Origin of the sequence: Rothia sp. HMSC064D08 (assembly GCF_001809525.1) — a bacterium.
GTDB lineage: Bacteria > Actinomycetota > Actinomycetes > Actinomycetales > Micrococcaceae > Rothia > Rothia dentocariosa.
Window position 1 is genome coordinate 186,645 of the sequence record NZ_KV797887.1, and the last position, 57,671, is coordinate 244,315.

General features: G+C 54.6%; 37 protein-coding genes and 3 tRNA genes (1 of these 40 only partly in view). 28 read left to right on the plus strand and 12 right to left on the minus strand.

What is annotated here, in order from left to right; translation table 11 throughout:
• Nucleotides 1–325: 325 nt before the first annotated feature.
• From HMPREF2625_RS00915 to HMPREF2625_RS00980, 14 genes are all read left to right on the plus strand, one after another.
• On the plus strand, nt 326–661 hold the full coding sequence (locus HMPREF2625_RS00915; RefSeq protein WP_246826568.1) for a DUF2218 domain-containing protein: 336 nt from the start codon (nt 326–328) through the stop codon (nt 659–661).
• A gap of 385 nt (nt 662–1,046) precedes the next feature.
• The gene (locus tag HMPREF2625_RS00920; protein ID WP_070520640.1) at nt 1,047–2,450 is read left to right on the plus strand and encodes an FAD-dependent oxidoreductase; all 1,404 of its coding nucleotides are present in this window, start codon (nt 1,047–1,049) and stop codon (nt 2,448–2,450) included.
• 411 nt (nt 2,451–2,861) lie between these two features.
• Nucleotides 2,862–2,934: transfer RNA gene (locus HMPREF2625_RS00925), tRNA-Glu, on the plus strand.
• A 67-nt stretch (nt 2,935–3,001) separates the two neighbouring features.
• A tRNA-Asp gene (locus tag HMPREF2625_RS00930) sits at nt 3,002–3,075 on the plus strand.
• 73 nt (nt 3,076–3,148) lie between these two features.
• A tRNA-Phe gene (locus HMPREF2625_RS00935) sits at nt 3,149–3,221 on the plus strand.
• Nucleotides 3,222–3,558: 337 nt separating this feature from the next.
• Nucleotides 3,559–4,464 carry an ABC transporter ATP-binding protein gene (locus HMPREF2625_RS00940; protein WP_070520643.1) on the plus strand — a complete coding sequence of 302 codons (906 nt, stop codon included), beginning with the start codon at nt 3,559–3,561 and terminating at the stop codon, nt 4,462–4,464.
• A gap of 1 nt (nt 4,465) precedes the next feature.
• Nucleotides 4,466–5,158: an ABC transporter permease gene (locus HMPREF2625_RS00945; RefSeq protein WP_013398405.1), complete on the plus strand. Its 693-nt coding sequence runs from the start codon at nt 4,466–4,468 to the stop codon at nt 5,156–5,158.
• Nucleotides 5,155–5,913: an ABC transporter permease gene (locus HMPREF2625_RS00950; RefSeq protein WP_070520645.1), complete on the plus strand. Its 759-nt coding sequence runs from the start codon at nt 5,155–5,157 to the stop codon at nt 5,911–5,913. Before HMPREF2625_RS00945 ends, HMPREF2625_RS00950 begins: the two co-directional genes overlap by 4 nt.
• Nucleotides 5,910–6,917: an ABC transporter substrate-binding protein gene (locus HMPREF2625_RS00955; RefSeq protein WP_070520646.1), complete on the plus strand. Its 1,008-nt coding sequence runs from the start codon at nt 5,910–5,912 to the stop codon at nt 6,915–6,917. Before HMPREF2625_RS00950 ends, HMPREF2625_RS00955 begins: the two co-directional genes overlap by 4 nt.
• A gap of 469 nt (nt 6,918–7,386) precedes the next feature.
• Nucleotides 7,387–13,704 (plus strand): DUF6531 domain-containing protein, encoded by a 6,318-nt coding sequence (locus tag HMPREF2625_RS00960; RefSeq protein WP_070520649.1) that lies wholly within the window; start codon nt 7,387–7,389, stop codon nt 13,702–13,704.
• Between the two features lie 22 nt (nt 13,705–13,726).
• The gene (locus HMPREF2625_RS00965) at nt 13,727–14,425 is read left to right on the plus strand and encodes a hypothetical protein (RefSeq protein WP_141745399.1); all 699 of its coding nucleotides are present in this window, start codon (nt 13,727–13,729) and stop codon (nt 14,423–14,425) included.
• A gap of 33 nt (nt 14,426–14,458) precedes the next feature.
• Nucleotides 14,459–15,124 carry a hypothetical protein gene (locus tag HMPREF2625_RS00970; RefSeq protein WP_070520654.1) on the plus strand — a complete coding sequence of 222 codons (666 nt, stop codon included), beginning with the start codon at nt 14,459–14,461 and terminating at the stop codon, nt 15,122–15,124.
• A 20-nt stretch (nt 15,125–15,144) separates the two neighbouring features.
• Complete coding sequence (locus HMPREF2625_RS00975) at nt 15,145–15,816, plus strand: hypothetical protein (RefSeq protein WP_141745400.1); 672 nt, start codon at nt 15,145–15,147, stop codon at nt 15,814–15,816.
• Nucleotides 15,817–15,888: 72 nt separating this feature from the next.
• Nucleotides 15,889–16,533 carry a hypothetical protein gene (locus tag HMPREF2625_RS00980; protein WP_070520659.1) on the plus strand — a complete coding sequence of 215 codons (645 nt, stop codon included), beginning with the start codon at nt 15,889–15,891 and terminating at the stop codon, nt 16,531–16,533.
• A gap of 121 nt (nt 16,534–16,654) precedes the next feature.
• Here HMPREF2625_RS00980 and HMPREF2625_RS00985 read toward each other — a convergent pair whose 3' ends face one another.
• Both HMPREF2625_RS00985 and HMPREF2625_RS00990 read right to left on the minus strand, forming a co-directional pair.
• Nucleotides 16,655–17,137, minus strand: a complete 483-nt coding sequence (locus HMPREF2625_RS00985; RefSeq protein ID WP_070520662.1) for a hypothetical protein — start codon at nt 17,135–17,137, stop codon at nt 16,655–16,657.
• A 151-nt stretch (nt 17,138–17,288) separates the two neighbouring features.
• Entirely contained in the window at nt 17,289–19,151 is a 1,863-nt protein-coding gene (locus HMPREF2625_RS00990) for an alpha,alpha-phosphotrehalase (protein WP_070520664.1), read from the minus strand.
• Nucleotides 19,152–19,529: 378 nt separating this feature from the next.
• Between HMPREF2625_RS00990 and ilvD the strand changes: the two genes are divergently transcribed.
• Nucleotides 19,530–21,374 carry a dihydroxy-acid dehydratase gene (ilvD, locus tag HMPREF2625_RS00995; protein WP_070520667.1) on the plus strand — a complete coding sequence of 615 codons (1,845 nt, stop codon included), beginning with the start codon at nt 19,530–19,532 and terminating at the stop codon, nt 21,372–21,374.
• Nucleotides 21,375–21,487: 113 nt separating this feature from the next.
• On the opposite strand, the gene HMPREF2625_RS01000 is transcribed toward ilvD, so the two are convergent.
• Complete coding sequence (locus HMPREF2625_RS01000) at nt 21,488–21,784, minus strand: putative quinol monooxygenase (RefSeq protein ID WP_070520669.1); 297 nt, start codon at nt 21,782–21,784, stop codon at nt 21,488–21,490.
• Between the two features lie 268 nt (nt 21,785–22,052).
• Here HMPREF2625_RS01000 and HMPREF2625_RS01005 point away from each other — a divergent pair, with 268 nt between their 5' ends.
• Complete coding sequence (locus HMPREF2625_RS01005; protein WP_041321674.1) at nt 22,053–23,249, plus strand: RNase H family protein; 1,197 nt, start codon at nt 22,053–22,055, stop codon at nt 23,247–23,249.
• Between the two features lie 256 nt (nt 23,250–23,505).
• Here the strand turns inward: HMPREF2625_RS01005 and cls are convergent, their stop codons facing one another.
• A complete protein-coding gene (cls, locus tag HMPREF2625_RS01010; RefSeq protein ID WP_013398413.1) occupies nt 23,506–24,984 on the minus strand; it encodes a cardiolipin synthase in 1,479 nt (492 codons plus the stop codon).
• 109 nt (nt 24,985–25,093) lie between these two features.
• Here cls and HMPREF2625_RS01015 point away from each other — a divergent pair, with 109 nt between their 5' ends.
• From HMPREF2625_RS01015 to HMPREF2625_RS01070, 11 genes are all read left to right on the plus strand, one after another.
• On the plus strand, nt 25,094–25,765 hold the full coding sequence (locus HMPREF2625_RS01015; protein WP_246826569.1) for a TetR/AcrR family transcriptional regulator: 672 nt from the start codon (nt 25,094–25,096) through the stop codon (nt 25,763–25,765).
• A 2-nt stretch (nt 25,766–25,767) separates the two neighbouring features.
• Nucleotides 25,768–27,534, plus strand: coding sequence for an MDR family MFS transporter (locus HMPREF2625_RS01020; RefSeq protein ID WP_070520675.1), 1,767 nt, complete (start codon nt 25,768–25,770; stop codon nt 27,532–27,534).
• A 139-nt stretch (nt 27,535–27,673) separates the two neighbouring features.
• Nucleotides 27,674–28,627, plus strand: a complete 954-nt coding sequence (locus HMPREF2625_RS01025) for a phosphoglycerate dehydrogenase (RefSeq protein ID WP_070520682.1) — start codon at nt 27,674–27,676, stop codon at nt 28,625–28,627.
• Between the two features lie 526 nt (nt 28,628–29,153).
• Nucleotides 29,154–30,149 carry an ABC transporter permease gene (locus HMPREF2625_RS01030; RefSeq protein ID WP_013398417.1) on the plus strand — a complete coding sequence of 332 codons (996 nt, stop codon included), beginning with the start codon at nt 29,154–29,156 and terminating at the stop codon, nt 30,147–30,149.
• On the plus strand, nt 30,146–31,219 hold the full coding sequence (locus HMPREF2625_RS01035) for an ABC transporter permease (protein WP_004006524.1): 1,074 nt from the start codon (nt 30,146–30,148) through the stop codon (nt 31,217–31,219). Before HMPREF2625_RS01030 ends, HMPREF2625_RS01035 begins: the two co-directional genes overlap by 4 nt.
• 5 nt (nt 31,220–31,224) lie before the next feature.
• Nucleotides 31,225–33,339, plus strand: coding sequence for an ABC transporter ATP-binding protein (locus tag HMPREF2625_RS01040; protein ID WP_048753398.1), 2,115 nt, complete (start codon nt 31,225–31,227; stop codon nt 33,337–33,339).
• A gap of 241 nt (nt 33,340–33,580) precedes the next feature.
• The gene (locus HMPREF2625_RS01045; RefSeq protein WP_070520685.1) at nt 33,581–35,296 is read left to right on the plus strand and encodes an ABC transporter family substrate-binding protein; all 1,716 of its coding nucleotides are present in this window, start codon (nt 33,581–33,583) and stop codon (nt 35,294–35,296) included.
• A gap of 381 nt (nt 35,297–35,677) precedes the next feature.
• Complete coding sequence (locus HMPREF2625_RS01050; RefSeq protein WP_070520689.1) at nt 35,678–37,396, plus strand: ABC transporter family substrate-binding protein; 1,719 nt, start codon at nt 35,678–35,680, stop codon at nt 37,394–37,396.
• 361 nt (nt 37,397–37,757) lie between these two features.
• Nucleotides 37,758–39,476 (plus strand): ABC transporter family substrate-binding protein, encoded by a 1,719-nt coding sequence (locus HMPREF2625_RS01055; protein WP_070520692.1) that lies wholly within the window; start codon nt 37,758–37,760, stop codon nt 39,474–39,476.
• 259 nt (nt 39,477–39,735) lie between these two features.
• Nucleotides 39,736–41,451 (plus strand): ABC transporter family substrate-binding protein, encoded by a 1,716-nt coding sequence (locus tag HMPREF2625_RS01060; RefSeq protein WP_070520694.1) that lies wholly within the window; start codon nt 39,736–39,738, stop codon nt 41,449–41,451.
• A 387-nt stretch (nt 41,452–41,838) separates the two neighbouring features.
• Nucleotides 41,839–43,545, plus strand: coding sequence for an ABC transporter family substrate-binding protein (locus tag HMPREF2625_RS01070; RefSeq protein ID WP_070520701.1), 1,707 nt, complete (start codon nt 41,839–41,841; stop codon nt 43,543–43,545).
• A 111-nt stretch (nt 43,546–43,656) separates the two neighbouring features.
• Here HMPREF2625_RS01070 and HMPREF2625_RS01075 read toward each other — a convergent pair whose 3' ends face one another.
• The 6 genes from HMPREF2625_RS01075 to HMPREF2625_RS01100 form a co-directional block, all read right to left on the minus strand.
• Nucleotides 43,657–45,738 (minus strand): glucose PTS transporter subunit IIA, encoded by a 2,082-nt coding sequence (locus HMPREF2625_RS01075; RefSeq protein WP_070520703.1) that lies wholly within the window; start codon nt 45,736–45,738, stop codon nt 43,657–43,659.
• Nucleotides 45,739–46,203: 465 nt separating this feature from the next.
• The gene (locus HMPREF2625_RS01080; RefSeq protein WP_210394360.1) at nt 46,204–48,765 is read right to left on the minus strand and encodes an HAD-IC family P-type ATPase; all 2,562 of its coding nucleotides are present in this window, start codon (nt 48,763–48,765) and stop codon (nt 46,204–46,206) included.
• Between the two features lie 246 nt (nt 48,766–49,011).
• Nucleotides 49,012–49,773, minus strand: coding sequence for a heme ABC transporter ATP-binding protein (locus tag HMPREF2625_RS01085; RefSeq protein ID WP_070520706.1), 762 nt, complete (start codon nt 49,771–49,773; stop codon nt 49,012–49,014).
• The gene (locus HMPREF2625_RS01090) at nt 49,773–50,858 is read right to left on the minus strand and encodes a FecCD family ABC transporter permease (RefSeq protein WP_070520709.1); all 1,086 of its coding nucleotides are present in this window, start codon (nt 50,856–50,858) and stop codon (nt 49,773–49,775) included. Before HMPREF2625_RS01090 ends, HMPREF2625_RS01085 begins: the two co-directional genes overlap by 1 nt.
• A 12-nt stretch (nt 50,859–50,870) precedes the next feature.
• A complete protein-coding gene (locus tag HMPREF2625_RS01095; RefSeq protein WP_083295578.1) occupies nt 50,871–52,055 on the minus strand; it encodes a heme/hemin ABC transporter substrate-binding protein in 1,185 nt (394 codons plus the stop codon).
• A 200-nt stretch (nt 52,056–52,255) separates the two neighbouring features.
• Entirely contained in the window at nt 52,256–54,868 is a 2,613-nt protein-coding gene (locus tag HMPREF2625_RS01100) for an HtaA domain-containing protein (RefSeq protein ID WP_070520712.1), read from the minus strand.
• 203 nt (nt 54,869–55,071) lie between these two features.
• On the opposite strand from HMPREF2625_RS01100, the gene HMPREF2625_RS01105 reads away from it, so the two are divergent.
• A complete protein-coding gene (locus HMPREF2625_RS01105) occupies nt 55,072–55,779 on the plus strand; it encodes a biliverdin-producing heme oxygenase (RefSeq protein ID WP_070520715.1) in 708 nt (235 codons plus the stop codon).
• A gap of 289 nt (nt 55,780–56,068) precedes the next feature.
• Here HMPREF2625_RS01105 and HMPREF2625_RS01110 read toward each other — a convergent pair whose 3' ends face one another.
• Entirely contained in the window at nt 56,069–57,394 is a 1,326-nt protein-coding gene (locus HMPREF2625_RS01110; protein WP_246826570.1) for a glycosyltransferase 87 family protein, read from the minus strand.
• A gap of 218 nt (nt 57,395–57,612) precedes the next feature.
• Nucleotides 57,613–57,671, minus strand: the 3' end of a protein-coding gene (gene purL, locus HMPREF2625_RS01115; protein WP_070520720.1) for a phosphoribosylformylglycinamidine synthase subunit PurL. The gene runs 2,260 nt beyond the window's last position; the window shows 59 of its 2,319 coding nt (coding positions 2,261–2,319); its start codon lies beyond the right edge, outside the window; its stop codon occupies nt 57,613–57,615.

The window sequence follows — 57,671 nt, forward strand, 5'->3', positions numbered from 1 at the left end:
CATTCGTGAAAATCCGTAGATACTCTCGTAGGGCGCGCAACCGCCGGTTGGGGATGCGCATAAGAAAAGCGCCAGCCGTGGGGCGTGACGCTCTTGTTACTACAACATTCTAGGGGGAATAACCCGTAAAAGGCTACTTCTTTGCGTCTGCGCATGATGGTCGCTTTTAGGCGGTAAGTTTTCCGTGAGGGCACCACCCGCGCTGTAGGCGAAACCCCATCGGCACACGCTCGCAACACTGCTAAGATAAGGTTTACCTAAGGATGATATGTGCCGCCTGGGAATTGGCGCTGGGTGCGCATCCTGAAGCATGAAGAAGGTCGTTATGAGTGAGTATCCAGCCGCAGAATCTCTGCCCGTTCGTCAGCGTTCCACAGTCAGTACCGACCGCCCGGCGCGCTATATTAAACAGCTTGGCTCACATATGGGCCGCAAAATTAGCACCGAGGAAATTCCTGGCGGATTGCGCTTACTCTTTAATCGCGACGGCATCTTTCGCGGGTATGGCGACCTGGTGGCCGATGATGCGAACCATGCGCTCATCATGGAGGTTCGTGCCGAAGACGACGAGAAAGCACAGAACCTTGCAGGCGTGCTGGAGCGTCACCTTGTGCGTTTTGGCGAGCGCGAAGAATTAGTTGTGGAATTCCACGCGGTCTAACCCCTATTCATTCCGCGAGCAGGTAGGATTTCGCCGAAAAGGTAGGATTTTCCTACCTGTTCGTACCAAAAACCACCTGTTCGCGGGGTAATAAGAGCGGGCAATGCGGGAAGACGGAATGAGAAAAACCCACCGAGACTGCATTGGTGGGTTTTATTGTGCTCTCGTAACGCATATGACGAATTTTATGCTCGCACACATATTCCGAAGTCATGACAGGAATATTAATGATGAGACCTCAAAAGCTTGGGATAAAAACATGAAAAATGTGTCTTTTGAGTGGTTCAGCTCATGTTTCCTGCGTTTGTTCAGGCATGACCGCTAAAATAAGCAAGGATGTTAAGGCTAAGCTCGCCCTATGGGTGAACTTTGAAAGGAAAAATACGTGTCTGAAGCTGCACGCCCGTTGCGCGTTGCCGTTATCGGTGCGGGTCCTGCGGGTATCTACGCCGCCGATCTGCTCACCAAATCTGAGGAAGTACGCTCTGGAGCCGTTGAGGTTTCTATCGACATTTTTGACCGTTACCCCGCTCCCTTCGGGCTGATTCGCTACGGTGTGGCGCCCGATCACCCGCGTATCAAGGGCATTATTACCGCCCTGCACAAGGTGCTTGACCGCGGTGATATTCGGTTCTTCGGCAATGTCGAATATGGTAAAGATTTGAACCTTGCCGACCTGCGCGAGCATTATGATGCCATTATCTTTGCGACCGGTGCTATTTACGATGCGCCCCTGCCTATTAAGGGCATCGACCTGGACGGTTCCTATGGTGCCGCCGACTTCGTCTCGTGGTATGACGGTCACCCCGATTACCCGCGCATCTGGCCGCTGAACGCGAAGGAAATCGCGGTGCTTGGTAACGGCAACGTGGCGTTGGATATTGCGCGTGTGCTCTCTAAGCATGCTGATGATCTGCTCGTCACCGAAATTCCCGAGAATGTGTACGAAGGGCTGAAATCTTCGCCCGTGACCGATGTGCACGTCTTTGGCCGCCGCGGCCCCGCGCAGATCAAGTTCACCCCCTTGGAGCTGCGCGAGCTTTCACACTCCCGCGATGTCGATATTGTGCTCTACGAAGAGGACTTCGAGTTCGACGAGGCTTCGGATGAGGCTATTCAGACGAATAACCAGGTTAAGACCATGATGAAGACCCTCACTACCTGGCTTACCGACCAGGAGGAGGGCGAGCAGACCGCATCGCGCCGCCTGCATCTGCATTTCCTGCAGTCCCCGCATGAGATTCTGGGTGAGGACGGCAAGGTTGTGGGCATCCGTATGGAACGCAATAGGCTTGACGGTAAGGGCGGTATCGAGGGCACCGGCGAGTTCGTGGACTACCCCGTGCAGGCCGTGTACCGCGCGATCGGCTACTTCGGATCTGAGCTACCCGAGGTTGGCTATGACGCTGATAAGGGCGTGATTACTAACGTTGAGGGCCGTGTGGTCGATGAAAACGACGAGCACGTGCCCGGTCTGTACGCTACCGGGTGGATTAAGCGCGGACCGGTGGGCCTAATCGGCTCCACGAAGGGCGATGCGCTTGAAACCATCACCCACCTGTTGGAGGACCGCGAGAACCTGTACACCGCTCCCGAACCGGATGCTGATACATTCAGCGATTACCTGGACGCTAAGGGGATTCGCTACACCACCTGGGAAGGCTGGCACCGTCTGGACGATCACGAAAAGGCGCTCGGTGCGGTATCACAGGATGCGAAGGGCGAGCCGCGTGAGCGTGTGAAGGTTGTTGACCGTGATGAGATGATTCGTATCTCGCGCGGCGAGTAATAGCTGTACGCAGCGATTTTCTGCGGTATATGAGCCGCGATGAAGAATCCCCGCCGGGTCTTCGGCACAGCCCGAAACCGGCGGGGATTTCTTGTATCAAAATCATGGTGTGCGCGTGCGCGCGGCATATTCTACGCCTTTTTGCTGAACCTGTGTAGGGGATGCGCAGCGTTTACCCGGTCATTTCGTGCTGTTTGCGGGGGTCATTCAGAAAAATTTTGAGAAATTTCTGGTGACTATAAAATACGTTCTGACTAGTAACTATGTAGGTGAGCAGGGTATCTTAGAAGGGGGAGTGTGGCGGGTATGAAGAAGTTTTTGAAGAATCCGGCTTGCACGGCTTAAAAATCTGTCATAGACTAGTTGAGGTTCGAACGACGGGACGAAAAAGAACCCGTTCGCATCGACTAGGCCCCCATCGTCTAGCGGCCTAGGACGCCGCCCTTTCACGGCGGTAGCACGGGTTCAAATCCCGTTGGGGGTACTTGCAAATCCTCAGATTTGCAAAGCCATGTTGAAGAAGCAGATTATACCCCTGCCGAATCCAACAAGGCCCCGTAGCGCAGTTGGTTAGCGCGCCGCCCTGTCACGGCGGAGGTCGCGGGTTCAAGTCCCGTCGGGGTCGCTCTGGCCGCGTGATTCAGGTGAAGAAATTCATCACGAAGACGCGGTCGTTGCGTATCTGCTTCGATGCGCAAGGCTCTGTAGCTCAGTTGGTAGAGCGTGCGACTGAAAATCGTAAGGTCACCGGATCGACGCCGGTCGGAGCCACAATCCGCCCTCCAGGCTTCTACAGTGGGGGCGGATTTTTTCTTTAACCGCGCCCTGCTCTCAAGCCTGCGTATTCTATGTCTTGTGCATTTATTTTGTGTGCCCGCATCCTTTTTCTGCTAAAAGAGCCTTAATTTCAAGAAAGAGTATTTTTCGCCGCTTTCTTGAGATCAAGGCTCTTTTTGCGCCAGGGGAGAGGAGCGTAGTAGCTGGCAAAGTGGTAAACACGCCGGTTCGTTTCAATTTCTTGGAATTTCCGTTAGGGTGGAGACGTTGTGCTATTTGGACAACACCTAATACACACGGCGGCAAAACCGGCGCATACGGAAGAGATCGAATGCCAGCATCCACTCCCCAAGACACCATACTGTCGAACTCCGCGCAGGCAACACGCATCGCGGGAATCGAATTCTCCCAAGTCACCAAACGCTACGGCGCTAACACCGTGGTCGATAACCTGACTTTGAGCATCCCCGCCGGTGAAACCACCGTTTTCGTCGGTTCCTCAGGATGCGGTAAAACCACCACCCTGCGCATGATCAACCGCATGGTTGAGCCACAGGAAGGCACGATCACCATCGGCGGGCAAAATATTGCAGACCAAGACCCATACAAGCTGCGCCGATCCATCGGGTACGTCATGCAAAGCGGCGGGCTGCTGCCGCATCGTACCGTGCTTGAGAACGTTATGACCGTGCCCCTGTTGAACGGCACCTCCAAATCGCAGGCGAAAGAACGCGCTCTTGACCTTCTGGGCACCGTGGGTTTGGATGCGTCCTTAGCGCAGCGCTACCCGGCTCAGCTTTCCGGCGGGCAGGCACAGCGCGTGGGAGTCGCGCGGGCGCTCGCGGCGGATGCCTCTATTTTGCTCATGGACGAGCCATTTTCTGCGGTCGATCCGATCGTGCGCACCGAACTGCAGGAAGAACTTTTGCGCCTGCAGGGCGAGCTGCATAAGACCATTGTTTTCGTAACCCACGATATTGATGAGGCTCTATTCCTCGGCGATAATATTGCGGTCTTCGCCCCCGGCGGCAAGCTCGCCCAATATGGCGCCCCCGAAGAGATCTTGACGAATCCCGCTAATGATTTTGTGGAATCTTTCGTTAGCCAGTCCGTGGGTGCCTTGCTGCCTGCCGATGTGATGCGCCAGGTGCGGTATATTCGCCGCGAACGCTACCGCCGCACACGCGAAGCCGCAGTATCGGGCGAGGGCGCCGCATCAACCTCTGGGTGGGGATAGTATGGACCTGTTGTTGGCAGATTCGATGCACTGGGACTGGTTGGGAAATAACATCCAGCGCGTCCTTGATTTGACCCTCAATCACCTGTACCAGGGCATTATTCCGGTACTTGTGGGAACCGCTCTGTCGATTCCGGTGGCGCGGTATGCGAGCCGCCGCCGCGCGCGGGAAGACGGCGCGAAAACCTACCGGAGTGGTGCGCACGCCCTGGTGCACGGCTTCGGGCTGCTCTATACAATCCCATCGATCGCGTTCTTCGTACTCATGCCGCTGATTCTGGGGACCAGCATTATTTCGCCGGTGAACGTGCTTGTGGCGCTTACGATCTACACGATGGCGCTGATGGTGCGTTCCGGGGTAGATGCTTTTAATGCGGTTCCCGAGCATGTGGTGGAGTCATCGCGCGCCCTGGGATACACCCCGGCTCGTGCGTTTTTCACGGTGGAATTACCACTCGCTTTGCCCGTGCTTTTTGCCGGTATCCGCGTGGCGACGGTGGCAAATATTGCGATGGTATCCGTGGGTGCGGTTATTGGTGTTTCTTCGCTCGGCACGCTTTTTACCGACGGACTGGCGCGTAGTATACCCGCCGAACTTATCACGGGCGTGGTGCTCAGCGCCGTCCTCGCCTACCTCGCCGATGCGCTTCTTGCCCTCACGGCACGGCGCCTGACCGCCTGGAGGACCGCATGAATGTTATAGAACGTACCTTCGTTTTTCTGGGTGATGGCACCAACTGGCAAGGGCCTCAGGGCATTCTTGCGCGCACCGTCGAGCATCTGGGCATCACCATGTTTGCGGTTGCGATTGCCCTGGTGATTGCCGTGCCTTTGGGGCTGTGGGCTGGGCACACACGCCGCGGCGGGCACGCTCTGCTGGGGTTTACCGCCGCTTTGCGCGCTCTGCCCGCCCTGGGTTTGCTGACCCTGCTTGCTCTCTGGTTTGGTGTTAACGCGATTCCACCGCTCGTTGTGCTCGTGATTATCGCGGTGGCGCCCCTGCTGGCGCATACCCTCGAAGCCGTGACCGGGATTGACCCGGATGTGGTGGATGCGGCACGCGCCCAAGGCATGACCGAAGGGCAGATTCTTCGCCGGGTTGAGATTCCTCTGGGTCTTCCGGTGTTTATGGGTGGTCTGCGCAGCGCGGTGCTGCAGGTGATCGCGACCGCAACTATTGCCGCCTACATTAATGGGAATAACCTGGGCCGGTACCTTTTTGATGGGCTCGCGGTGCGGGACTATCCGCGTATGCTCGTGGCAACCCTGCTGGTAGCGATACTCGCCTTCGTGGTGGATGCGATCATGGCCCTAGCGCAGCGAGCCGTGACCCCCGTGCCCTTGCGGGGTGGAGGCGGGCGCGGCGGCGCATCCAAACATCATGGGCAACCGAAACACGAGAGCGCACTGGATGCAGCAAACTCGCACACGGAAGGGGCGCACGCATGAGCCTGGTGCATCGCCGAAACACGAACGATCGTTCTTTTCTATCCGAAAAGAGCGCGAAAAACCAAGGAACAGCGGGGGTTGGAAAGGCATACGGCGTTACCAGGAGGCGGGCATTGGGTGTCGTTGGTGCCCTTGGGACGTTAGGAGCGTTGAGCGCCTGCGGGCTGAGTGGCGAAAACGTTTTCGGCGGTGAGCACGACGGTATTATTGTGGGGTCAGCAGCGTTCGCAGAGTCGCAGATTCTCGCCGAAATATACTCCCAAGCGCTAAATAAAAACGGGTTTAAATCGAGCACCCAGCTGGGGATTGGCGCGCGTGAAGCCTACCTGGGGGCGCTCACCTCCGGGGCTATCGATGTGGTTCCCGAATACTCGGGCAACCTGCTGTTGTATCTTGACGAGAATTCCACAGCGCAGACTAAACAAGAGATTCTGCAGGCGCTCGGTGGGGTGCTGGATAAAAACCTCAAGGCACTGGATGCCTCGCAGGCGGAAAATAAAGATACCTTAGTCGTCACCCAGCAGACCGCCCAAAAATACAATCTGCACACCCTGGATGATATGGCGAAGGTCTGTACCGAACTGAAGATTGGTGCCGCTCCCGAATTTGCCGAACGCGCCTACGGAATTCCGGGGCTCAAAGATAAATACGGGTGCGTTCCGGCGGAATTCGTCTCGCTTGCGGATGGGGGAGGGGCACTCACCGTCAAGGCCCTGCAGGATAACACCGTGCAGGTTGTAGATTTGTACTCGACCACCCCGGCAATTACGCAGAACAATTTTGTGATGCTCGAAGACCCGAAAAACATGATTCCGGCGCAGCAGGTACTCCCCATTATCAACACCAAACGGGTTCCCGAAGATGCGCAGGCGGTGCTGAACCGCATCAGTGCGGTGCTGACGACCGACGATTTACGCTCGCTCAATGACGAGGTATCCGGCGATAAGAAACTGGACCCATCCACGGCAGCGGCAAACTGGCTCAAAGATAAGGGGATGTTGTAGCCTTTCTTCCTTTCTGCGCTGGGTGCTGGATACCGCTAGGTTCTGGTGCTCAGAGAATATCCGGTTGGGGCATTCATTCCTTGAAGTGCAAAGAGCTTTGATCGTGAATAAAGCGTTGGCAATCCCGCTTTATTCACGATCAAAGCTCTTTGTGTAGGCGGTGTACTAGAGGGCACCACAACTGTATACGCACGATGAAACACGTTCAAGAATGCCCCCAAATATCCTTGACCTTCAACGTTAAAGTAGATAGCCTTGAGTGAAACTTCCGTAGTCCATGAAATGTGAATGCGTTCAAGGAATTAGAGCGCGAATACACCAGTGATCGTTGCTTATACGGAAGATGTCATGCCTGATCAAGCCTCAGTTAAAGAGGCGCGGCGCATTATGCCCATCTGCTTCGGCGCGGGCAGAGTGCGCTCGTGAGCATCACACCATCTGAAACTACACACTTCCGGGGGAGTTCCTGATGTCTGAGAAATATGAAGCTTCAAAAGAAGACGTGCACTTCGATAACGGCAGAGCAGACCAGCTGATGCGTCAGCTGCGTGAAGCCTCCGAATATTTGCACACCACGGACTCCACCCAGCGTTCAGGCGCTCGCGATCAGGCGATGACCGAATTTGCCGGACCGTACGCGGACCTTTTCGCGCACAACACGGAAACTGCTCTTCGCGATGGAAAACGGCTGGGCGATGCGCTCTCCGATGCCGCCAATGAGCTTCAGAAATATAAAGAGCTTGCCCGTCTAGAGCAAGAGAACCGGCAGAAAGTCCGTGACTGGGAGAAACGTAATCCGATTGAGCAATTTACTGATTGGTTACAGAGTAAGCAGTCCCCCGATATCAACAGGACTGGACCCAGTTTACGCACACCGCCCCCAGCGACCGAGAACTCTTCTCAAGGAGGAGAAGGCAAGGGCGGCTCTTTCCTGGAAACCGTCTCTGACATGGTGATGGATACGCTGGATCCGGCCAGGAAAAATATTAAGGTGGGCGGTCCGGGCGTCTCATTGACCTCCGCCATCCCCGATAATCTTGATGTTTACTTCAATCAAGCGCGCGCCCTGAGCGAGGACTTGGGGAAGAAACTTGAAAGCATCCAAAAGGAATACCAGGGGTTTATGGAAAATACCTCCTGGGGTCAGTTCGATATTATGGGTCTGCTCAAAGCAACGGGTGACTGGGCTGGCAAAAATATGGAGGATGCATCCTTCGTACACGTGATCGCTGAGGCTTTCCGTCAGGCAGGTGCCTCCGGCAATATGGTGGCGACCTACGATAGCTCTATGGTGGAACAGCTTCTAGCGAGTGCCGGTGTGAAGGCACAAGAACGAGGTGAACTCGATATTCCCGCTGCAACTGTTGCGGGCGCAACGCTCTCTTCAGGATATGTAAACGACCCCGTGAACGCTGCTACTGGTAACTTTATTGAGGAAGAGCTCGACCTTTCCTTCCCCGGTACTGGTTCGGGTACTTTGCGCCTGGAACGGATGTACAACAGCTTGGCGGTTACGCATCCTGATGAAATACCTTCGGGCGTTTTTGGTCCCGGGTGGGCATCCACATTAGACCAGCACATGGAATTTACCGCTCAGGAAGCCCGCTGGCATACCCACGATGGTCGTATCCTCTTCTTCGCCCGCGAAGGTGAGGGGTATGCGCGATGCACCCACGAGCCCTGGTGGCTGGAAAAGGTGACGATTGGGGCGGATCAGTACGAGCGTTTTGCACAACTTCGTGATGAGGCATATTCCCAGGCGAAGACTGGTACCGCTGGTTCCTCGGCGCCGTTCTACTGGGTGGTATCTAACGCTAAACACCATCGGATTTTCTTCACTCCTGCCGGAGATTGGGCGGGTACCGTTGAAGGGCATACGGCAAATACGGTAATTGCTTGTCGAGATGATCAGAACCGGATTGCGGAACTTGTGCATCCGGTTACTGAACGCGGTCTTTACGTGCTCTACGACGAAGGCTCGAATGATTCGACCGCACCCCAACGTCCTGTAGCTGCTTACACCTACAACACTCGCGGCGACCACGCTGGCGAAGAGCTTGCCGTGGTGGAGTATACCTACGAAGGCGAACACTTGGTATCGGCGACCACGAACGCCGGAACCCGCGCATACTCGCATACAGACGAAGGACTAATCCGCGAAGTTACCAACGTTAACGGTCACGTTGAGGTGACAAACACCTACGATGATTCCGGACGGGTGATCCATCAGCTTACCGAATATGGGCGTGAGGTCTCATACACCTACGCTCAGGGGCTGATGACTATTGTCGCTGACGCTGAAACGGGCGAGAACCCCAATATCTGGCGCAGTGATGAAAAGGGGCGCTTAGTCGCACTGTCTGCGGCGGACGGCAGCAAACAAACCATGAGGTATGATTCCTGGGGCAACCGCATTAGTGTGACGGGGCGTGATGGCTCTTTGACCACACGGCGTTTTGACTCGCGCAGCCGCATAACCCGAGAACGCACCCCCGAAGGCGCGGATTACACGTATGTTTGGGATGACTATGACCGTCTGACAAGTATTTCAGTGCGGGATGCACGCGACCGGCGCAACTTGGGTGAACCGACCACGATAACCTATGAGTACGATGATACGGCGAATCCGAACCCTAATGTGGTGACGGATGGTACCGGCGCAACCACGCGTTTTGACTGGAACGAACGTGGTAACCTCATCGCACAGATCGATCCCAGCGGTGTACGTACCGATTTCACGTATGACTCCCACGGGGATCTTGTGGCTATCACCAATGGTGCGGGTGATACTACTCGCCTTGTACGTGATGAGTTCGGGCGCGTTATCAAAATTATTGATGGTCTTGGGTACGAAAATACACTGACCTACAGCAGCTCGGGCGTAGTAACCGCTATCCAGAACCCAGAAGGTGCCCGGTGGAAGTTTATCTATCCGACCTCTGCTGAAAGTAACACTCCAGCGCTCGTACGGAAGGCGCAGCAACGCGATGGTGCAGAACATACCCGCGGTTTCCTTCCCTCAGCGGTTATCGACCCCGAGGGGAATACAACCCGCTTTACCTATAACCAAGGCGGCGACATCGTATCTGTGACCGATCCTTTGGGGCGTGTAACTCGGGCGGATTACGATACCTGGGGCAACCTTGCGCGCTACGTAAACGCTTCGGGCGGCACCTGGGAGTACACCTGGGATGGGTTATCGCAGCTGAGCAGTATCACGGACCCCACGGGCGCTACTACTCGATACACCTATGACCTTGCGGGTGAAATTTCCAGTGTCACAGACCCGACCGGTGTGAAAGCAAAACGTTTCGTGCAGCGTAAAGGCGGTCTTGAACGTACTATTGCTGCTTCTGGTTCTTCGTTCAAACGGCTTGATGTACTCGGGCGCGTAACCACCGAGGGAACACAGACCAGCCGCGGCCAAGAACATGTGGAAGACCTGGTGACCTATGATGCCGCTGGTCGTCCCGTAGAAATTTTGGATGCCTCCGGTGGCTTGACACGCATCGAACGCGATAAGGCTGGGCGCCCACTGCGTGTAGTATCTGCCGCAGGTCGTGTTGAGACTTACGAATATGATTCCGCTGGACGTACAACAACGCATGCCGTTGGACTAGATACTCCCAAACGCATTCCTGACGCCGAAGGGGTACTGCGCGAGGCAGAACCCACACGCTGGGCGGTCACCCGGTTTGAATATGACGCCGCATCTCAGCTTGTACGGCGTATCAACCCCGATGGCACCGAAGAAAAAACCGTCTATGATTCGTGCGGTCGTGTTATTCGTGTAGTTTCAGGTGCGCGAGTTGCCGCCTATGAGTATGACCGATGCGGTCGTATCACCTCAGTCCAAGATACAACCTACGGTCGCCGCACCTTCGCGTACGATGCCGCCGGACAGATAGTTCGTGTAACGGATGGGCTGGGGTATCGCACCCACTTCTCATACACCGAAAACGGACAGGTGGCGCAAGTTATGGACGCTACCGGTCAGGTTACCGCCTACGAGTATGATGCTATGGGCCGGGTAACCCGCGTGACGCGAGGCACCGGCACCTCCCACGAGATCGTGGAAGAGTACGCCTACGATGCCGCTGGCCGTCCAACCCGTTACTTCAACGGTCTTCAAGATTATGCATACGCCTATAACTACAAGCGTGGCGGTAACCTCAAGAGCGCCAGCTGCAACGGTGTGCTGCTCGCCGAATACGGGCGTGAACGCGGGGATCGTGAACTATGGGTGCGCGATTATGTAACCGCGCAGGAACTCGTTCCTCAAGCGCCCGAAGGTTCCTACCTTGAGCATCGGTATGTGTATGATGCCCGAGGACTCCTCATCGAGCGATCACGTACGGGCGTTATTGGTGCAGAAACAACCGAGAACTTCCACAATTCTGCGGATACTGATGCGAAAGCCCAGAGCCTGAGCACTTTCGTTTCGACCGGCGCTTATACGCTTACGTTCGAATATGATGCAGACGGCTACCGCACCATGATGGTTACCCCGTACGGCACCGAACAGACCGTTTATGACGGTGCCGGTCATGCTGTACGTCGTGAAGCATCGTCCTCTCATAACGACGAGATGACGGTTGCGGAGTATTCCTACGATGTGATGGGTCGCCTAGTGCGTGCTCAGCTGGGTGATACCCTTTCCACCTGGGAGTTTGACAGCGATTCTGGTTTGGTGTCTTCTTACACCCGCACCGCGCCTCATCACAGCGGGAAAGACGCGGAACATGCCCCTCATACGGAACGGACTGAAATTATCCGTGACCGTGAAGGCCGGATTATCGGGCTCGATACCGAAAACTCCCTGGTTATGTATTCCTATGATGCCGCTGGGCAGCTGACGGGCGCTCGCCAGGGTGAACGGGAATTTGAATGGACTTTCGACGCTGGGCTTATGGTTCGTGAACGTCTGTACCGCCGCCCCACTGAGCCTGAAACGCGGGGGAACAAACAGCAAAGCTCTGAGCGCGTTTTGCTGGGTGAACGTACGTTTAGGTATAACGAGCTCAATCAACTGGTTGAGATTATCGCTCGCGAGAATGTGGGTGCTGATAATCCTCTGGAAACGGTTACAACTTACGGTTACGATGCCGCTGGGCGCCGTTCCCAAGAGACGGTAACAACAAGCCAGGGCGCCCGCCGAACACGTGAGTACGCGTGGGGCGTGTGGGATTCGCTTGCTGCCGTTACGGATAACGCCGTGGCAGGGCACTCGACGGAAGCATACTCTCGTGTGCGCTTGGTTACGGATGCCGTGGGCGAGCTTGCTCAGGTGACGGGGCTTGACGGTCGATCCGTGCCTTTGCTCTGGGACCCAACCGCACCAATTCCTCAGGTTTTAGGTGCCGGTTCTGTTCCTGCACCCGGTCATGACGGTGGATTCTCGCAGGTGAGTGTTCCGGGCGGGTTTAACCCGTGGGGCGTGGGAACTCCCTCACAGCAGGAATCTTGGGGACAGGCTCCTTCCGTGGTGGAGTCTCTTCTTCCTCAAGGCTTCGCCTTTTCGGGTGCCGGTAGCGTACATGTTGCCGGTCTGGACGTCATGGGTGTGCGTACCTTTGATGCTGTATCGAAGCATTTCCTCTCGCTCGACCCGCTTGAATCGGTCCCAGGTACCGGTTGGTTTGCAGACTCGTATTCCTTTGTGGGCAATAACCCCGTGGGTCTCATGGATCCCTGGGGCATGCGGCCCGTGTCGATTGAGGAATACGATAAGTATTTGGAGCATGCGGGGGAGAGGTTCTGGGCGAAAGCCGCCTTTAACTTCGTAGCTATAGTGGCTACTGTAGCTGCAGTAGCCTTTACAGGTCCGGTGGCGGTAATTGCGTTGGGCGCGATCGCGGGTGCAGCTTCCGCTGCAGCATCGGCAGTAGATAAGGTCGGTTCCGACGGGGGCATCGATTGGGGCGACGTTGGGAAAGATGCTCTTATTGGAGGTATCGTAGGCGGAGCAACCGGTGCCGCAACAAAGATTCTTTCGGTAGGGCGTGGAGGTTTCCTCTGGGAAAAAGGCCAGGCTGCACAGCGAATTAAAGCTAATAACTTTTTGAAAAATAGGGCTCCGGGTCGCTGGGCGGATAAAACTATTAATAAGTTAGAGACGAAGCACCCTGATGTTCTTGATCCCAATTATATTAAGAGCCATACTACCTTTTTGGGTAAAGAAGGAGGCGAAATCGTCGGCGACATGGCATCGGGAGCTATTGAAGGAGCCTACGACTACAGTAAGAATGCCGGGGACGACTGGAGTGTGCGTGGCATGATGCTGAGTGCTGCAACCGGAGGCACGATGAAAGGACTCGGATCTGGCATCAAGACAATCCCTAAAATGAAGCTTGATAGCACCGATTACACAAAGTTCCCCATAGTCCGTAATGCAAAAGAGGGGAGCAAGTTGCAGCGCTGGGGTTCCGCTACCCTTAAGAATACGGCATCCGAAGGGCTAAATCGTATGGTCGATATTCCTCAGTCTGCAGCTACAGCTCCTTTACAGAATGAAATTCTGCGTAAGGATAGGGATGAATATATGGCAAAGCATCCAGGGGAAAATCCTGATGCTCGTAATCGTGCTCAGGTTAAGGACAAAAATGCTTGGGAGATTGCGAGTGATACAGCGGTGGATGAGTTGAAGAAGCAGTGGGATCCCAAAACCGTTGCCAAGTTTAATGCAAATATTAAAAAAGACTCTAAGCCTTCAAACACTTCTCAAGCCTCTAATACATCTGATACGACAGGAAGTCATGGTGTAATTCCAGAGAGTGCAGCAGATTAGAGATAGTAAGGAGTATTCCTACGTGGATAACGCATTTTTGGGTCCCCTACTTTCTGCTTTCGGGCGGAGTTTTCTGTCGAAGCGTAATCGAGGGAAGTCTACAGGTAAAAAGAATATACATCGGATGGGATTTTTGCTCGTTGCCGCTTGGGGATTTTTCATTGCGAGTATTGTGGCGTTGATAATATTTATTGTCGATTTCTCTAGGGGGTGGCTTAATTCTGGTGGAATTATAGCTTTTATTGCAGCAGAATTGGTCATTATTTTTAGTTGTCTATTGTTTTATGTGTGGTATCGGAATGCGTATGTGGAGATAACGCGTACGTATGTGTTGCGGCGTACTTTTCTCCGGTTTGTTGAAAAGATTGAATATCGTCGTATTCGCAAATATGGGTATCACGAGAGGTACGATCATAATAATAATTTTGAGGATGGTTTATATTTGGGTGGTCCCCTAGTAGAGGGGCATAAGTATTCTGCTGAGTCTGTTGAACTTCATAGTAATTGGGCTAATTTTGGGTATGTTTTGGGGCAGTTGGCGTTTCGTATTTTGAATGAGCGGTGGGCTGAGCCTGAGTCTGACGAGGATCAGAACTTGATTCAGGAGTATGTGTCATCCGGTCGGGCGCGTGAGATTTGTTTGGAGCAAAGCGGTTTTGTTTTCCTTGAGAATGATAATAGCCCTTATAAAGATTCGTCTGAGGAAGACTCATCTAATTAATGGATAGGCTCTTCATGGTTCAGGCGGGCTGTTATGGATAACGCATTTCTAGGTCCTATAATCTCTGCACTAGGCAGAAGTCTTCTGTCGAAGCGTAACCAGAATAAAACTAGTAAATCTAATGTTCATCGCATAGGGCTGCTGATAATTGCAGCTTATGGGTCATGGATTGTAGGTATTGGTGCGCTTATCCTATTTATTGGTAACACGGTGAATAGCGGCGGAAATTCATTAGAAACATTTATAGCCTTTGGGGTAGCAGAATTCTTGTTTATATTTTTCGGTTTCATGTTTTATGCATGGTATCGGAATTCGTATGTGGAGATAACGCGTACATATGTGTTGCGGTGTGATTTATTAAGGCGTGTTCAGAAGGTTTATTTTAAAGATGTGAATATGTTTCGCGCATATGGTAATCGTGAGGAAGCTGGAATAGTTTTATTTAGCGACAGCTCGGCAGGTACAGGGTCGGTACTTGTAACGAGTGTGCAAGCTAGTTTGCTGTATATTCAGGCCCAGATGGTGTTTCGTATGGAGCAGGAGCGTTGGGCTGAGGCTGACTCGGATGACGATCAGAATATACTGAGGGATTATATGCGTTCGGGCCAGGCGTGGGGGATGGTTATGTCTTCTGGCGGGGCTAATTTCTCTGAAAACGATAAGAAATCTTCTGAGAGTTCGTCTGATGAGCGCAACTAATTCACCTTTGGCGGTTTACTGTGGATAACGCATTTTTTGGTCCCCTACTTTCTGCTTTTGGGCGGAGTTTTCATTCGAAACGTAATCGAGGGAAGTCTACAGGTAAAAAGAATATCCATCGGATGGGTTTTCTCCTTTTGGCTGCATACGGATTTTGGGCTGTTTCTCTTGCGGCATTAGTGCTATATCTGTATTTTTATTTCCGCTTCAACCGTTTTGACGGTATATGTCAGGGAATTTTAATGTCATGTCCGGTAGCAGGTCTGTTGTTTTATGTGTGGTATCGGAATGCTTATGTGAAGATTACGCGTACGTATGTGTTGCGGCGTACTTTTCTTCGGTTTGTTGAAAAGGTTGAATATCGTCGTATTCGTGATTTTGGGTACTATGAGCGGACGGATCGTGACAATAATTTTGAGGATGGATTGTATATTGATGGTCCCTATAATGATGAAGGATATTTTGGTGAAGGGGTAGAACTTCATAGTAACTGGGTGAATATGTCGTATGTGCTGGGGCAGTTGGCGTTTCGTATTGTGAATGAGCGGTGGGCTGAGCCTGAGTCTGATGAGGATCAGAACTTGATTCATGAGTATGTGTTATCCGGTCGGGCGCGTGAGATTTGTTTGGAGCAAAGCGGTTTTGTTTTCCCAGAGAACGACAATAGTCCATACCGGGAAAGTAAGGAGTAAATTTATAGACATACCAGATTATCTTACTGTCAATCCTTGCAATAAAAATGAATGAATAAAGGAATGTACGTCATGGAAGATTTTCAGCCTTCTAGAATGTCAAACGGTCTTAAAGCATATCTGTCGAAGAGTAGTCAGAAGAATGACCCAAGTAATTTTAAAGAACAGCGCATAAAACCTCTCGGTATAGCACAGATTCTGCTGAGTCTGCTGGGGATGTGCATTATGCTTTTTGCGTCCTCATATAGTTCTACGAACATATATATTTCTTTTGCCATTATGTTTGTTATTGCAATAATAGTTATTGGCATAACTTTAATTAATCTTAATACATACGTAATGATAACCCGAAGCTTTGTTGAAACTTGTACCTTCAAAGGGCATAAAAATAAGATTGAATATAAGAACATTACGGGATACAACGTCTATGATGATGGTTATGAAACCGGAATTGTCCTGCAGGGGAGCGGCAAAATAGTCAATAATGGGCGAGATATAAGCTCTGTGCAGGCATCAAGCGTGTGCGCCAACCTGGCCTATCTCCAAGCCCAGCTAACCTTCCGCATCTTGAATAACCGTTGGGCTAAGGACTACTCTGAAGAGGATCAGAAACTACTTTTCGACTACATTGACTCGGGCCGGGCGCAAGAAGTGTGCATGTCCCGCGGCGGAACCGTCTTTTCCAATGCGCAGGACGACCCTGCGCCTACGCACTAATTTTTCCGGGCGCATAAAAAGAGCCTTGACGATGAATAAAGAGTTGGAAATCCCGCTTTATTCATCATCAAGGCTCTTTTGACGGTTTGACGGTCGGAGAAACTGGAGAGGGGAGAGAACTCTAAACGGCCGGGAGTTCCGTGAGGGAAAGACCTACCCGCAGGTCACCGAGTGCATCCGTCAGGTATTCGATGCCAGCCTCTAGGGAATCCAGCACATCCTCGCCCGCGCTAGAGACCACCACCGACGTCACGATGCGCCAGCCCGCCTTACCGTTCGATGGCACGCTGAACCTGCCTAACCCAACAGCCTGTGCTCCCTCATGGATCCCGGCGAGCGCCACCTTGTCCCGCCCGGATGCGGGCACCACGCCCACCGTAAACCCGCCCGCATAGTAGGGGCGCGCAAACCCCAGAACCGGGTCAATCGCGTGCCCATCGGCGGAATCGTCATGAGTGAGGGAGCCCAAGAAGGTGCGTACTGCATCCAAAATCTGCTGTTGGGATGCGCCGCCCGGCACCTGCGCCACATCAATCCGCACGCTCAGAAGCGAGTCAAGGTCGGCACGTTGGAAGGTTTCGGAGGGCATGTAATCAAAACTCATGCTCCCACTTTAACTGCGTTTTAAACCGCGAGCAGGTCATTTTTTGCCGAAAAGGTAGGATTTTCCTACCTGCTCGGACCAAAAAACTACCTGCTCGCGCATGTAACCATACCTGTAAATGCCCATGTAACCGAGCAATTAATCTGGCGAGCTAAGAAGAAACGATGGGCTCTTCCACGATCAAAGCCAACGATTCGTAGGGGCGCAGTGTAACCTCAACCTCGCGGGGATCGGAGCCGGAAACACCGCTAACCTGACTGAGCGGATTCTTGTAATTACACAAAAGCACCCGTGCAGACTGCACTTCCGCTGGAACTCGTGAGCCTTCACTGCCAGCGACTGCGTCCAGAACCTCGCCCGGCATGAACTCGGCAGGAACACGCACCGCCGTCTCGTCCCCAAAGAAATTATTGAGCACCAACAGCCGCGTGCGCGTGCCCTTGACGATATGTTCACGCAGGTACCCGAAGACCCGCTCATGGTCGAGCGCATAGGGCGCATAACTGCCTTCAGAAATCACCGGGTACTGCCCGCGCAGGCGAATCAGCTCGCGATAGTACGGCAAAATAACGCCGTCACGTTCCTCATCCGCCACCGAAATACCCGCGCCGGTTGCCGCATCCACGCTGGGCGCGGGCGCCAGCCAGGGGGCGGCGGTACCAAAACCAACCGCGCCGCGTTCCCCACCAGAACCAGACTCCCATTGCATGGGAACACGCGAATTATCCCGTGCCTTGGCGCGCACAACCTCAAGCGCCTCGACCTCCGAGAGTCCCCGCGCACGCAGGGTCTTAAAAGCGTTATGGGCCTCAACGTCCACGTAGTCGTCAATCGAAGAATACACCGGATCAATCATGCCGATCTCTTCGCCCTGATAAATATAGGGAGTGCCGCGTAGCAGGTGAATCACGGTCGCCAGCATGGTCGCAGATTCCGCCCGATACCGCTGAACGTCACCAAAACGGTTGAGTGCGCGCGGCTGATCATGATTATTCCAAAACAGCGCATTCCACCCGCCGCCCGCCTGCATGCCCAGCGCCCAATCGTTGAGCAGTCCCTTCAGCTCAGCAAAGCGGAACGGCACCTTCGACCACTTCTCGCCGTCCTCATAATCCACCTTCAGATGGTGAAAACTAAACACCATATCGAGCTCGCGGTTCTCAGGGTTGGAGTAGCCCACGCAGTTCTCAATGCTCGTCGAAGACATTTCACCCACGGTCACGGTATCCCCATACCGCCCGAACGATGCGCGGTTCAGCTCCCGCAGACGCGTATGCACGATGGGCGTGTCGGTATACAGGGTCTTATCGACAACCCCGGCGGGCGCATCCTCAAGTTCTTCGGATTTGCCGATCACGTTAATGACGTCGAAGCGGAACCCGCGAACACCCTTGTCATACCAGAAATTGACGACCTTATAGAGTTCCTCACGCACGGCGGGGTTGTACCAGTTCAGATCAGCCTGTGTGACGTCGTAAAGGTGCAGATAGTACAGCGGCACCCCCGATTCGTCCCGATAAACCTCACCCGCCGTATCGGTGAAAGGCTCCCAGGCCGAACCGCCGAATTTCGACTCCCAGTTCGTGGGCGGAACCACCGTGCCGTCAGACTGAACCCGCCCCGGACGAAGATAGAAATAATCCCAGTACTCGCGATCGCCCGCCTGCGCTCGCTTAAACCACTCGTGCTCGGTCGAAACATGGTTGAGCACCATATCGAACATGACCCCGATGCCGTGCTCCCCGAAAGCGGCGATCATCTCCTCGACGTCCTCCATCGTGCCCAACTCAGGGTTAATGGCGTAGTAGTCGGAAATGTCGTAGCCGTTATCGTGCTGGGGCGAGGCGAAGAACGGGTTGAACCACACCATGCCCACCCCCAGCGATGCCACATAGGGCACCTTCTCGATAATGCCGCGAATATCGCCGGTTGGCCGACCGTGCGCGGAATAGAATGACTTCGGGTAGATCTGGTAGATCACGGTGCTGCGGAACTGTGCGGGGGAGTGAGACATAGAAGATACATCCAATGGAGAAGATAAAGGGGGCTGCCGTACGAGTCTTCGTGCGCTTGCGTAGCGTTTGTTCGCTAGCTGGCGCAAATCACGCGGCGGGAGTTCTTACCCCACCAGCATAGGGGGCATAATAGACTCATTCCACGCTGCACGGGGATATATTCTCAAGGGGGCAAATCTGCCGCAGATCCGGCATCCTTGCCCGCCCCGCGGCATAAGGTGCGCGCCGCATCCACACTCACCTTTCGGCGTGCCACAGGCACAGCTCATGACCAAGCATCACGGCATGCCAACATATGAAACCAAAGTAACCCTTCGATGATTGGGCGCACGCCTGCGCGTAGAATCTATAGATGCATCACAACGGAAGGTAAAGACATGCCCGAATTACGCTCACGCACCTCAACTCACGGTCGCAATATGGCGGGTGCCCGCGCTCTATGGCGCGCAACCGGCATGGGTGATGATGATTTCGGTAAACCGATTATCGCGATTGCCAACTCTTACACCCAGTTCGTGCCCGGTCACGTGCACCTGAAAAATATGGGCGACCTAGTAGCTGGCGCTATTCGTGAAGCTGGCGGCGTGGCGAAAGAATTCAACACCATCGCGGTCGATGACGGCATTGCGATGGGCCACGACGGCATGCTCTATTCCCTGCCCTCACGCGACCTCATCGCCGACTCGGTCGAATACATGGTGAACGCTCACCGCGCGGATGCGCTCGTATGTATCTCGAACTGCGACAAGATCACCCCCGGCATGCTCTTGGCGGCGATGCGCCTGAATATCCCCACAATTTTCGTGTCGGGTGGCCCCATGGAATCCGGCGAGGGCGTTGAAGGCGTTGTGGAGCACCGCCTGGATCTGGTGGATGCAATGGTCATGGCTGTGGACGATTCCGTGAGCGATACCGCGCTCGCCCAGATTGAGAAGAACGCCTGCCCCACGTGTGGTTCATGCGCGGGCATGTTTACCGCAAACTCCATGAACTGCCTGAACGAGGCGATCGGTCTGGCACTGCCCGGCAACGGTACCACGCTTGCGACCCAGATCGCGCGTAAAGAGCTGTTTTTGCAGGCGGGTAAGCGCATTGTTGGCCTGGCGAAGCGCTACTACGAGCAGGATGACGAGTCCGTTCTGCCCCGTTCAATCGCCACCAAGGAAGCCTTCGAGAACGCTATGGCGCTGGATGTGGCTATGGGCGGTTCCACCAATACCGTGCTGCACTCCCTGGCTATTGCGCATGAGGCCGGCGCTGACTTCACGCTGGACGATATCGACCGTATTTCGCGCATGGTGCCCTGTCTGGCGAAGGTTGCACCGAACTCTACGAAGTATCACATTGAGCATGTGCACCGTGCGGGCGGTATCCCTGCGCTGCTGGGTGAGCTGAACCGTGCCGGGTTGCTGCACAAGAACGTTCATTCTGTTCATGCGGATTCGCTGGATGAATGGCTTGCCGAATGGGATATCCGTTCCGGTACCGCGAGCGAGCAGGCTCACGAACTGTTTCTTGCCGCACCCGGCGGGGTGCGCACCACGCAGGCGTTCTCGACCGCGAACAAGTACGAATCGCATGAGACGGATGCCGAAAACGGGTGCATTCGCGCCGTGGAGCATGCCTACACGAAAGACGGCGGTCTGGCGGTTCTGCGCGGCAATATCGCCCAGAACGGTGCGATCATCAAATCCGCCGGTATTGATGAAGAACTTTTCCACTTCGTGGGTAAGGCATTCGTGGTTGAGTCGCAGGATGAAGCCGTATTTGAGATTCTGTCGAAGCACGTGAAACCCGGCGATATTGTAGTGATTCAGTATGAGGGCCCGAAGGGCGGCCCCGGCATGCAGGAGATGCTGTACCCCACCTCGTACCTGAAAGGCCTGGGCTTGGGCAAAAGCTGCGCACTCATTACCGACGGGCGTTTCTCGGGCGGTACTTCGGGCATTTCGATTGGCCACGTTTCACCAGAGGCTGCCGCCGGTGGCGCTATCGGCCTGCTGGAAACCGGCGACGAGATCGAGATCGACGTGCACAACCGCATCCTGCGGGCGAATGTGCCGGACGAGGTTTTGGAGGCGCGGCGCAAGGCGAGGGGCGCCCTCCCGTGGAAGCCCACCAAGCCGCGCGAACGTCAAGTCTCGAATGCGCTGAAGGTTTACGGGATGCTGGCCGCCTCTGCCGATAAGGGCGGGGTGCGCATCCTCCCGGAGGGGTACTAAATAGCCTCTCCCGATTGGACATAAAAAGAGCCTTTATTTGAATAAAGCGGCGAAAAACCCTCTTTATTCAAATAAAGGCTCTTTTTAGCAGAGGAGAACAGGGAGAGCAGGCGCTACATCTCGAAGATGCGCACATCCAGCTCTGCGGCGAGCAGCGGCTCCCAGGTTTTCACAGCAGTCCCGAAATGCTCGGTCGCCATATGCGCTTCGAGTGCCTGCTGTGATTCCCAACGCTCAATAAAAGCGAAGACGCGCGGCTCACCCGCAGGGGTCTCACCGGCGGCAGGGCCGAAATCATAGCTGATATTGCCCGCATCCTTGCGCGATGCCTCGACGAGGGCGGGGGCGGATGCCAGGAATTCTTCAACGTGCTCGGGCTTGACCGAAACACCTGCATAAACACCAATCATGGGGCGCTCCTTACTCAATTAGATATACCGGATAACTCCAACCCTACACCGTCGCACAGATGCGCGCCAGAGCGGGGCAGAACCTCCCATTCACCGCGCATAATTCCCGCCAAGAAACGGTTTTAGCTTCCCTTTTTAAGGTTCTTCGCTGACTGTAAAATAACCTGTTCAACGTTTGCGCACAGACACCGGCGGGCATATAAAAGATAGTGGAACAATTCCTCACTACACGAAAGAAGGAGACTATGCGGCAAGGGGGTGTACACACGTGGGATTCTCACCGGCTCATATTAAACGGTGCACCCTAACTTGGGAGGCGCCCGACTACAGCACCTCATACCCGGCGGGCTATACAACTCGGGGCGTGGCTGTGATTGCAGTTGCCGAATACACCCGTAAGACCAAGGGATACTGTTACAGCACCCTCACGGCTCTTGTCTATATTTCGCGTGAAAACGGTGAGCGCATCGTTATTAACCAGGAGCCGGTGGTTGAATCGTGTATGCATTCGCTTCTTGACCCGTGCGATGTGGTGCACCCGAAGACTTTGGGGCGTATTGTGCTTAATGCCTGGGATGTTATTCCTTCGGATTATACGCACCACCTGGTGACGGTTGCCGCCGACCGGCACGATTTAAAGCTTCTTTTTCGTAATTGTGAGCAGCTTAAGAAGGCGATGGAGTACCGGGCGTTTGAGAAGGTGCTTGATCCGTACGATAACCATTCGCTGGGTGAGGTTCATGTGCGCCTTGCCGGTACAGATGCCGCCGAGACGATGCGCTATTTTCAGGATCGTGCCGAGCAGCTGACCGAACAGATGATCGCTGATACGCTGGCAGAGGTTCCCGAAAATCAGCTCGTGGACTATAACGTGTTCACCGATTGTTCCTTTCGCGCCACCCACAATAAGAAGTATTTGCGCGGTGGGCGCATGGGCATTGCCGGGGTGAGCGAGGACGGCTTTTATTTTCACACCCATTATGATGCCGTGAATATTATGACCGGTGAGCTTTCGGCGATGCTCGCGGCGTTTCACGTGTTTTATCACGGCGGTCGCCGCCTGATTATTAACACCGATTCCTTGGGCGCGCTGACCTTTCTTCTGCGGCTGGCGCACAGCCGTTGGGCTTTCGATTATTGGGTGCGTGAGGGCGTGCAGGATGCCCGGGTTATCGCCGAGATGGAGCAGCTGACCGCGGCTATTCGGGCGCATCGGGTGATTGTGAAGCATGTGCCGGGCCATACCGGGCACGGTCTGCAGGAGAGCAGCGATTCGGTGTCGAAGATGCACCGCCATTTTCCGGGACAGATCGTGGATAAGCGGCATACGGTTGAGTTTAACCGCCGGTGCGAGTCGATTATCACGGCTCTGTCGGGGTGCAAGAAGGCCGTGCGGCTGCCCAGTCCGGAGTGGCTGCAGATTAAACCCTCGGCGATACACACGGGAAATCGCATGTGGCGATAGGCTATATACTATATTTTTGGGTAGAAATGGACGACGCGCGATGCGTCCGCGACGGGTGCGGGCGATCGTGCGTTTTCTGCATTCGCGGGGAAAACATCGCGGATATGGCGAATCGGTATAAAACCCCATGTCAGCTGGTCTTTCAGAGGCGGTAGAAGGTGCACTTGCACACGGTCATCACCACAGCCGCAGGTACCGCTTCGAGAGCACGGTCATGCCGATTTCCCTCATGTTACGGGCGTTGCCAGTCCGGGTTCTACAGGAGCGATGACCAGAGTCGGCAGATATTTTCGGTGACTTTAATGCGCTGAGGGCGTGAGGACCACGGGCCGTAACGCAGTTCCGTGCAGATACTTTCGTAGGTTCGCGCAACGTCGGCGAGCGCATCCACCATAGCGGGGTCTGCGATAAAGGTTGATACTTCGAGGTTGAGCGAGAATGAGCGGGGGTCCATATTCGAGGAGCCGATAAACGCCATTTCGTCATCTACGTACATGAACTTGGAATGCAGTACTGTGGGGCTGGGGTATTGCAGAATGCGTACCCCGGATTGCAGCAGTGTCTCGTAGTAGGAGCGCTGCGCCATATTGGGGAGGAACTGGTCGCCTTTTTCGCAGACGATCACGGTGGTTTCGATGCCGGAGAACGCTGCGTTGGTGAGTGCCTGCAGCAGGGTTTCGTCGGGTACGAAGTAGGGTGAGCAGATGGTGATGCGTTTTTCTGCGTTGTAGATCATGTAGTTGATTAGGCGCAGGTTGTTTTCCGTCTCGAACCCGGGGCCGGAGGGAACCACTTGGGCGCGCATCGATCCTGGAACGTAGGGGATTTTCGCCTCAATTTCTTCGAGGATCAGCTGGTTTGTTTCGGAGTACCAGTCGGAGACGAATACCGCGTTGAGCTCTTCGACGATGGGACCGGTGCATGAGAAGGTGAGGTCTTTCCACTCCAGACCTTTACGCACGTTTTCTTTGAGGTCGTAGGAGCGGTGGATGGCGTTTTGCGAGCCTGAGAATGCCACTGCGCCGTCTATCACGAGGACTTTGCGGTGGTTGCGCAGGTCGGGGCGCTGCCATTGTAGTCGCCAGGGTTTGATGGGCAGCATCAGGCGCCATTCGATACCCGATTCGTTGAGCATTTTTGTCAGCTGCCGGTATGAGGGGTATTTGCGCGAGCCGATATGGTCGATGAGCACGCGCACCCGCACGCCACGTTTTTGGGCGGCGAAGAGGGCATCCCAGAGTACTTTGGAGGCTTCGTCGTAGGCGGTGATGTAGAACTCGAAGTGAACGTACCGCTGGGCTTTGTTGACTTCCTGCGCCATGATGCGCATGGCTTCGTGGTTGTCGTTGTGCAGGGTGAAGGAGTTTCCGCCGACGAGGGGGAGTGAACCGAGCTTGTAGTTGAGTTGGCTGGCGACCAGGGTTGCTTCGTTGAGCCCGTCGGAGTCGGTGAGCTGCGGGGTGCCGCCGGTGGTCTCGCGGATCAGGTCGTTCATGGCGTGCTGCCGGGCTCGCCGGTATTGCGGAAGGTGAGAGGACCCGAAAATTAGGAAGGCTAGGAACCCGATGAACGGGATGAAGAAGATAGCCATGAGCCAGCCGAGTGCGACCACGGGCTTGCGGTTGTAGGGCAGCCAGAATAGGGACAGCACACGGATGCTCAGGTCTGCGAAGAACAGAATAATCCTGAGCCAATCGGGTAGGAAGTCGAGGTATCCGGGTGAAAAAAAGTTCACCTTATTATTATGCCTAGCATCTTGTCTTCTGTGGGGGAGAGACAGGACACGCTGCGTCGCCTGCATAGTGCAGTTGTGCAAAAAATGCAGAAATGCAATAATTGCAGTTATGCAAAAATCTGAGCCGAGTCGCACCGAGACAAGCCTGCGTGAACGCCGCCGCGAACGCACCTGGGTGAACATTCACGAAACCGCCCTGCGCTTAGCCCGCCAGCACGGCATGCGCGGCAGCACCGTCGAAGACATCGCGGCGGAAGCCGGAATCTCGCCCCGCACCTTCTTCAATTACTTCGGAACCAAAGAGGATGCGGTGCTCGGCCTGCGCGCCCCCGCCATCACCGACGACCTGCTCGCCAGCGACCGGGCGCACGAAAACGACAATCTCATCGTGCGTATCACCCATCTGCTGCTGTACATCGTGCGGCACAGCTTCAACTTTGCCAATCACGCAAAATTCCGGGAGCGCATCGACGAATTCCCCGAATTTAGGCACCGGCTGAAGGTACACCATATCAACTGCGAACAGGTGCTCATTGACTATCTCAATACCGTCGATTGGGATGCCTTCAACGCCGCAGGAAGGCGTGGACCTTTGATAGCCCGCCCCGAGAATATGCCGCTGACAGAAACTGCCGAAGAACGCACCCGTGCCACGGTCCAGCTCGCATCCGCGGTGCTGCGGCAACTGCACTTCGCCAAGGATATTGCCGACGAAGACGAGGTCGAGCGGCGCATCCACAACACCGTCAAAACTTTTCAAGCCCTGCTGAAGGAAAACTAGGAATGACGTCGCACTCAGACAAAACCGCTGAAGCCACCACGGCTGAAGCTAAAAAACATCAAATAGCGCTCATGTTCTCCGGCTTGGTCATCGTGATGCTCATGTCGGCACTGAACCAAACCATCCTCGCACCCTCACTGCCGACCATTGTGGGCGAACTGCATGGCGTGGAGCATATGAGCTGGGTAATTGCCACCTTCATCTTGCTCTCCACCATCACCATGCCGGTGTACGGCAAACTCTCCGACCAGTTCGGGCGTAAACCCTTCCTGATTTTTGCCATCCTCTCCTTCATGACGGGATCTATCATCGGCGCGCTCGCTCCCGATATGACCTGGCTGATCGTCGCCCGCGCGCTCCAGGGAGTCGGCGGTGGCGGTCTCATGATTCTCTCCCAATCCGTGGTCGCAGACGTGATCCCCGCCCGCGAACGCGGTAAATACATGGGTATCATCGGCGGCGTCTTTGCCTTCTCCTCGGTCGCCGGGCCGCTCATCGGCGGGTGGATCACCGAAGGCCCCGGCTGGCGTTGGGCATTCTGGCTCAACCTGCCGCTTGCCGTACTCGCAATCTTTGCCGTCATTTTCCTGCTCCCACACACCGCGCTCAAAGACCGCGAAAAGCGGCAGATCGACTACCTGGGCAGCATCATTCTCATGGCAGGAACCAGCGCGCTCGTGCTCGCCACCATCTGGGGCGGCAACCAGTACGCCTGGAACTCCCCGCAGATTATTGGGCTTCTCATCGCATCCGCCGTCGCGGCCCTGATCTTCATTCCGGTTGAAAACCGCGCCGCAGAGCCGATCATGCCCATGTACCTCTTCACCAACCGCAACTTCCTGCTCACCCTGGGCGCCTCTCTCTCCCTCGGTGTTGCCATGTTCGGTGCCGTCGAGTACATCCCCACCTACCTGCAAATGTCCCTGGGCGTGAGCGCAACCGTGGCGGGTCTGCTCATGATTCCCCTCATGGGCGCCCTGCTTGTGGTCTCCATTATTACCGGACGGCTGGTCTCCGCACGCGGCAAATACAAGGCATACGTGGTCACCGGTACCGCACTCGTGGCACTCGGGCTCTACCTAATCTCAACCATCACCCCGAGCACCCCCACCTGGATCTTCTGCAGCTACATGGCGGTCATGGGTGCGGGCCTAGGCATGTCGATGCAGTTCCTCACCCTCATCGTGCAAAACGCTTTCCCCGTCACCGTCGTAGGAACCGCTACCGCGGCAAACAACTTCTTCCGCCAGGTCGGCTCAACCGTGGGTGCATCACTCGTGGGCGGCCTGTTTACCTCACGCCTGAGCAGCCTGCTCAGTGAACGCATGCCCGCGCAAGCAGTAGCCTCGGCGGGGGAACACGGAACCTCCTCCCTGACTCCCGAGCTCGTCAGCCGGATTCCTGAGCCGATTCACGACATTATCGTGAACGCCTACAATGATGCCCTGATTCCACTTTTCCTCTACCTGGCACCACTCGGGCTAATTTCCGCGCTTCTGCTTCTCTTCATCCGTGAGGATGCGCTCGCCACCACTATCGAAACGCACACCACTACCGATGTGGCGCGTTCGGCAACCGGTGCCATTGAGGTAATCACGCCCGAAATGGCGGCGAAAGATGCCGAATGCCTGAAGAAAATGCAGGGTGAAGCGCATACCGTGATTGACCCGGAACTTGCCGGTAGTGCATCCGATGAAACGGCTGAAACCGAGCAGCACGTTCAGGGCCGAAAGGAAACCGGCGAACCTTCGCGCGGCACCAAGCCCTAACGGCTTCTTAGGTAACCCTATACAGTTATTCCCCTCTCACGCTATGCTGGAGGGGAATAACTGTTAACCCCCTCACACGGGATGCAGGTTGCCTTCGTTGCTGAACGCCAGCCCGCATGCGCCATCCACAGGAGGACCCATGAAGATTTTGATCCCTACTTCAATTACGCTCGACGAAGAGAAACTAGGGCTTGAACCCGGCGATACCGTGCGGCATTACAACCCTACGGAACCTATTGCCGAGGAAGATACCGATGCCGAAGTTCTGATTGCTTGGGCGAATACCGCCGATCAGCTCGCGGATTCCGCTCGCCGCATGAAAAATGTGGGGCTTATTCAGGCGCTTCTTGCGGGACCGGATGCGGTGCGCGCGGCGGGATTCACCCCAGATGCCGCCATCTGTGCGGGTGTGGGTCTGCACTCGAAGACCGTTGCGGAACATGCGCTTGCGCTGACCCTGAACTTTGTACGCTTCCTGCCGACGTTGGCGCAGGCAACGGTCGAGCATCGTTGGGCTGAGGAGCTCGGCGGCGCGCAGGAACTTCACCCGAAAGACCAGATCACCACCTTGCTTGATGCCAATGTGCTTGTGTGGGGCTTCGGCTCGATTGGCCAAGAGACCGCGCGGCTCTTCAAGGCTTTCGGCGCGAACGTAACCGGCGTTGCGCAGAGCGCGGGGGAGCGCTCCGGTTTCCCGGTGATTGCTACCGAACAGATCGACGAATACCTGCCAACTACGGATATTCTCGTGATGGTGCTTCCCACCAGCGATTCGACCTTCAAGGCGCTCGATGCCCATAAGCTGCAGCTGCTGCCCAAACGCGCCTACCTGATTAACGTGGGGCGCGGTACCACTGTCGATGAGGATGCGCTCATCGCCGCCCTGAACTCCGGCTCGATTGCGGGTGCGGCACTGGATGTGACGGCAACCGAACCGCTCCCCTCCGATTCGCCCCTGTGGGATGCGAAGAATATCGTGATTACCCCGCATGCCGCCGGTGGGCGCCCCGTAAATCCGGAGGAACTGATCGCCCACAATATTCGTGCTTTCCGCACCGGTGCTGCTGAGAGCGAGTACCGTAACCGGTTCTAGAATTTTCACGAACGTAGAAAGTCACGTGTAAAAGAGATGCATTCTCACCCCGCATCCTGTGATGCCATTCATAAATCACAGGATACGGGGTGCTTTTGGTATGAAATTCATAAAATTTTTTGCCCTAAATCCCGAAAATATAAGTTAGGACCTACTTATTTTAGATGTTGGTTTTGCTCCTGTTTACATGGTTTTTCGTGGATTTTTTGGGGTCTGGAGAGGGTTTGAGGCGTTGTGAAAAAATATGACGCCATAAATCTTCGGTGTGTGTAAATCTTTCGTAACTTTTCGCCAAACCATATTTTGATAGCGATACCAGGGATGCCGCCTCTAAGATCCTCGCAGCACCCCGCAAAATGGTGCTTGTCGGCTGATTTTAAGGCGATGTGGGTTTGGTGGATACCCGAATGTAAATATAAGATAAAGGAACTACGCTTCTAGTGACTGTAGTCACTGGATTATCCGATGACGGAAGCTGTAACACACATGCCTACGAAACCAGAATATCTAGGAGGGGAACCGCCCCATGTTTAGGTATATCCTCCGGAGGTCGCTCACTTACCTCGTGATGGTTTTCTTAACCACAACTATGGGTTATTTTGCGGCTGTTACCACGCTAAAACCTGCCCTTTTGGAGCAGGAAAAGGTGCCGCGCCCCTCGCCTGAACAGGTGAACCGCACCCTTGCATCCCTCGGACTCGACCCCGAAATGAGTGCGTGGGACAGATACATTCAATGGCTGACGAATGTTGTCACCAAATTTGATTGGGGACGCAGCCCAAACAGCGGATATATCAATCAGGAATTCGGTCAGCGTCTGTGGGTTTCTACCCGATTGATGCTCGCAGCGACTATTTTGACCATTATCATCGGTGTGGCGCTGGGTGTTTACTCGGCAGCGCGTCAGTACAAGTTTTCCGACCGGGTTATTACCGGGTATTCCTATCTCGTCTACATTATTCCCGCCCCCGTGGCATACTTCGTGGTGCAGCAGGGAGCGACCGCCATTAACAACATTGTGGTTGAAAACGGCGGCGAAAAGATTTTCTATGTGACCGGTATTTCGACGCCCGGTGTAACAGGCTTCTGGGATACCACCATAGACATGGCGGCGCACTATGTGGTGCCGACCTTCTGTATGACGATTTTCGGATGGGCCAGCTATCAGATTGCTCAGCGGCAATACCTGCTCGATAACGTGAACGCAGACTTCGTGCGTACCGCTCGCGCGAAAGGACTCACCCGTAACCAGGCGATTACCCGCCACGCCCTGCGCGTGTCCTTCATCCCGGTGGCACAGTCGATTGCATACACCATTCCCACCATCTTTGCGGGTGCCTTCTTCGCGGAGTCCGTGTTTGCATGGCCCGGCATCGGTAAATGGTCTATTGACGCGATCGGCCAGCAGGATGTGAACGCTGCGACCGCTACTCTCGCCTACGGTTCCGTGCTGTTCGCCATCGGTGCCATTATCGCCGATATCGCGACCACGATCGTCGACCCCCGAGTGAGGATCTCATGAGCCAGGTAACTGAAACAAGCACGGTACCTGTCGTGCAGAATGGTGACTTTAAAGTTCTCAACAAGAACGTGATTATCCTCCGCCGCTTCCTGCGCAACAAGGCTGCGGTGTTCGGGCTTATCGTCTTTATCTGTGTGGGGCTTTTCGGGTACTTCGGCAAATATGTTTCCAAGTACTCCGCAACCGAATCTGACTTTATGACCCTCGGCGGTGAAGGCCCCTCCGCAGAGCATTGGTTTGGCACCACCGTGGGCGGTAACGATCTCTTCGCCATGATGAGCGAAGCCGTATGGACCTCAATGGAAATCGGCCTGGTCGTGGGTATCGCCACCGTCATTATCTCCGCGATCTACGGTTGCGTAATGGCGTACTTTGGTGGCTGGATCGACAGGGTTATGCTCTTCCTCTTGGAAACCATGATTATGGTTCCCTCGCTGTTGATTTTGGCGATTTTCATCAACGGTCAGATCGGTAAGCAGATTCAGAAGACCGTTCCCACGTGGATTGTGCTCTCCTCTGTGCTGATTGTATTCGGCTGGATGGGACCTGCCCGTGTGATTCGTGCGATGGCGCAATCCCTGATTGGGCGCGATTACGTGAAGGCAGCACGCTACATGGGCGTACACCCCTTCAAGATCGTGCTGCGGCACCTCGTACCGAATATCGGCTCGATGCTCGTTCTGAACTTCACGACCGGCATCATGATTGCTGTGCTCTCTGAGGTTGCGTACTCCTTTATCGGCATTGGTATTACCTACCCGAACTACTCGCTGGGGTCGTTGATCTCCGATGCTGCACAGCAGCTTAATACCCTGCCGCATATGTTCTGGTTCCCCGTTATCTTCTTCTTCCTGCTGGTGGGGCCGCTCTCGCTCATGAATGATGGCCTGCGCGATGCCTTCGACCCGACTTCCATGTCGGTCGGTAAGATCAAGAAGTCAAAGAAACCTAAGAGCCAGAAATCGGCATCTAAGATCGAGGAAGCGGAGGCTCAGGAAGCCGGCGCTGCAGCACCATCAACCGACCCCAATCCCGATGCTCAGGCATCCACCCAGAATGAGGAGGCATAAAACTCATGAGCACTTCTCCCGTTCTGAGTGTTAAAGACCTGCATGTTAGCTTCAATACCGAAAACGGTGTTGTACATGCGGTGCGCGGTGTTGATTTTGACCTTTACGCCGGTAAAACCCTAGGTATCGTTGGCGAATCCGGTTCGGGTAAATCCGTGGCATCTATGGCGATTATGGGGCTTCACCCCACGACCGCCGATATTACCGGGTCTATCACATACAACGGCACCGAACTGCTGGGTCTGAGTGATAAGGAAATGTGCCAGTACCGCGGCAAGCACATCTCCATGATCTTCCAGGATCCGCTGTCTTCGCTGACTCCGGTGTACACTATCGGGGATCAGATTGCCGAAGTCCTCAAAATCCACAATAAGGGTATGAGCAAGCAGGCGATTAAAGATCGCTCTATCGAACTCATGCGCTTAGTGGGTATTCCTTCCCCAGCCGACCGTCTGCGCTCTTTCCCGCATGAGTTCTCCGGCGGTATGCGCCAGCGCATCATGATCGCAATGGCGATTGCCAACGATCCGCGCGTGCTTATTGCGGATGAGCCTACTACCGCGCTTGACGTCACCATTCAGGCGCAGGTGCTTGAGGTTATGGATAAAGCGCAGGATGAAACCGGCGCGGCAACTATCATGATTACTCACGACTTGGGTGTTGTCGCCGGTATGGCCGATGACATTCTGGTGATGTACGCGGGTAAACCGGTAGAAATCGCTAAGGCTGAAGACCTTTACAAGTACCCCAGCCATCCCTACACGATTGGCCTGTTGGGTGCGGTTCCTCGCGTGGATCGCTCGCAGAAAACCTCTTTGGTGCCCATTGAGGGCACGCCGCCGAATCTGCTGTACCCGGTGGATCACTGCTCGTTCCGTGAGCGTTGCCCCGTCGCCAAAAACGGCGGTCAATGCTGCAAGGACGATGCTGGTGAGCCCGAGCTCGCTCCGCTCAAGGGCGCTGGTGAGGGGCACTACTCCTCCTGCACTATCTCGCAGGATCTCATCAGTAAGACGGCCGAAGAACTCTATACCGTTCCTGAAACTCCCGTTTCGAAGTTTGAAAGCATTCCGCGCGAAGATCGCGCGCCGGTGCTTGAAGTGCGCAACGTGAAGAAGCATTTCCCGCTCATGAAGGGGTCCCTCATGAAGCGCCGCGTGGGCACCGTGAAGGCCGTGGACGGCGTATCTTTCGATATTCGTGAGGGTGAGTGCTTCTCAATCGTGGGCGAATCCGGGTGTGGTAAAACCACCACGCTGCTGGAAATTATGGAGTTCAGCAAGAAAACCGATGGCGAGATTCTGATTAACGGTGTCTCTACGCAGGATCATAAATCTGTCAGTGAGATTCTTGAACTGCGCAAGAACCAACAGATGGTTTTCCAAGACCCCACGGGTGCCCTCGACCCGCGCTTTACCGTCTACGAGATTCTTGCTGAGCCCCTGGAAAACCAGGGCATGAAGCGTCCGGATATTAAAAAGCGTGTGGTTGAGCTGATGAAGATCGTGGGTCTGCAGCCCGATCACGTGAACCGCTTCCCGAACCAGTTCTCGGGCGGTCAGCGCCAGCGTATTGGTATTGCCCGCGCGCTTGCCGTGAACCCGAAACTTGTGGTGCTGGACGAACCTGTCTCGGCGTTGGATGTCTCCGTTCAGGCGGGCGTGATTAACCTGCTTGAGGAACTCCGGGCGAGCTTGGGTCTGAGTTACCTGATGGTGGCGCACGACCTCGCCGTGATTCGCCACGCTTCTGACCGGGTTGCGGTTATGTACCTGGGGCGCATCGTCGAGATTGGTCACGTGGATCAGGTCTTTGATAACCCGATTCACCCGTACACCAAGGCTTTGCTTTCGGCTATTCCCGTGCCAGACCCGGAGGTTGAGGCTAAGCGCCAGCGCATCATGCTGGATGGCGACCTGCCCACCCCGGTTAATGCACCGGTAGGATGCGGCTTCTCCAGCAGGTGCCCCATCTTCAAGCTGCTTCCTGAGGATAAGCAGAAGCGGTGCCTGGAGGAAAAGCCCGAGGTTATCACGCTTGACGGCGAAGACCACGGTTATGCTTGCTACTACCCGGATGGTGCAGACCTTCCCGATGTAGCGCTAGAGTCGGTTTCGTAGAACCGCATGTGTGTTGCGGGGGTGATTCTCATAGGAGAGTCACCCCCGCAACGTTTTAAAGAGCTAAAAATTTATATTATGCGATAAAGCGAAATAGTGATATGAATTACCAGTATTTGAGATTGCAGGAAATAAATTCTCGCTCTGTAATTCCATGAATACAATTAAGGTGTATCAAACGCCGCTACCACGGGCGGTAGCGCTAGACTGTGCGTTTGTCGGTGATAGAAAGAATACGCTCGTGAAAGCTCACTCCACTCTGAACCGCCGCACCCTGTTCGCAGGTGGTGCTGCGCTGGGCACCGCTGGTATGCTTGCGGCTTGCTCCGGCAAGAACAGTGGTTCCGGCTCTACTCAGGCTGCAGCAACGGCAGGTGCGAATATTGCAGACCTCGTGAAAATTAATAAGCAGGATGTTTCTGCCCTTAAATCCGGCGGAAAGCTGCGTCTGGCGGTCACCAGTTTGGGACCAAATTTCAACCCTCTGCATACTCAGGGCGCCGTTGGCGATAATGCTCGTGCTATTTCTTCGTATAATTCTTTGCTCACGAGTGGTCTGTGGCAGCAAGATTACGAAGGTAAAACTTCACCTAACCCCGACTTCTGTACCGAGTTCACCTCTGCAATGGAGAACGGCAAACAGGTTTTGCATATCACGTTGAATGAAAAGGCAAAATTCAACGATGGTACCCCGCTCGATATTGAAGCTCTGAGAGCGACTCATAAAGTTCTTTCAGACAACAAGACTTATCAGATTCAGAGCACGGGTTTGTACCCAAATATTGAGTCTATTGAAGAAGACGGCAGCGCAACCCGCGTGAAGGTCACGATGTCGAAGCCTTCATACCCTATTGCCAGCCTCTTCAGCTATGTGGTGCATCCGAAAATGACGGATACCGATTTCTTTGCCAATGGTCTAGTGGATAAGCCGAATTCCGATTATGCGGCAGGGCCGTTTAAGGTTGCCGAAGGCGGCTGGAACTCAACCGAGAAAACGCTGACCGTCACACGAAATGACAAATGGTGGGGCGAAAAACCGGTTCTCGAATCCATTACGTTCCGTCTGCTCGATACCCCTGCGCAGCGTTCTGCCTTTGCCAATGGCGAGCTTGACGCCGTAAACGCTAATGTCGTGAGCGTATACAAGGAACTCGAAAATGTTAAGAATGCCGAGTTCCGCCAGGGCCAACGCCTCTTTGCAGGCGGTGTGGTGATGAACCCCGTCAAAGTCGATACTCCGCTTCGCCGCGCCATTATGGTGGGCTTGGATCGTAAGGCGCTTTCCGATACGCGCTTTAAGGGTTTGCCGTTCAACGAGGCCCTGCCCGGATCGAGGATCCATATGCCGTTCTCGGAGTACTATGCCGATAGTATGCCGCAGGCAGCCGATCGGAAGGCTGCGGCCGCTAAGATTCTTGAAGAGGCCGGATACGCTAAAAGCGGCGATTTCTATGAAAAGGATGGAAAACGCGCGAAAGTAGTGGTGAACAACTTTAGCGAGGATAACACCATAAAATCTCTGGCGCGTTTCCTCTCTCAGCAGCTTCGTGATCTGGGCATTGAGAGCGATGTCGATCAGCAGCCTGTTAGTAACTTGGGTAAGGTGATGTCTGCCAAGGAGCACGAACTGAGCTTCATTGGGTACAGTGTAAACAGCGACGATGGTACTGAAGGCACCAAGCAGTTCTACTCCCGCGAAGACAACGATGGGGCTGGTTCCGAAGAGATTGACGCCATGATTGAAGAGCTCTTCTCCATTGAGGATGCTAAAGAACGTAACCTCAAGTGCAACGAGATCGAGAAGAAGCATATGGAGGAATTTGCTACGAGCAGCGTCTTCTACAACGGTCCGCAGATCGTGTGCTGCCAGAAGAACCTGGCGAACTACGGTGCGTTTCTCTTTGATGATCCGCAGTACAACCCTTCGGCGTGGTCGCGTATTGGGTTCACTGGCTAGTTGGACGGGCTATAGCCCCTAGAAATTAGGGAACGTTTTACAAATATGTATAAGGCGCATCCTACATTCCCTCGCGGGGGAGTGGGGATGCGCCTTGTCTATGCTCTCATAGCCACACATGATATTCAGTAAATATCCTGGATTGTCGTAAGTTATGCTCATTATTGCCTGAAAATAGGGAAATATCTGCTCAAAGATTGCGTAAATATGCATGAAAATATGTAATCTACAACACATTATCGCTGTTTCTCTTAACTTTCGCATGAAGTTCGGTGTATGGTTCTGGATATGGATAATTTATGCATAATACTGCATAAGTTATCTCAAAGCCTTTGAAACACCAAGCCCATCGCAGGGCGCATACACGTAAGGAAACACATCATGAGCATCAGCAAAACCCCAGCAGCGTTCATTCCTCATGCACTGACTCGCCGGTCTCTGCTGGGCGTAGCTGCGGCAGCTGGAACCGTCGGTGTGCTTTCCGCATGTGGCGGCGGTGCGAAGGACGGAAAAACTACCGCTCCCGGGCAGGGTGCAAACCTTAAAGACCTCTACGACATCAATGCTCACGAGGTTTCTGAGCTGAAACAGGGCGGAACCCTGCGGCTGCCGGTCGGGTCGATGGGGCCAGATTTCAACCCCCGGACTACGTCGGGCAATATGACCGATACCCAGACCATCATGAGCACTATTCATGATGCAGGCTTGTGGACCCTAGACTTTGACGGTACTACGACCCTCAGGAAAGAATATGCTCAGTCTTTTACCCCCGGCAAAGAAGGTGAGAAGGTTATCGTCAAGATCGTGCTGAATCCCCAGGCCAAGTTCAACGACGGAACGCCTATTGATGTGAAAGCCCTGCAGACCACCTGGAAAACTCAGCAGAAGGCTGACGGGGAATACAACATTGTATCCTCGGATATTTATGGATATGTTGAAAGCGTGGAAGCCGAAGAAGATAACTTTCACGTGAAGGTGACATTCTCGAAACCCTTCTACCCCTTGAACGCCCTGTTCACCTTTATTCTGCATCCGGCGCTGGAAGATCCTAAGGTCTTCAATGAGGGCTTTGTGGATAATCTGCATCCCGAGTGGGGCTGTGGACCCTTCACGATCAAAGACGGCGGTTTTAACTCTTCCGAGAAGACCGTTACAGTGGTGCCAAACGATAAGTGGTGGGGCGATAAGCCCGTGCTGGAGAAGATTATCTTCCGGCAGATGGATGAACCAGCGAAGAAAGCGGCCTTCAAGAATGACGAAATCGATGCTGCGGCTGCAGGAACCGCCTCTGCCTACTCCGAGTTTAAGGCGGTAGCAGGCACGGAACTCCACAAGGGAGTGCGCCTGCATGTTTCCGGTATCGATGTGAACCCCCGGCGGGTCAAGGATGCCGCCGTGCGGAAGGCTATTTTCTATGGGCTTGATCGGGAAGCCCTCGCCAAGATTCGGTACCAGGGCTTGCCCTATGAAGAAGAGATACCCGGATCGATGCTCCACATGCCTTTCTCGGAGTACTATCAGGATGCATTCCCCAAGGTAGAGGGTAGCCCCAAAGATGCCATCAAGAAGGTGCTTGAGGACGCCGGATACACCAAAGACGGCGAGTTCTACGCGAAAGATGGGCAGCAGATTCACTACAAGATCGTGATCTTTGGCGACGATCCTGTTGATAAGGGTATGGCTCAGACCTTTACGCGGAATATGAAAGAAGCCGGGCTCAATATTGAGGTCGATCAGCATCCCGAAGGCGATTTCGGTAGGGTCTTGGGCAACTGGGAGTACGACATCACGTTCGCGGGATACGAGGCGAATAACCCCGATGCTACGGTCGCCACTCAACAGTTCTTCCACTCGTCCAATAGCGACGGCATCGGCAGCCCCGAGATCGACGCCATGATCGAGGAAATGCTTCTGATTGAGGACGATAAAGAACGGAACCTCAAATGCGACGAGATCGAGAAGAAGCATACCGCCGAACTCGCCTTCTTAGGATGCGCCGCTAACGGTCCTCACTACGTCTTCACGAAGAAGGGTCTCGCTAACTATGGTGCGTTCCTGTTCAAGACCATCGACTGGACTAAGGTTGGTTGGGTGAAGTAGTTTTACTTGCTCTCTGACGGATGGGGTGGGTGTTATGCACATTTGCACTCACCCTAACCCCGGCGAGCAGATAATATTTTGTCGAGCAGATAACAACCCGCTATCTGCTCGACAAAATATTATCTGCTCGCGCCTTATCGCATTTGCGGATAAAAATTAGTTTTATTCTAAAAAAGCGAATATATGACGGGGGAGAATCTACAAGTTTACACGGTAGAAATTCCGTAGATTGGTAAGGCGCGAAAACTATTTGCGGTGGGGTAGGGGGTTCTGTACTATAAAAGCAACATTGTTGTATGTGCCTTGAATCATAGGTGATGTGTCACATCGTATAGGGTCAAGGCAGTAAAGGAGAATCCTCATGAACGTTCAGAGAACCTTCAACCGCCGCACCCTGCTGACGGGCACTGTCGCCCTGGGAAGTGTTGGCTTACTGGCTGCGTGTGGCGGTTCAAAAGATGACAAGCTAAGCGGCAAAGCAGCTTCTAGCGCGGAAGAAGTTGTCAAGAATCTGCAGATTAACAAGCAAGACTACTCTTCACTGAAGAAGGGTGGCGAACTGAAACTTTCCGTAAGTGCTTTGGGCCCGGACTTCAACACCATGACTCAGAGCGGCTATACCACAGAGAACCTAGCAGCTTTTGGAGGCCCTTGTAACATACCAGCCGTTGTTGGTTTTTATAATACGGACCCTGCAGGCGAACGCTCTATCAACAAAGATTTCTGTTTGGAACACAAGATGGAGACTAAAGATGGGGTTCAGACCGTAGAATTCAAGATTAACCCCAAGGCTGTCTTTAATGACGGTACTCCTATTGACGTTGAAGCAGTCAAAGCATACTGGGAGATCTATAAGGGTGGCGGAGACTCAGGCTACAACATCATCCCCAACCCTTCATGGGAGCAGATGGAAAGTATTGAAGCTGTCGATGGTGACAAGTTCCATGTGAAGATTACTCTCTCAACTCCATACTATCTATCGGATGACCTGGGTACGTTTGCTACACATCCTGCTCTTGTCGATAAGAAGCTGTTCAACGATGGTTTTGTCGATAAGCCTATGGATCAATACTGGGCCGGTCCTTTTAAGGTAAGTAACTGGAACTCTTCTGAGAAGGTTATTACCTTGGCTCCGAACGATAAGTGGTGGGGCGAGAAGAAGCCATTGCTGGAAAAGATTATCTGGCGTCAGATGGGTATCGACTCTCTTCGGGCTGCGTTTAAGAACGGTGAACTGGATGCCGCAGGATTTACCGATGCTGCAACCTATAGCGCTGTTAAGGGGCAGAACGGTACTGAAATTCGTTCAGGTCAGAATACTGGTGTGCAGAACTTGCAGTTTAATGCTACTCGCGTTACAGATCTGGCGGTTCGCCGTGCTGCTTTTGCGGCGGTTGATCGTTCTCAACTAGCAGATGTTACCTTTAAGCAGGTTGGCTGGGAAGAACCAATGCCCGGGTCTATGCTCGCTATGCCTTTCCAGAAGGGATATGAGGATAACGTTCCGAAGGATTCGGGAGCAGATGCTGCCAAGAAGATTCTGGAAGAAGCAGGATACACCAAGAGCGGTGACTTTTACCAGAAGGACGGTAAGACTGCAGGATTCTCGATTACTACTTTCGGCAGTGATACCGTCACCCAAGCAAAATTCCAGCGAATAGAGCAACAGCTTAAACAAGCTGGTATTAAAGTAACCAACGATAATCAGCCAGAGTCGAATTTTAACTCTGTCGTGGGTACGAAGAGTTACGATTGTACGCTTTCCGGTTGGGCTGTAGGCGCGAATATGGCAGATAGCCCCCAGTACTTCTATACCAAGGATATTAACAACGGTGTGGGGGACGACGAAATTGATAAGTTGGTTGCTAAGATTTCGGCAACTGAATCTAAAGATGAGCAGATTAAGCTTGCCAATCAGGTAGAGAAGCTCCACATGGAAAAGGTTGCTATTTACTTGCCCTTCGCTAATGGTCCGAGCTACTCGGCTGTGAAGAGTAAGCTGGCAAACTACGGTCCTCGCTTGTTCCAGACGAGTTATACAGATGCTAATCTATGGGTCAATGTAGGCTGGCAGGAATAGTCTTTAGCGGCTCATCAACGCGGGTGCCTATCTCACAATATATTGTGAGATAGGCACCCGCGTTATGTTTATCGTAGGTGTTTATTTTCTAAAACTTTCCTTAAAAGCTTCATAATATGTTTTATATCATAGATATGTCTCACAATGGGTTATACTAAAAGCATCTTTCACCCCTGGGATACCTCTAAATCCCCAGTAGGTGAATATTTCTGGAAGGTAGCAGCGGCGCTTCTTCCTAACCCCTCTTAAGGAGAAAATCATGAAAACACCTGTGTCGAGACGCAACCTGCTTATGGGAACAGCTGCCCTGGGAACTACAGGCTTGCTGGCTGCGTGCGGAGGCGGTAAATCCAATAAACCGGGCGGCGCTGCCGCTACCGACTCTGCAGATGTTCTCTCGCGTGTGAACGTGAATAAACAAGAGTACTCTTCGCTGAAGAAGGGAGGCGAGCTACGCCTCGTCGTTACATCATTGGGACCAAACTTTAATACCCTAACTCAGACCGGGTACACAAGCTCAAACCTGGATGCCATTAACGCCTGTAATATCCCCTCGGGTGCTGGCTTCTTCAACGTCGACTATAACGGAGACCTAAGCCTCAACTCGGATCTGTGCCTGGAACATAAGGCGGAAACCAAAGACGGTAAACAGATTATCCGCATGAAACTTAACCCCAAAGCAAAGTTTAACGACGGCACCCCAATGGATATTGAAGCGGTGCGCGCATGCTGGACTCTCTATGGAAAGACCACCGAAGAAACCGGGTACGAACTCCTTGAATCTGAAGCGTGGAAACTCGTTGAATCCATCGAAGAAGATGGTGATAAGTTCTCAGTCAAAATCACGACCAAGAGCCCGTACTATCCGGCAGAAAGCCTGTTTGCTACCGCAGTGCATCCGGCGCTGACCGATAAGGAACTCTTCAATCAGGGATTTGTGGATAAGCCTCTCGACCAGTATTGGGCAGGTCCGTACAAGGTCGCGGAAAATGGCTGGAATTCCGCAGAGAAGACTCTAACCCTTGTGCCAAACCCGAATTGGTGGGGCGAAAAGAAAGCCCTTCTGGACCGTATTGTGTGGCGTGAAATGACAACCGATGCTATTCGGGCGGCCTTCAAAAATGGTGATGTGGACGCTACTCAATTTGTCGAAAACAATACCTATACCGAGCTCAAGGGGCAGGCGGGTACCGATATCCGCGAGGGTCAGCGTACAGGAGTGCGCGGTGTGCACCTGAACCCCAAGCGTATTACTGACTTGGCTTTGCGCCGTGCGATCGCCGCAGCTTTAGACCGCGCTCAACTGGCGAACGTTATGTTTTCTCAGCTTGGCTGGAGCGAGCCGATGCCCGGCTCTATTGTCTTTATGCCTTTCCAAAGAGGGTACGAGGATAACTACCCCAAAGAAACCGGTGCCGATGCCGCCAAGAAGATTCTGGAAGAAGCCGGTTATAAGCTCAATGGCGATATTTATGAGAAGGACGGCAAAAAAGCAGAATTCTCTATCACCTACTTCGGTGGTGAGGCCACGACTCAGGCCCTGGCACGTAGTTTTGCCGAGCAAATGTCGCGGGCTGGAATCAAGGTGAATACTGATAATCAGCCAAGTTCAAATTACACCTCGGTCATCGGCTCAAAATCTTACGAGGCGATACTAGGCGGTTTCGGCACCAGTCTTGACCCGGCAGAGTCGGCTGTTTCCCTCTACCATTCCGCCAATAACAACGGCGTGGGCGATCCCGAGATCGATAAGTTCTGTGAAGAGCTTCTGACCGTCGAATCGCGTGAAGAACAGCTCAAGATGACCAATAAACTTGAGAAGATGCACCTTGAAAAGGTCGTGATGTACCTTCCATACGCTAATGGTCCGGAATATTATGCCGTCAAGTCTAAGCTGGCTAACTATGGGCCGAGCCTTTTCAAAACGAGTTACACGAGCGCCGATTACTGGATGAACGTAGGCTGGCAGGAGTAGTCAATCTTGCAGCATTGTTGAGCCGAAGTGCCCCTGACCGATATGCGGTTGGGGGCACTTGCTTTTGCTGGGCTGTTTTCTGAAAGATACTAGTAGTCGCCGAGATGAAGCCCTTGAGGGTCTGTGCTGGTCCTATGTAATTCCAACCAGTGAAGGCGGTATATACCTCCGCCGCCGCCAGCCACCGGCAAGATCAGCGTGGCGAAGATCAAAAGATGAAGGGTGTTGCGAAAGCTCATGAAACCACGTGAAATAAGCTCAAAAGGCAGGATAACCGGGATATAATTAAGCAGGGATGTTTCACTGTTGTGCATCCGGTATGTTTTACCCATCCACGGCGAACTAGCTCACCCGGCACAGATTCTCCCCGGAACCTCAGGAGCTTCGATGAAGAACGTATCTGTCTCTCGCAGAACCCTGCTCACTGGTACTCTCGCGCTCTCAGGAATCGGCGTGCTCACCGCCTGTCAATCCGGAACCAACGCTTCAGAACTGCCCGGCTCGGGCTGGGGAACAGACTCTCAAGAAGCAACAGCAACCAATCCGCGCGATAGAGCCGAGTTGCGCGAAGGCGGCAGCCTCAACCTGTCATATCCAGCTATCGGACCAAACTTCAACATTGCCTCCGAATCCGGGTACGGAATCTCAATGCTCACTATTCACGCGGCCGTGAACTCGGCGGCCGCCACCGGAGGATGGATAAGCGACTACGCCGGAAACCTCACTACCAACCCCGACTACGTTACCGAGTTCAAAGCCGAAACCGCGCACGGTACACAAACCATCAGCATCAAGCTCAACCCAAAAGCCACGTTCAACGATGGAACTCCTATTGACATTGAGGCACTGCGCACCACCTGGGAGATCCTGCGCGGCAAAGACGACGGCGGCAATGACTACCGAATACACGACGGGGGAGCCTGGAAACAAATAGCCTCCATCGAAGAAGCAGGCGACAAATACACCGTCAGTATTACCATGAAAACCCCGTGGTACCCAGCCGATGGAAGCCTCTGCATCTTCCTGCACCCGGCGCTGAAAGACCCCGAGCTCTTCAACAACGGCTTTGATAAACCCCTTGATAAATACTGGGCAGGACCCTACAAAGTTCAAGAGTGGAATACCGCCGAAAGATACCTGAGAGTCGAGCGAAATCCAGCATGGTGGGGCACACGGCCCCTTCTTGAGAGCATCACCTGGTACGAGATAGAAGACAGCGCCGAGGAACGTGCATCCTTCAAAACTGGAGAACTTGATGTCGTTAACGTGAGCACCGTGAGCGCCTACAACGACATCACGAGTGTTGCAGACATCGAAATTCGCCGCGGAATGGCGCTCTATGCGGGCGTTTTACAGCTCAACCCCCGCAAAGTTCCGCTGCCCATACGCCAGGCCGTGGTTGCCGGAATCGACCGCAAACAGATTCAGCACATACGCTTTGGGCAGCTCGGCTGGAAAGAAACCCTGCCCGGCTCGCTCTGCTTCCTGCCGCTCCAAAACGGGTACCGCAACAACTATCCCAGCAGACCAAGCATCGAAAACGCCGTCAAAATCCTTGAGAAAGCCGGATACACTCGCGCAGGTATTTACACCAAAGGCGAAGAAAAAGCCGCCCTGACCATCACCAACTTCACGACCGAGCCAGCGGTGGCTTCCATGAGCAACTTCATGATGGAACAACTCAAGCGCATGGGGATTGACGCCAAGGTTGAAACCCGCCCAGCCAACGAATACAGCACTGCGCTCGCCGCTGGCGACTACGATGCGGTTTTCACCGGGTACAGCATCACCCCAACCCCCGTGGAGGCAGTTAACTACCTGTACGCTTCCGCCGAGGAAGGCTGGAGCACCGAAGAAATCCGCAGCATGGCGGCGCAGATGCTGGGAACCGAGGATACGCACCAGCAGCTGGAACGCGCCAACGCCATAGAGCAGAAGCATCAGCAGGATGTTGCCACCTACATTCCGCTGTACAACGGGCCCAACTATCTTGCGGTGCGCAAAAAACTCGCCAACTATGGCCCCGCACTCTTCGCAGCGCCCTACTACGACCCCAATGTGTGGATTAACGTGGGGTGGGAGAAAAAATCGTAGTATGAACCGAGGGCTCAAGAGGCTCCGCCGCCATGACTAAACAACGGAAGAACACACAAAAGCCCCGCATGCAGTTCAACTGCACGCGGGGCTTTTGCCGCATCGGAAAACCTACTTGGTGGTCACCTTCAAAACGGTGGATGCGTTATTTGCATTACCCACAACGCCCTCAACCGAGGCGAACTTGCGGGTATTGGTCACAATCACCGGAGTGATAAGCGGGTAACCAGCCTTCTTAATAACCGCAGGATCGAACTCGATCAGCGTATCGCCAGCGGCAACCTGCTCGCCCTTCTTCACCTTGACGGTAAAGCCTTCACCATCGAGGTTCACGGTATCCAAACCGACGTGCACCAAAAGTTCCACGCCGTTATCCAACTTGAGGCCCACCGCGTGACCGGAGGGGTAGGTAGCTGCGACTTTACCCGCCGCAGGTGCAACCACGGTGGTGCCGGTCGGCTCAACAGCAACACCCTCGCCGAGCTTACCGGCAGCGAAAATCGGGTCTGGAACCTCGGAAAGCGCCACGGCCTTACCCTCTAAGGGAGAAGCCACCTCAAGAACGGTACCTGCCTCTAGTACGGGCGCTGCAGCGGCGGCTGCAGGGGTTGCGGATGCTGACCCGGCCTGATCGGCGGAATCTTTCTTCGCCGATGCGCTTGCCGCCGCATCCCGTGCGGAATCTGCAGGAGCCTCGATAGTCTTTGCTGCGTTCCTGGACTCATACCCGAAGAGCAGAACACCCGTCATTGCACCACCGAACGCAATTGCCAAGCCCAGAGCATACAGGGCGGAAGGCTGCATCGCGGGAATCGACAGGAGCGAGGTGAAGGCGAAAGCGTGCGACTTGACTCCCAGCAGTGAGATGGTGGCACCACCGGCCACAGCCGGTACCAGAATGAGGGGAATAACCCGCTTGTAGCGCAGAACCACACCGTAGAGGGAAGGCTCGGAAATACCACCGAGCAGGCCGGACATAGAAGCACCCACCGCAGTCTGGCGAAGCTCCTTATTTCGTGAAGCCCTAATAGCAACACCGGTGACCGCGCCGAAGACAGCGAAGTTGTAAGCGCCCATGGGGGACTGGATGAAGTCGGTGCCCAGGGTCTGCAGGTTGTTAATCATTACGGCGTTCAGCGGCCAGTGCAGACCCAACGGAACCATGAACAGGTACAGACCCGCGATTAGCGCACCCACAGCTCCCGGAGCTACATCGTTAACATTCTTCAGGAAGTCGGAGATACCCATAGCCACGCCAATACCGATGGGACCTACCACGAAGGCGGTTACAGGTACCAGAATAATAACGGAAAGCATGGGGACGAAGACCATTTGCAGCATATTCGGAATGATCTTCTTCAGCAGGCGCTCCAAAGGTGCCAAGAGGGCAACCGCCAGCAGGGGCGGGAATACCTGGCCGGTGTAATCGTAGGCGTACAGCGGCAGGTGCAGACCCATAATGGATACGTCAAGCATCTTAGTAGCCGGGTCAGCAAGTTTGGTGAGGCTCTGGAAGGTGCTGGTCATCAGTGCCGCCGGAATAGCCGCACCAACCCACATATTCGCGCCCAAACGCTTTGCGGCGGTTGCGCCAAGCATAATGGGCATGAAGTTTAGCACCGACAGAGCGGCAGCCTTTAGGATGTACCAGAAAGCGAACTGCTTCATCCATTCGGCTTCGAGTGCCTTACCGGCGGCTTCATCGGAAAGTCGCGGACCGTTCACAATATCGATGTTCACGCTCTGGCCGGTCAGGTCGGTGTATTGACCGAAGAAACCGAACTGCTGCAAGAACACGATCAGGGTCAGAATCATAGAGGTGCCCAACAGCGCCCACAGCAGGGGACGGAAGGAATCGGAGAGCACATCGAAGATATTGGTGAGCCAGCCAGCCTTCTTGCCCCCGGAAGCCTTCTTGGAAGCAGCATTATCTTCGCCAAGGTTCGCCATGCCGGGCAGGGTCTGCATCTCGTTGTAGACCCCCTCAACACGGTCGCCGAGCACGACCTGAGTCTGACCGGACTGCTCAATGACCGAGAGCACCCCGGGGATGCTCTTAATCTGGTCCGTATTGACCTTGCTCCTGTCGGCGGGAGTTACGCGCAAACGGGTTGCGCAGTGCGTAAAGTGGGCGATATTCTCGGAACCGCCAAGTCCCGTCAGAATCTTCTCGCCAAGTTCGTGGTTTTTCACGTTGTTATCCTTGCACGGTGAATAGTGTGTTAGGGATGTTACCGGCGGCATCCTCAGAGCAAAACGCCCCGAGGGAAACAAAAAAGACCCGAGCTGCATGCCGCCGTACCGTGATGCATTAAAGCATCGTGGGTATAACGATGAACCTTAGGGAATCTATTCCCTCAAGGGATTCAGCAACTCAGGTCTTGCCTGCCTTACCAGTAACAACCCTGTGTTCTATGGTTGTGTGATTCTAAGAATCACAATATCTGCATGTAACTTTAGGCTTAAACCTGCGCGAGCGCAAGATGAGGTTTTGAAAGTTCAGAAAGTGTAAAATGTGCCGTTCAGGTCTGCGGTGGGTTTCACGTTACGGCGAGGCAGAGCATCCGAAGAGGCTAAACGCCGAACCGGTGCCGTTCATTAGATGTTATGGCACCGATTCTTAGACGAGATTACTGAGGGGAAGATGCGATCTTGAAGCTATTTCTTCGCGGACGGGAAGAAGCTCAGCGAAGCCACCTCAAGCTCGGGGTAGCTGCGTTTCTGCCAGCGGCGACTACGATGCGCGTTCACCTCAATCAGTACGGCACCCAGTACTCCGGCGCCGATAGAGAGCATAAGAAGTTCCGTTGACGGCATCTCAAACTGGTGATACTTGACGAGAAGCGGTACCAGAAGGGCTGCGAAGAAGATACTCAGAAGCGCTCCGAAGAGAAGCATTCGTGCGGTATTGAGTGGGCGTGCTACCGCTGCCAGATTCCACAGCCCCATAATCACCAGGGTGATAAACGACGCCGTCTGAACCTGTCGTATATCGCCTTCCGGACGGAAAATAAACAGCGCCGCCAGGTTTACCAGAACCAACATCGCCACCACGATAATAGAGTTCGGAATCGTGTAATTCAGCACGCGGCGCAAGAATCCGGGCACATACCGGCGCGAGTTCGGCAGCAACGCCAGCGCGAAGGAGGATGCGCCCACAATCAGGAAATCTGCGGTCGAGTATTGGCGGGGCAGGAACGGGAAGATCAGCCCCATCAGACCGAAGACCACACCCAGCAGGATCGCAAAGCCGGTCTTTGTCAGGAACAGGTTCGCCACCATTTCGATATTCGCAATCACCTGGCGACCCTGCTCCAAGGCGGCGGGAAGCGAAGAGAACTTGCCGTCCAGAAGCACGAGGCGCGATACGGCTTTCGTCGCGGGTGCCGCGTTGCCCATCGCAATGCCGAGGTTGGCGTGTTTGAGGGCGAGTGCATCGTTAATGCCGTCGCCGGTCATCGCCACGACGTGCCCTTGCTCTTTGAGTGAGATCACCATGTTCTTCTTCTGCTCGGGCGAAACGCGACCGAAAATATTGTGGGTTGCGGCGGCCTCGGCGAGTTCGGGGCCATCTTCCGGCAGGGTAGAGGCATCAATCGCGCCCGCAGAAATATCCATACCGGCGGTCTTCGCAGCTGCCTGTACGGTGTACGGGTTATCGCCTGAGAACACCTTGAGGGTTACGCCCTGGCGATTGAAATAGTCCACGATTTCGGGGGCATCGGAACGCACATTTTCGCGGAAAATCACGAAGAGCACGGGGGTATGGTCGGCGGGGATGTGCTGCACCGGGTCTCCGTCATCGTTGCGTACCATGGCGGATGCATGCGCGAGTACCATCGTACGCAGACCCAATGATGCGAGTTCACGGGCACGTTCACGTTCCTCGGTGCCCTGGTTCAGCAGAGCCTCGGGAGCGCCGAGAAGCCAGGCTCCCGAAGACTTAAACTCGATAGCGCTAAAGCGTAACGCCGATGAGAACGGCACAATGCCACTGACCTGCTCAGTGGGTGCCTGTTCGAACCCGCCGGTGAGTGCTGCTGCGGTCGGGTTCGCGTTTTCATCATGACCGAACCACGCCAACGCCTGGTCCCAGCCCTGCGGCAGGGATGCGCGCCACGCCTGATTTTCATCGGGTGCTTTTGCCTCGGCCGGAGTCGTCAGCGAGCGTACCGAATCGAAAATCACGCCGCCCTCGGTCAGGGTGCCCGTCTTATCGAAGCACACCGTATCCACGCGGGCGAGCACCTCAACGGCAGGCTGTTCCTGCACCAAAATATTGTGTTTACGTCCCAGCGCCACAGCCGCCGCCGCGAACGCCAAAGTTGTCATAAGTGCTAAACCCTGCGGAATCATCGATGCCACTGACGAAACTACCGCAATAGCAACGTTCTCCCAGAGGCCATCACGATTGACGACCTCAAGGCCGCCCGCCGCGCGCACCTGGCCCCACAGCACGATCGGGATAATGATGGCAAGGCCGAAGGTAATCCACCGCACCACGCTGTCGAGCGCATCGCGAAGCTCAGACTGGATGCGCGAGAACTGTCGAGCCTCATCGGAAATTTTGCTTGCGCGGGATTCGGAGCCCACCGCCGAGAGCAGTACACGCCCGGTACCGCCGAGCACGCTCGATGCTGAAAGCACCATATCGCCCGGACGTTTCGGAATGGGGTCATTCTCGCCGGTCAGCAGGGATTCATCCAGCTCTAGCGAGTCGGAGGTCAGGACTACCGCATCCGCAGGAACCTGGTCGCCGCGTTTGAGCACTACCACATCGCCCTCAACCAGGGACTCCATAGGAACCTCGATCATAGCGCCATCGCGCACTGCCGTGATCGGGGATCGGTCAAGCAGAGAGATACGGTCGAGCTCAAGTTTAGCCTTGTACTCCTGCACAAAACCGATAATCACATTCGCCACCACGGCGAACAGAAAGAGCAGATCAGCCCAACGCTGGTACAGAATCACAACCAGACCGCACAGCCCAAGCACCAGGTTAAATACCGTAAACAGGTGTGCCCGCATAATGCTCCACAAGGTGCGGGAAGACTTATTATTCTGAGCGTTGACCTTACCGGCGGCGGTGAGCTTAGCAACCTCATCGCTGCTGAGCCCGTGAACAGCAAGCTCTTGGGAACCGCTGTGTGCCTGAGCAGAATATTCGGGAACATAACCGGAGGCTTCAGACAGCATTGTCTTGTGCTGGTCAGAACTCATGGATGGGGTACTCTCCTTCGTGGGGTAGGGGAAGAGTAATACATACGGTTTGGGCTGCACCCGGGCGAGTTCAGACTTCTTATCACGAGAAATAACCCTGCGCCGGGCATTACTTTATTCTAACAAGTAACCATGGCACAGGGCTTATATGCCGAACTGGGAATATACTGAGAATCCGTCGGATACCGGCATGAAATATTCGGGGTAGCAGCCCAGAAAAAGGACGACTCAAAGCACAGTGCCGCTCTATCGCCGTGGCAGAACCAGAATTCGCTTCGTCACCGGATGCTCCAAAACCTCAATCGGATGCTGATACACACGGCTCAGCCGCTCCTCGGTACACACCTGAGCGGGGGTGCCGTTGGCAGCCACACGACCCTTATCCAGCAGCACGATCCTATCCGAATACGCCGCCGCCACATCTAAATCATGCAGAACCGCCAAAACCGCCGTGCCCTCGGCGGCAAGCTCCCGGCTCATCTGCAGGGTCTGTTCCTGATGCTTAATATCCAGCGCCGCCGTAGGCTCATCCAAGAGTACTAGGGGAGTCTGCTGCGCAAAAATACGAGCCAAATGCACGCGCCCGCTTTCGCCGCCCGAAAGGGTTGTCACATCGCGATTTGCCATCATCTCTGTATGCGTGCGCGCCATCATCTGCTCGATCACGGCGTCGTCCTCATGCGCACGCTTGGTACCGCGCCACGGGGTGCGTCCCATCGCCACTACCTCGTGCACCAGGTACGAAAACGCCACCTGAGTTTTCTGCAGCAGCAGGGCACGCAGACGCGCAAGCTCAAGATACGAATACTCGCCCACCGGCTTATCCTTGAGCAGCACCGAACCGGAATCGGGCTTAGTATCGCCTGCAATAACCCCCAAAATCGTGGACTTACCGGCACCATTGGGGCCGATGAGCGAGACAACCTCGCCCGCCTGAACCTCAAAAGAGACATCCTCTAAGATGCGCCGCCCGCCCACTGACAGCGACACCCCATCGACAGTAAGCATCAGAGACCTCCCTTCCCCAGCGAACGGCGCAGCAGGAAGAAGAACGTAGGGCCACCCACGAGCGCTGTAAAAATACCGATCGGCAGGTCAGAGACCGGAATGAGAGTGCGCGCCCCCAAATCGGAAAGCGCAATTAACAGCGCCCCGCCCAGCGCCGAAGCGGGCAGCAGCAAACGGTTAGACGGCCCCAAAATAAGCCGCAGCAGATGCGGAATAATCAGCCCCACAAAGGCGATAATGCCCGCATGAGCCACCGCCGCACCCGTCAAAAGCGCCGTAGCAGCAATCGCAACACCGCGCAGACGCTCAACGTTCACCCCGGCATGCTGCGCTGCGCGCTCGCCCAGCGCCAACAGGTCAAGTTTGCGTGAAATCATCAAGCACATGATCAACCCCGCCACGATCACGAACCACACGCTGGCAAGAGCCTTCCACGTAGACCCGTTGAGCGATCCCATCTGCCAGAAGACGATGCGGTCGCGGCTGACATTATCGGCCAAGTACAGGCAGAACGCGATTGCGGCATTTGCCACCGCCGTTACCGCAATACCCGTCAAAATCATGGAGAGAACTTTCGCCCGACCTGAGGAACGCGAGAGAAAATAAACCAGCGCCGTTGCCGCGAGGGCACCGCCGAAGGCGAAAGCTGGAACCGTGTAAATATCGAAGAATTCGAAATTGAAAACGACCGCTACACATGCTCCCACCGCGGCGCCCGAAGACACACCGATAACCCCGGGCTCGGCCAGCGGGTTGCCGAAAACCGCCTGCATGACCGCGCCCGAGCATCCCAGGGCAGCGCCCACGAGCAGCCCTAAAAGCACACGCGGAAAACGAATATTCCACAGGGTGCTGTCTTCAAGATAGGCGGTCGGATCCTTGGGAATCATACCCAAGCGGCGCCCCAGGGAAGCCACCACATGATCGGTCGGAATATTGTACTGACCCAACCCCGCAGACACCACGGTTATGACGATCAGGGCAATACTCAGAAAGCCAAAAGTTGCGAGAATACGGATGCGGCGTTTGCTGCGATAATCCGAGCTGCCGGGAGTCGCCGCATCAGTGCGGTTGGACGAATTCACAGGTAGAGCCTCTTAACGCTGGGGTGCGTAGATAGCGCGGGCTAGGGAAAGCAGAACGGCGGGGGTGTTCGGACCGTAGGATAGAATCTGCCCGTCGTTCATATCAACCACGCGCCTGCTCTTTCCCGCGTTCGTTTCGGCAACCCCCGGGCGTGCCAAGAATCCATCCAAGCCGCCGGTGGATTCCACGCCGTGAGTCATGGTCAAAATGACATCCGGGTTCACCTTGACCAGCGCCTCGCTATTCGCAGGAACAATGTTGCGCGCTCCCTGCTCGGAAGCCACATCTCTGCCCTCAAGCGCAGCAATCAGATCATCCGCGCCGGAGCCCTTACCGAGAATGAAGAATACCCCGGCATTACCACGCACGTACAGGAATGCCATCGACAATTTCTTATCGCCTTCAGGGGCAACTTCTTTGATGGTATTCAGGGCATAATCGAGGTCTTTCTGCACGCGCTCGGCAACCTTATCGCCCGCCTCCTGCACACCTAAAGCCTGTGCCACAGCCTTGAGCTGGGGAATGATTTTATCCATGCGCCTCTCATGGTCAAACACCACCACAGTCACGCCCGCATCGCGCAGCTGCTCAACAACTTCTTCGGGACCATTGCTCTTATCCCAGAGCACAAGGTCGGGGTTGGTCGCGAGTATCGCATCCGCGTTCAGGTCGTGGCCGTTCTGAGTGACGAGCGGCAGCTTCGCTAACGAAGACTCGGTTGAAGACGTCACACGGCCGACCAGACGATCACCCAAACCCAGCGAGATAACCTCTTGCGCGAGAGTGCCATACAGGTCAAGAGCCAGGATGCGATTTGCCGACTTAACAGTCACCTCATCGCCCTTGAAATCCTTGAAGGTCACGGGAAGCTGCGGGGTGGGAGTCTCAACCATCGGCTGAACTTCGGGGGTGTTCTTCGCGCTGCTGGGGCCCGTCAGCGATTTCGGGTCGGAAGAAACATTGCTTTTGAGCTCCTGCGCAAGGTTCTCAAGCTCAGACTTGGTGGTCTGTTCATCAACCACAGAATGCGAGGATGCGCTCGTGCTGCCCGGATTTTGGGTGCCGATGCCGCATCCGGAGATAAAAAACATGGATGCCGCTAATAGCGCGGCGGTAACCTTCTGCGATGCGCTCGTTCTGCCGCGCCGGTGTTTGGGGCGTGTTGCTGCGCCGGGGTGTGAGAGACGAAAAGCCATATGAAGAGTTCCTATCGGCTAAAACTGTGAGTGTATGTATTCGTGATGAGAGCGTGTGCTTAGGGTGAGGGTGCGGGCAGTCGATACTACCCGCACCCTGGCGCATCCGGTGAGTTATGAGGTGCGGATGCTGCACCGAGGAATAAACCCGAGCCTAAGAACCGCCGCATATGCCGGTGGTTTATAGGCCGATCTTAGGTTTATTCGGAGCGGTCAGACATCCTGGAGGACTTGCGACGGCGCGTGTACAGCACGGCACCAATACCGGCGACCAGAGAGGCCAGACCACTAGCAACCCCAACCTCTACACCGCTGGCACCGGTATGCGCCAGACGACCATGAGAGCCGCGTGCGTTGAGGGAATCGCATCCCTGACCCTGATATACGGTTTCGGTCACAGTCTGGGTGGCCTGGGTTTTGGTGGTGTTGCCCGCGGGCTGTGCGCCCGAAAGCGATGCCGAGAAGCTCAGCGGAGCCATATCCTTACCCGCCTCGTAGAAACCTGCAAACGCTTTGGCACCCTCAGCGGTAATGGTGGTGCCCGCACCGCTGATGGAAATCTTATCGCCAGAGACCTGCAAGCCGTTTACATCAACGTTGAGCAGAGCAACTTCACCGTAATTCTGTGATTTGCCGTCCATATCGTTGCCGACCACCGTTGCGTAGAGAACGGCGGTCTTGCCGTTGATCTCCAGACGCGGGTTTGAGATGGTGGTGTCCAGAATTCCGTGGTGTCCGGTGAAATGCACCGAGCCGGTGAAGGAAATCGAGCCCTTACCATCCTTGAAGGAACCCGTGCCCTTCGCCCACTGGAAGGCGTTATTGGAATAGGTGGTGCCGTTCAGATCCCAGCTGCCGTTAGCGATGCCGCCGCGAATGTAGTTGCGGAAGGAATCGCGCACGCCCCACCCGAGGTCTGCGCTGGCGACCTTACCATCTGCGGATGCGGCCGGTGCTTTGTTCGCTGCCTTAACGGGAACCTGCTTGGTCACGGTCACCGGGGTGCAGACGGGCTGGGCGGGGTTCTTCGAGACGCTGCTGAAGGAACCACTCTTACCTCCATTCGGGTGTGCAGCCGGGGTGGAGCCGTTATGGGAATGGGAGGCACTGCCGCCGCCATTGTTCACGGAACCGCCAAAGTTCGTGCCGCCAATACCCGCATTCGCGTTATTACCTAGGTTCGCCGAACCGCTGCCGGTGTTAGAACCCTTAACTGTGGTGTCGGTAACCTTATTTTCCACCAGCTGGGAACCGAGTTTTGCGCTGAAGGAGAGCGGAGCCATAGCGCGCTTGTCGGCGTCATTGTACTGCCCGGCGAAGATCGCCTCGGACCCCTCGACGGTAACGGTAACGGCTGCATTCTTAGCCGAGAGCACGTTATTCTCTAAGGTTGCACCGCTCAAATCAACCTCGGCGAGTACAAGATCTTTGAAGGTGCGGTTTTCGCCCTGCATGTTGAGCGCTTCGGCGTCGACAACCAGGTAGCCCTTGCCCTCTTTGATGACTAGGCGAGTGTTCTCGAAGCTGCTGTTGAGCTGGCCGTGATGCCCGCTAATGTGCACCTTGCCCGCGAAGTTGATCTGACCGGTCTTCGTTGCCTCATCGTACGAGCCGGATGCGCTGGTAAAGTCGAGCCCGCCCGCCGCGTTCTTCGACAGACCCTCGACGGTGATGTTACCGCGCGCAATGGTGTTGAGGTAGTGCAGGAAGGAATCACGAATATTCCAGGTCAGGTTGCCGGATTCAATAATGTGCCCTTGACCTTTCGGCACGTCGGTTCTCGGTGCTGCATCGGTAGCCGGAGGTTGAGCCGGTGCGGGCTTAGCGGCTTCCGAGCTTTGTGAGGGCTGCGGAGTCGGTTGAGAGCTGGGTGCTTCGCTGGGCTTTGAAGGGTTTGAAGCAGGTGCCTCAGAAGTCTGAGAGGGCTGTGGTGCCGGAGCCTCGGAACTCCGTGAAGGCTGCGGATCTGGCATTTCAGCAGGTTTACTCTGCTCTGGCGCAGGCTGAGATGGCTCAGGAGTAGGATCGGCAGGCTTAGTCGGTTCTGGTGCAGGCTGCTCGGGTTGAGTAGGCTCAGGTGCAGGTTGAGTCGGCTCCGGGGTCGGATCAGCAGGTTTCTCCGGTGCCGGTGCCTGCTTGGTAACGAGCTTCGCGGAGAATGCCAGCGCATCCAGCTCTTGACCTGCCTGGTAGAACCCGGCAAACACCGAGGTTGCTTCTGCGCTGAGTTTCACCTTGGTTGCATCAGATGCCGCCAAGGTCAGCTGCCCGCCTTCGTTTTTCAGGGAGGAAGCATCGAAAGTACCAATCAGCGTGTGATCGTGCTGTACGGGCGGGTTCGGGGTAGTGTTGCCGTTATAGGGGCGTTCGCTGATATTTGCGTATAGGCTGCCCTGCCCGTCTTTGATGACAAGTTCCAAGTCGCTGATAGTTACTTCGAGCACGCCGTGGTGCCCGGTGTACTTCACGCTGGAGCCGGTGAATTTAACGTGGTACGAACCGTCTGCCTCGACGGTACCTTCAGCGGCGGTGAAGTGATAAGAACCATCCGCATTGGAGGTAGCACCGGTTAGTTCCTGCGAACCACCGGCTACAGGACCGGTGATGTATCTGCGGAATGAGGATTTGACGCCCCAATCTACGGATGCATCCTGCAGGCTTTGTGATGCGGCAACTGGCGCCTGCTCAGAGACGATCTGCGCGGTCGGTGCGGGTTGGTTCGCTAGGGCGGGAGTGGCGGCGATGCCACTGAGGCCAACGGCGGCAGACGCTAGAAACGCCCATGAGCGCTTCGCGTTATGCGACATAGACATGTGTGTCCTTTATTCGTGGTTTTAGTAATGAGCAGTCTTAGTCTAGACCTATTAGCTAAGACTTGTGTAGCTTAATTGTAGTACTTTGCTTAATGATGAGGTTCCCCTTAATAAAATTTTTTGGCAGCGGTGTTGCAAAACCAAAAATTTAGTGACACTATGTCATTTATTGATTTGGTGACACTGTGTCATCAAAAATATTCATGACTCTCAACTCAATCAGGAGGCGTTCCGTGACCGCCATTATTACCCCCGAAACCACCTCTCCCGATGCTGTCGAACAGCGGTTTTCGGCCCGGCTAAAAGCTAGCACCAAGCGTGTGCATGATAATGCCGAGCACTCTACCTTTATGGAAGATTTGATGGGCGGGAAACTCGATACTTCCGCGTATTTACGCCTCATCAACCAGTACACCTATATCTATGAGGCGCTGGAGGAAATCTCTCGGAATCTGCGTGAATCCGGTAATCCACTGACTGATCCTTTCACGCTGGAAGGGTTGGATCGTACCGCCGCGATTCACCATGATATTCGTGCTCTAGGACGGACCGAGATTGATGCCCCACTGCTGGCAACTATCGAATATGTGGCGCGTATTAAGGCGACCGCGCAGGCTCCCGAGCGGTTCTTGGCACATCATTATCTGCGCTATCTGGGAGATCTCTCGGGCGGGCAGGCTGTGGCGGCTCTAGTGGCTCGCCATTACGGCATTGCACGGGATGCGCTGACCATGTACTCGTTCCCGCAGCTTCCTAAGCCAAAGGTCTTCAAGGATGAATATCGGGAGCTTCTTGATCGCGCTCCTTTGAGCGAAGAACAGCGGGAAGCTCTGATTGACGAGGCTATGGAAGGATTCCGTATTAATGCCGCGCTTTTTGCTCAATTAGGCGAGCAGAGTGGCCGTCTGTAAGCGTCTCGATAGATGTTCAAAGTTCGCGTTTGAGGTATATCGGGACCATTTGTGACAGATTGTTACACTTGTGTAGATAGCGCCTCAGAGTGTTTATTATCACTGAAAAATATACGTAAATAACCGTTATATGACACTTATAGGGCAGATTTAGACACGCGCTTAGGCAATTCATCCTGTGACACGGACATATAAGGATGCGGTGGTTCCCCAGAGAGGGGGAACCACCGCATCCTTTGTTACCGCCGTATGCGCGTTTTAACTCAACTGCACATGACACTACCTGCTGCTACGCGGCCTGAGGCTCGGGTTTGGGACCCGCCATGACCGCGCGATCGCGATTCTGCGCTATGCGCACGGCCGGGGTGAGCGCCGAACCTGCCCAAAGAGCCATGACCGCATAGAGACACAGGATAGGCACGGTCGAAAACAACAAGGCATACTGCGCAAGATGGTTGAGGCTGTTGAATCCACCGCCGATAGCGGCCCCCAGCCACATAGGCGAAATATATAGACCGATAAACGCCACCCACGTCAAAAAACGTGCGGTACCGGATAACCAGGCGGGCAGGTGCGTGAAAAACAGAGGGAAAGCGTCAAGAATAAGCGTCATGATAATCAGAGGGAACATGACATTATGATGCGACCAGCTGATGGGGGAGATGCTCACCATCAAAAACCCGCCGACCGCCACCTGAGATAGCACAAGATTACGGCGAATAAGCTGGCGCAGAAGCACCGCACAGAGACCGATCGTAGCAAGAACAAGGGCGTAATATACGGGCCTCAGGGTAGGCTCACGCAGACCCAGGTGCATCAGCCAGCCTTGAATCGAAATATTATCGGCGAAGTTAATACCTCCAACACGACCGGAATCCGAAACGGCGCTCGTCCAGAACGTAACTGCCTGCTGCGGAAGGAAGATAAACCCAAGAAGAATGGTCGTGCCGAAAGAAGCGCCTAGGGTAAGGATGCCGCGCCAGTCTTTGCGCATGAGCAGAATAAGGCCGAAGGCAAGCGGGGTGAGCTTAATACCGCCCGCGATGCCGATAAGTGCACCCCGGGGAATGCGGGTTGCCGGTCGTATAAAATCGGCAAGCACCAGCGTAAGGATGATGGGGTTAATTTGTATTAGCGAGAGCCCGCGCCGCCACGGCCCGGTCATAATAATGATGAACGTGAGAGCAGCGATGATGCCGTATGTGCCGAGTCTCTCCTGGAAAGGAACGCTGTAGCCGCGGTCGGTGGCATAGTTATAGATAAGGGTTGCCAGCCACCATGCAACACCGATGCTGATCGCATACATGATGGCGATACCCACCCACGCGGGCAGAAAAGCAAACGGTAAGAACACGAGCGCGGCAAAGGGCGGGTAGGTGAAGGGCAGCCTAAAGTCGCCGTACTCTAGAAGATTTCGGGCGTAGAGATCTTTGTGCATGCCGTCGTTATCGAAGATGGTCATGGCACCGAAACGGTAGACATTGAAGTCTAGTCCGCCCGTGAATTCGATATAGATAAGCCAACCGATAACAAAGAGAGCGAATGCCGCGAGCGTTATTCTGCCCGCTTTAGGTATGTCTGGCGCAAAGACCTGCACGGATGGTGCTGCGGTCATGGTGATCTTTCTGTTGTGTCTGTGCATTTTTCGGGATGCGGTTCGGCGGGGCGAATGTGTTATCGGTGTGAACGGTCTATGTAACCTATCCTCCAGTCTAGCGTGTGAAAGCGCAGGTGGGGAGTGCCTTGATGCAGAAAAAGGCTCTTGATGCGAAGAAAGCGTTGGAAACTCCGGCTTTATTCACATCAAGAGCCTAGCTTTGCCGATAGAGGGATCTAGCCCCGCGCCACCTCACCAAAGTGAGCTGCCATGGTGCCTTCGTGAGCAGCACGCA

Excerpts from the sequence above, each read along its gene's own strand:
- HMPREF2625_RS01100 (WP_070520712.1), bottom strand. The coding sequence starts at position 54,868 with ATGTCTATGTCGCATAACGCGAAGCGCTCATGGGCGTTTCTAGCGTCT.
- HMPREF2625_RS00915 (WP_246826568.1), top strand. The coding sequence starts at position 326 with ATGAGTGAGTATCCAGCCGCAGAATCTCTGCCCGTTCGTCAGCGTTCC.
- HMPREF2625_RS01070 (WP_070520701.1), top strand. The coding sequence starts at position 41,839 with ATGAAGAACGTATCTGTCTCTCGCAGAACCCTGCTCACTGGTACTCTC.
- HMPREF2625_RS00960 (WP_070520649.1), top strand. The coding sequence starts at position 7,387 with ATGTCTGAGAAATATGAAGCTTCAAAAGAAGACGTGCACTTCGATAAC.
- HMPREF2625_RS00955 (WP_070520646.1), top strand. The coding sequence starts at position 5,910 with ATGAGCCTGGTGCATCGCCGAAACACGAACGATCGTTCTTTTCTATCC.
- HMPREF2625_RS01055 (WP_070520692.1), top strand. The coding sequence starts at position 37,758 with ATGAACGTTCAGAGAACCTTCAACCGCCGCACCCTGCTGACGGGCACT.
- HMPREF2625_RS01095 (WP_083295578.1), bottom strand. The coding sequence starts at position 52,055 with ATGGCTTTTCGTCTCTCACACCCCGGCGCAGCAACACGCCCCAAACAC.
- HMPREF2625_RS01080 (WP_210394360.1), bottom strand. The coding sequence starts at position 48,765 with ATGAGTTCTGACCAGCACAAGACAATGCTGTCTGAAGCCTCCGGTTAT.
- HMPREF2625_RS00980 (WP_070520659.1), top strand. The coding sequence starts at position 15,889 with ATGGAAGATTTTCAGCCTTCTAGAATGTCAAACGGTCTTAAAGCATAT.
- HMPREF2625_RS01000 (WP_070520669.1), bottom strand. The coding sequence starts at position 21,784 with ATGATTGGTGTTTATGCAGGTGTTTCGGTCAAGCCCGAGCACGTTGAA.
- HMPREF2625_RS01110 (WP_246826570.1), bottom strand. The coding sequence starts at position 57,394 with ATGACCGCAGCACCATCCGTGCAGGTCTTTGCGCCAGACATACCTAAA.
- HMPREF2625_RS01050 (WP_070520689.1), top strand. The coding sequence starts at position 35,678 with ATGAGCATCAGCAAAACCCCAGCAGCGTTCATTCCTCATGCACTGACT.
- HMPREF2625_RS01060 (WP_070520694.1), top strand. The coding sequence starts at position 39,736 with ATGAAAACACCTGTGTCGAGACGCAACCTGCTTATGGGAACAGCTGCC.
- HMPREF2625_RS00950 (WP_070520645.1), top strand. The coding sequence starts at position 5,155 with ATGAATGTTATAGAACGTACCTTCGTTTTTCTGGGTGATGGCACCAAC.
- HMPREF2625_RS00990 (WP_070520664.1), bottom strand. The coding sequence starts at position 19,151 with ATGTCTCACTCCCCCGCACAGTTCCGCAGCACCGTGATCTACCAGATC.
- HMPREF2625_RS01030 (WP_013398417.1), top strand. The coding sequence starts at position 29,154 with ATGTTTAGGTATATCCTCCGGAGGTCGCTCACTTACCTCGTGATGGTT.
- HMPREF2625_RS00945 (WP_013398405.1), top strand. The coding sequence starts at position 4,466 with ATGGACCTGTTGTTGGCAGATTCGATGCACTGGGACTGGTTGGGAAAT.
- HMPREF2625_RS00940 (WP_070520643.1), top strand. The coding sequence starts at position 3,559 with ATGCCAGCATCCACTCCCCAAGACACCATACTGTCGAACTCCGCGCAG.
- HMPREF2625_RS01035 (WP_004006524.1), top strand. The coding sequence starts at position 30,146 with ATGAGCCAGGTAACTGAAACAAGCACGGTACCTGTCGTGCAGAATGGT.
- HMPREF2625_RS01020 (WP_070520675.1), top strand. The coding sequence starts at position 25,768 with ATGACGTCGCACTCAGACAAAACCGCTGAAGCCACCACGGCTGAAGCT.
- HMPREF2625_RS00970 (WP_070520654.1), top strand. The coding sequence starts at position 14,459 with ATGGATAACGCATTTCTAGGTCCTATAATCTCTGCACTAGGCAGAAGT.
- HMPREF2625_RS00985 (WP_070520662.1), bottom strand. The coding sequence starts at position 17,137 with ATGAGTTTTGATTACATGCCCTCCGAAACCTTCCAACGTGCCGACCTT.
- HMPREF2625_RS01105 (WP_070520715.1), top strand. The coding sequence starts at position 55,072 with ATGACTCTCAACTCAATCAGGAGGCGTTCCGTGACCGCCATTATTACC.
- HMPREF2625_RS01085 (WP_070520706.1), bottom strand. The coding sequence starts at position 49,773 with ATGCTTACTGTCGATGGGGTGTCGCTGTCAGTGGGCGGGCGGCGCATC.
- ilvD (WP_070520667.1), top strand. The coding sequence starts at position 19,530 with ATGCCCGAATTACGCTCACGCACCTCAACTCACGGTCGCAATATGGCG.
- HMPREF2625_RS01040 (WP_048753398.1), top strand. The coding sequence starts at position 31,225 with ATGAGCACTTCTCCCGTTCTGAGTGTTAAAGACCTGCATGTTAGCTTC.
- HMPREF2625_RS01025 (WP_070520682.1), top strand. The coding sequence starts at position 27,674 with ATGAAGATTTTGATCCCTACTTCAATTACGCTCGACGAAGAGAAACTA.
- HMPREF2625_RS01015 (WP_246826569.1), top strand. The coding sequence starts at position 25,094 with ATGCAAAAATCTGAGCCGAGTCGCACCGAGACAAGCCTGCGTGAACGC.